24 protein-coding genes (1 of these 24 running past the window's edge) are annotated in these 49,341 nt (G+C 69.9%); 12 read left to right on the top strand and 12 right to left on the bottom strand.

Annotated features, from left to right (window positions below; translation table 11 throughout):
* Positions 1-87, bottom strand: partial view of a M16 family metallopeptidase gene (locus KEG38_RS27890; protein WP_272422994.1) — the start only. 1,530 nt of this gene lie to the left of the window's left edge; 87 of the gene's 1,617 nt are visible here — the first part of the coding sequence; its start codon is at positions 85-87; the stop codon falls past the left edge of the window.
* Positions 88-89: 2 nt separating this feature from the next.
* Complete coding sequence (locus KEG38_RS27895) at positions 90-1,544, bottom strand: M16 family metallopeptidase (RefSeq protein WP_272422966.1); 1,455 nt, start codon at positions 1,542-1,544, stop codon at positions 90-92.
* 138 nt (positions 1,545-1,682) lie between these two features.
* Here KEG38_RS27895 and KEG38_RS27900 point away from each other — a divergent pair, with 138 nt between their 5' ends.
* Together KEG38_RS27900 and KEG38_RS27905 are read left to right on the top strand one after the other, a co-directional pair.
* The gene (locus KEG38_RS27900; RefSeq protein WP_272422967.1) at positions 1,683-3,389 is read left to right on the top strand and encodes a hypothetical protein; all 1,707 of its coding nucleotides are present in this window, start codon (positions 1,683-1,685) and stop codon (positions 3,387-3,389) included.
* A 227-nt stretch (positions 3,390-3,616) separates the two neighbouring features.
* Positions 3,617-7,864 (top strand): GAF domain-containing protein, encoded by a 4,248-nt coding sequence (locus KEG38_RS27905; RefSeq protein WP_272422968.1) that lies wholly within the window; start codon positions 3,617-3,619, stop codon positions 7,862-7,864.
* Positions 7,865-8,204: 340 nt separating this feature from the next.
* On the opposite strand, the gene KEG38_RS27910 is transcribed toward KEG38_RS27905, so the two are convergent.
* Complete coding sequence (locus KEG38_RS27910) at positions 8,205-11,729, bottom strand: WD40 repeat domain-containing serine/threonine protein kinase (protein WP_272422969.1); 3,525 nt, start codon at positions 11,727-11,729, stop codon at positions 8,205-8,207.
* 182 nt (positions 11,730-11,911) lie between these two features.
* Here KEG38_RS27910 and KEG38_RS27915 point away from each other — a divergent pair, with 182 nt between their 5' ends.
* Positions 11,912-13,267 carry a dicarboxylate/amino acid:cation symporter gene (locus KEG38_RS27915; RefSeq protein WP_272422970.1) on the top strand — a complete coding sequence of 452 codons (1,356 nt, stop codon included), beginning with the start codon at positions 11,912-11,914 and terminating at the stop codon, positions 13,265-13,267.
* Here KEG38_RS27915 and KEG38_RS27920 read toward each other — a convergent pair.
* Entirely contained in the window at positions 13,172-13,606 is a 435-nt protein-coding gene (locus KEG38_RS27920; protein WP_272422971.1) for an acyl-CoA thioesterase, read from the bottom strand. The two genes, KEG38_RS27915 and KEG38_RS27920, sit on opposite strands and share 96 nt — an antisense overlap.
* A 144-nt stretch (positions 13,607-13,750) precedes the next feature.
* Between KEG38_RS27920 and KEG38_RS27925 the strand changes: the two genes are divergently transcribed.
* A complete protein-coding gene (locus KEG38_RS27925; protein ID WP_272422972.1) occupies positions 13,751-14,260 on the top strand; it encodes a MerC family mercury resistance protein in 510 nt (169 codons plus the stop codon).
* A 314-nt stretch (positions 14,261-14,574) separates the two neighbouring features.
* Here the strand turns inward: KEG38_RS27925 and KEG38_RS27930 are convergent, their stop codons facing one another.
* Together KEG38_RS27930 and KEG38_RS27935 are read right to left on the bottom strand one after the other, a co-directional pair.
* Positions 14,575-15,291, bottom strand: coding sequence for a hypothetical protein (locus tag KEG38_RS27930; protein WP_272422973.1), 717 nt, complete (start codon positions 15,289-15,291; stop codon positions 14,575-14,577).
* Between the two features lie 440 nt (positions 15,292-15,731).
* On the bottom strand, positions 15,732-17,981 hold the full coding sequence (locus KEG38_RS27935) for a DUF4215 domain-containing protein (RefSeq protein ID WP_272422974.1): 2,250 nt from the start codon (positions 17,979-17,981) through the stop codon (positions 15,732-15,734).
* Positions 17,982-18,488: 507 nt separating this feature from the next.
* Here KEG38_RS27935 and KEG38_RS27940 point away from each other — a divergent pair.
* The 8 genes from KEG38_RS27940 (at position 18,489) to KEG38_RS27975 (ending at position 35,393) form a co-directional block, all read left to right on the top strand.
* Complete coding sequence (locus KEG38_RS27940; protein ID WP_272422975.1) at positions 18,489-22,460, top strand: acyltransferase domain-containing protein; 3,972 nt, start codon at positions 18,489-18,491, stop codon at positions 22,458-22,460.
* The gene (locus KEG38_RS27945; protein WP_272422977.1) at positions 22,457-22,762 is read left to right on the top strand and encodes an acyl carrier protein; all 306 of its coding nucleotides are present in this window, start codon (positions 22,457-22,459) and stop codon (positions 22,760-22,762) included. Before KEG38_RS27940 ends, KEG38_RS27945 begins: the two co-directional genes overlap by 4 nt.
* 7 nt (positions 22,763-22,769) lie before the next feature.
* Positions 22,770-23,852: a glycosyltransferase family 4 protein gene (locus tag KEG38_RS27950; RefSeq protein ID WP_272422978.1), complete on the top strand. Its 1,083-nt coding sequence runs from the start codon at positions 22,770-22,772 to the stop codon at positions 23,850-23,852.
* Between the two features lie 9 nt (positions 23,853-23,861).
* Complete coding sequence (locus tag KEG38_RS27955) at positions 23,862-24,815, top strand: polysaccharide deacetylase family protein (protein ID WP_272422979.1); 954 nt, start codon at positions 23,862-23,864, stop codon at positions 24,813-24,815.
* Positions 24,812-32,389: a type I polyketide synthase gene (locus tag KEG38_RS27960; RefSeq protein ID WP_272422980.1), complete on the top strand. Its 7,578-nt coding sequence runs from the start codon at positions 24,812-24,814 to the stop codon at positions 32,387-32,389. The genes KEG38_RS27955 and KEG38_RS27960 overlap by 4 nt, the downstream gene beginning before the upstream one ends.
* Positions 32,390-32,538: 149 nt before the next feature.
* The gene (locus KEG38_RS27965) at positions 32,539-32,826 is read left to right on the top strand and encodes a hypothetical protein (protein ID WP_272422982.1); all 288 of its coding nucleotides are present in this window, start codon (positions 32,539-32,541) and stop codon (positions 32,824-32,826) included.
* A 59-nt stretch (positions 32,827-32,885) separates the two neighbouring features.
* Entirely contained in the window at positions 32,886-33,215 is a 330-nt protein-coding gene (locus KEG38_RS27970) for a hypothetical protein (RefSeq protein WP_272422983.1), read from the top strand.
* A 132-nt stretch (positions 33,216-33,347) separates the two neighbouring features.
* Positions 33,348-35,393: an ABC transporter ATP-binding protein gene (locus KEG38_RS27975; RefSeq protein WP_272422984.1), complete on the top strand. Its 2,046-nt coding sequence runs from the start codon at positions 33,348-33,350 to the stop codon at positions 35,391-35,393.
* A 7-nt stretch (positions 35,394-35,400) separates the two neighbouring features.
* Here KEG38_RS27975 and KEG38_RS27980 read toward each other — a convergent pair whose 3' ends face one another.
* Genes KEG38_RS27980 through KEG38_RS28005 form a run of 6 tightly spaced genes read right to left on the bottom strand, consistent with a single transcriptional unit; the run spans position 35,401 to position 48,970 of the window.
* Positions 35,401-36,432, bottom strand: a complete 1,032-nt coding sequence (locus KEG38_RS27980; protein WP_272422985.1) for a methyltransferase — start codon at positions 36,430-36,432, stop codon at positions 35,401-35,403.
* Between the two features lie 28 nt (positions 36,433-36,460).
* The gene (locus KEG38_RS27985; RefSeq protein WP_272422987.1) at positions 36,461-37,309 is read right to left on the bottom strand and encodes a TauD/TfdA dioxygenase family protein; all 849 of its coding nucleotides are present in this window, start codon (positions 37,307-37,309) and stop codon (positions 36,461-36,463) included.
* Positions 37,306-38,403: a class I SAM-dependent methyltransferase gene (locus KEG38_RS27990; protein WP_272422988.1), complete on the bottom strand. Its 1,098-nt coding sequence runs from the start codon at positions 38,401-38,403 to the stop codon at positions 37,306-37,308. The genes KEG38_RS27985 and KEG38_RS27990 overlap by 4 nt, the downstream gene beginning before the upstream one ends.
* A gap of 15 nt (positions 38,404-38,418) precedes the next feature.
* Positions 38,419-42,570: a non-ribosomal peptide synthetase gene (locus tag KEG38_RS27995; protein ID WP_272422990.1), complete on the bottom strand. Its 4,152-nt coding sequence runs from the start codon at positions 42,568-42,570 to the stop codon at positions 38,419-38,421.
* Positions 42,567-48,191 (bottom strand): type I polyketide synthase, encoded by a 5,625-nt coding sequence (locus tag KEG38_RS28000; RefSeq protein WP_272422992.1) that lies wholly within the window; start codon positions 48,189-48,191, stop codon positions 42,567-42,569. The genes KEG38_RS27995 and KEG38_RS28000 overlap by 4 nt, the downstream gene beginning before the upstream one ends.
* On the bottom strand, positions 48,188-48,970 hold the full coding sequence (locus KEG38_RS28005; RefSeq protein WP_272422993.1) for a glycosyltransferase domain-containing protein: 783 nt from the start codon (positions 48,968-48,970) through the stop codon (positions 48,188-48,190). The genes KEG38_RS28000 and KEG38_RS28005 overlap by 4 nt, the downstream gene beginning before the upstream one ends.
* Positions 48,971-49,341 lie beyond the last annotated feature (371 nt).

Below are 49,341 nucleotides of genomic sequence, written 5' to 3' on the forward strand. Positions count from 1 at the left end.
CACCACGGGCGCGGGCGTCTGGCATGCGGCGAGCGAGAAAAGCGCGAGGCCGAGCAAGGCCCCGATCTGCGAACGGCGAGCGAGCATCTTCACGGCATCCCTCCCACGAGGCGACCGGCGCGCGGCGCGTCCGCGACGGGACGCACGAACGTGACGACACGTTTGTCCTTCGGCAGGTACGTCGCGAGCGCCTTCGTGACGTCGGCGGGCGAGACCTTCTCGTACCGGGCGAGGTCTTTCTCGAAAAACCCGGGATCCCCGGTGCGTCGATTGTAGTTGTTCAAGAGATCGGCCCGGCCCGTGACGCGTTCGGCGCTGAAGACGAGGCCCGAGAGCGCGCGCGTCTTGGCCCGATCCACCTCCGCGGCGTCGGGCGCCGTGGCGCGCAGCTTGTCGAGCTCCTCGTCGACGACCTTGAAGGCCTCGTCTGGGTTCTTGTCCTTCTGCAGGGTGACCGTGATCTCGAAGACGCTGCCGAGCTCCGCGGACTCCTGCGACGCCGTCACGCTCTGGGCGATCTGCATGTCGTAGACGAGCCGCTTGTAGAGCCGGCTCGATTTGCCGCTCGCGAGCACGTCGGAGACCACGTCGAGCTCGGCGTCGCCGGGCGCGAAATGGGGCGGCGTGGTCCAGGAGAGCACGATCCGCGGCAGCGTGACGCCCGCCTCGACGTCGAGGCGGATCTGCTTCGTGAGCGGCGAGGGCACCGGCCCGCGAATGGGCTTCGCGTCGGCCCCGCGCGAAAGGCCCCCGAAATACTTCGCGACGAGCTCCTTCGCCTTCGCCGGCTGGAAATCGCCCGCGATGACGAGCGTCGCGTTGTTCGGCACGTAGTAGCGCTTGAAGAAGGCGCGGACGTCGTCGAACGTCGCGGCGTCGAGGTCCTGCGGCGTGCCGATCGTGAGCCGGTGGTAGGGGTGCGTGGACGGGTAGAGCGCGGAGCGCACGAACTGCCGCACGAGGCCGTACGGCGCGTTCTCGTAGTTCTGCCGGCGCTCGTTCTTCACGACCTCGCGCTGGCTCTTGAACGTCTCCTCGTTGGCGTGGTCGAGGAGGAAGCCCATGCGATCACTCTCGAGCCAGAGCGCGAGGCCGAGCTCGCCGGACGGTACGGTCTCGTAGTAGTTCGTCCGGTCCGTGTTCGTCGTGCCGTTCCTGTCGCTCGCGCCGGCGCGCTCGAGGTAGCGGAAGAACTGGTCCTCGCCGACGTTGCGCGAGCCCTGGAACATCACGTGCTCGAAGAGGTGCGCGAACCCGTTCTTCCCGGGGCCCTCGTCCTTGGATCCCACGTGGTACCAGACGTTCACCGCGACCACGGGCGTGCGGTGATCCTCGTGCAGGATCACCTCGAGGCCGTTCGAAAGGACATACTTCTCGAAAGGCAGAGACACGCGCATGCCCGGCGTCCCGGGGGGGTTGGGCGCGGGCGCGGGCGCGGGAGGCGTGGGGGCGGCCACCTGGGCCAGAGAAAGGCCCGTCGGCACGGCGAGCAAGGCGAGGGATACGAGCCCGAAGGCGACCCTCCTCGGTGTTCGGCGCAGCATCGCGGCCCTTGTAGCAAATTCTCGGGCCCGCGGCCCTCGGGATCCGCGCCCTCCCGGCCTTCCGGGAACTCCGCACAGCAAGCTGTTGTCGCGCTCCGAAGACCAGCCTAAGCCAGGCACAACGAGAGCGAGATACCCATGCGCAAGCTCTTCCCCCTGTTTCTTCTCGTCGCCATGGCCGGATGCAGCGCGAGCGCCGCGTCCCCCACCCCCGGCCCCCAGACGCCCGCGGACACGGGCAAAGAACCTCCCACCCCCGACACTTCGAAGACGCCCCCGCCGGACACGACCGCAAAGGCCGAACCCAAGACGAAGCCCGACGAGGCCAAGCCCGCCGGCGGTGCCAAGGCGGCCTACCGCGAGGAGGAGCTCGCCGAGCCGAAGTTCGATCTCGTGATCACGCCCCTGCCCGCGGCCCCGAAAGGCCTGGCCGCGGCGCCCAAGGCCTGCGACGCGTTCGTGAAGAGGAAGCCCGCGGCCACGCCCGTGTGCGCCGAGCGGGCGCAGGCGCTCGAAGCCCTCGACAAGGCCCTCGCCGAAGGAAACGCGGACAAACGGGACGCGGCCCTCGCGGGCCTGGAGTCTTGCGGGGGCCTGCCGCCGGGCCTCACACGCGCGCTCCGCGCCGAGCTCGCGCCTACCGCGTGCGCCGACGTGATCCTGGAGCCCGTGATCGCCGCGCCCCCGAAGGGCATCGACGGCGGCGTCTACACCACGATGCGTGGCCTCGCGACGGCAGCCCGGCTCTCGCGCGCCGGTGACGCGCCCCCCAAGATCCAGGCGCCTTACGACAAGAAGAAGCTCGTCGCGTTCATCAACGGGCCCATGAAGGACTGGGTCGCCGAGCAGGCGACGGCCATCCAGGCGCTCTCGAACGAGGGCGCGGGCCTGCGCTACTACGCGCGTGGCGTCGCGGCGATCGAGGCCGGCATGGCCGATCTCCGGCTCGTCGAGGCCGTCCGCGCGGTGCCGCTTTCGCCCGAGCTCGCGAAGGATCCCGAGGCCCGGAACATCTACTACGCCGAGCTCGATCAGACGCTCGACCCGCGCAAGGATCGCGGCCGCGACGCCGTGCTCGTGGGCCTACGGGACCTCGCGGCCGTGGGCGTCTTGCGCGACGCGCGCATCGATCGCGCCCGCGCGCTGCTCTCGCGCCTCTACGGCGGACGGCGCATCGACGCGCTCGACGGGCTCGTCGTGCCGCCGCTGCCGAAAGCCGCGCCCGCGGACGCGACCGAGCGGCTCGCGACGAAGCTGCCCACGTTCTACGCAGGCCAGCTCCTGCCGAAGGACGCCGCGACGAAGCCCGGCGTGCTGCGCGCCCTCCTCGAGCGCGGCGTGCCGCTCCCGTACCGCGCCGCGTTGAAGAACGAGAAGCTCGCCGATGACACGCGTCGCATGTATGCGCGTGCACGCGTCGAGCTCGGCCGCGTCTACCTGCGCGCTGTCGATTTTGATCAAGCGGCGGCGCTGTACGCGGGCCTGCCCGAGGGAGCCCGGACGGACGAGGACGCATTTTTCGCGGCGCTCGTCGCCGCGTTGCGCAACGGGCCGGAGGACGCGGCCACGATGGTCCGATCGGCGCCCGTGTCCATGCTCGGCATGGGGCAGATCGCCGGCCTCGACGCGGTCGCGAAGGCCAAAGGCCCCTTCGCGGGCGCCGCGGCCTTCGACGCCGCGCTCATCAAACAGATCACGGCCCCCATCGGCGCGGACACAGCTTATTTCCGCGATGTCGCCGCGCGATTCCGCGAGGCCGCCTCCCTGCTCACCGACGCCGCCCAGCGCAAGACCGCCGAGGACCGCGCCAAGGCCGCCGAGGCCACGGCGAGCGCCATTCACTGAAGCGCTTTCCCTCCCAATTCTGTCCTACCTCCGCCAAAGCCGTCCCCACGCGAATTTGAGATGATTCGCGGGGGGCGAAAACGATTACGCACGCCAGCACCGTTGACGCGACGTTGACGCGAGCGTGACGGGCTCGATACCGTACGAGTCCTCCTCGCTTACACGCAAGCCCACAGCTCGCCTGTGATTGGGTCGAACAGCGCGTGGTGCGGCCCAGGAAACATTTCGTGGAATCGACAGCGTCCCACCGCAATGCGACGCCGCCCGCCGCGGCACACCCGAATCACGCAGCGTTCCTCCGTCTCGAAGGCGCGATGCTCCGCGTCGCGGCCGGCGGCGCGCCCGAGTTGGTCCTTGTGGGCGGCGGCACCCACGCCGCGCGCGCGGAGCTCCTGCGCTCGTTCTGCGAGAGCGCGATCGGGCAATGCACGCTCGTACTCTCCGGCGAGGGCAACCTGACCCACGCGGGCGAACCCTACGGTCCACTCGTCACCGCGCTCCGCCGCGTCGCCCCGACGCTCGGCCAGGAGCCCGGCTCCCTCGGTCCGCTGCTCCGCCAGCGCGCCGAGGAGGCCATGCTCGGCAACGGCCGGCTCTTGCTCGACCTCTGCCCGGCGCTCGCCTCCTTCGTGCCGGACGATCGTCTCGCCGAACCCCTGCCCCCCGCGTTCGCCGACGAACGCACGACCACGACCCTGCTCCGCCTGTTCGCAGCGCTCGCCGTGCCCGAGCGGCCCATCGTGCTCGCGCTCTCGCACATCGACGCGGCCGACGCCGCGACGTTACGCCTCCTCACGCGCCTCCTGCAGAGCACGGAGTGCCGGTACTTGCTGATCGCCGCCACAATCTCGGACGGCGCGCAACCGGCCTGGAAGGAGACACTCGGGCCATGGCTCCAGACGAGCAACGGGCCCCGCGTCGACACCCTTCACCTCGACCCGCAGGACGACGCAGAGACGAAGGCGAGGCGCGCCGCCGTCGCGGCCCTCCCGGAGCCAGCGCGCCTTGCGCTCGCGGCCGCCGCTTGCCTCGGCCCGACGGCCGATCTCGAGGTCGTCGCGGCCGCGCTGGGCACGACCCCAGACGAGGCCGCCGCGCGCCTCGCGCCTGCCGAAGCAGCCGGTCTCCTCGGCCGCGAGGGCGCCGCGTACGTCTTCGCCAACGCGCTCACCGCACACGACCTCCGGCGCGAAGCCACGAAAGGCGACCCCGCGCTCCTCGCGGGGATCCACCTGCGCATCGGCGCGTTTCTCACCCGCGGGATGGGCGAGGACGAGCCGAATGCGCGGCTCTACGAGGCGGCCGGGCACATCCTGCTCGGCCGAGCCGTGATCTCGAGCGCGACGCTCACGGCCCGGGAGAGGGCGCGGCTCTGCACGCTCACCTTCGCCGCCGCCCGGCGCGCGCGGGCCGCGGGAGCTTCGAGCGTCGCGGCCGACTACCTCGGCGCGGCGGGCGAGCTGCTCGAAGGCCACGACGATCCCGCGGAGATCGCGCCCGACCTCGCCTGGAAAATCCTCCTCGCGCAGGCCGAGTGCGCCGCCAAACGCGGCGATCGTGACGCGACCGAATCCCGCGTCGCCGAGCTCCGGCAGCGCGCCCGAAACGAGCTGGAAGGACAAACCGCGTCGCGGATCCTCATCGATCTGCACGCCGGCCTCGGCGAGCACGAGCAGGCGTATGCCTGCGCCGCGTCCTGCCTCGTGCCCCTCGGCGTGCGTCTGCCCGAGCGGCCGGGTCCCGATGACGTCGCGGCGGCGTTCGAGGCGACCTGGAACGCGCTCGGGGACCACGCCATCGAGGAGATCGCCGACCTCGAGCCCATGACGAACCCCGAAACGCTCGCGGCCATGGCGGCGCTCTTCGCGGTCCATCCGTCGGCGCAAGCGCTCGGGCCGGATGTCGCCGACATCGTCGCCTGCCACCTCGTCCGGCTTTCGCTCCTCCACGGCAATGCGCCCGCGTCGGTGGTGGGGCACGTCGCGTTCGGCGCGGCGCTCGTGGGTCGTCAAGGCGATCACCGGGGCGGCTACCGCTTCGGCAAGGTGGCCATGGATCTCGCCGAGCAGATGGGCTCGGCGCTGCTCCAGGGCATCGTCGGCGCGTGCTTCGCCACGAACATCTCCGTCTGGACGCACCACCTGCGCGCGAGCATCGGCTATTCGCGGCGCGCCCACGCGGCCGCCCTCTCCTCCGGCAACACCCCGTGCGCGCGGCGCAGCGGCGCCCTCGTCGCGCTCTTCATGCTCCTCAAAGGCGACCCGCTCGACGACGTCGCCCGCGAGGTGCGAAACCACGAGGAGGCGCGGCGCGATCCCCACGATCCCGAAGGCATCGGCGAGCTGCTCGACGCGATCGAGCGATTCGTGGGACAACAAAAGGGTCGCGCCGCGCCGCCGCCCACACGTCGCGAAGAGCTCACGCCCGAGCCGAACCTCGGCACCCGCCGCCCCCCGGCCCCGATGCGCTTCGGCACCCTCGCGCGGCGCGTCCTCGATCTCGGCGCCCTCGTCCTCGCCGGCGAGAACGACGACGCGCTCCACGCGAGCGCATCCCTCAGGGCCCACGCCCCCGCGTTCGCCTCGCAGGTCCTCCTCCCCGAAGAACGGTACTTCGCGGCCCTCGCCGAGGCCGGCCGCCGCGCGCCCGCGACGCTCGCGGCCCGCCTCTCCACGCTCGACGAGCTCGCCGCCGACCTCGAGCGCTGGGCCGACCGTTGCCCCGAGAACTTCCAGCACAAGCACGCCCTCGTCCTCGCCGAGCGCAGTCGCCTCGCCGGCCGCGACGTCGACGCGATGCGCCTCTACGACCAGGCCATCGCCGCCGCCCGCGACAACGGCTTCACCCACGGCGAGGCCCTCGCCGCCGACGCTGCCGTGCGGTTTTACCTCGACCGCGGCTTCCCCACGATCGCCGCGGCCTACCTGCGCCTCGCGCGCGCCGCATACGCCCGCTGGTGCGCGGGCGGCAAGGTCGAGAAGCTCGATCGACGCTACGCCAAGCTCTTCGAGGACGCGGCCACGGGCACGTCGAAGCCCCCGCTCCGCGGCGCATCGAGCCTCGACATCGACGTCCTCGCCGCAGTCCAGACCGCGCACGCCGTCTCCGAGGAGATCGTCCCGCAGCGGCTCATCGTCACGCTCATGCGCATCGTGATCGAGCACGGCGGGGCCCAGCGCTGTCACGTGCTGCTCGCAACGGAGTCCGGCGATCTCTCCCACGCAGGCCGGGCCCTCGTGACGTCGCAGGGCCTCGACATCGAGGTCCCCGGCGGCCGTGCCCGCGAGCTGTCCACGCTCCTGCCCGCGTCCGTCGTCGGCTACGTCCGCCGCACACGCGAGCCGATCCTGCTCGACGACGCGACGGCCGAGCCGATGTTCTCGGCCGATCCCTACATCGCGCGCGCCCGCCCGCGCTCGGTCCTCTGCATCCCCATCACGAGGCAAGCCGAGCTCATCGGCATCTTCTACATGGAGAACAACCTCGTCCCAGGCGCATTCACGCCGCGGCGCCTCTCACTGCTCGAGTTCCTCGCCGCGCAGGCCGCAATCTCGCTCGATCACGCCAAGCTCTACGCCGACCTCGCCCGCGAGAACACGGAGCGGCGGCGCACCGAGCAGACGCTCCGTCGCAGCGAAGAGCGCATGCGCCGTCTCGTCGAGATCGCCGGCGTGATCCCCTGGGAGGCCGACGCCGAGACCGAGCGCTTCACCTACGTCGGTCCGCAAGCCGAGGAGGGGCTCGGCTGGCCCACGAGCGCCTGGTACAAGGCAAACTTCCTCCGAGACCACGCGCACCCCGAGGATCGAGACCTCGCCCTCGCAGCCTTCACCCGCGCCTCCGCCGACGAGAACCCCGGCGGTGTCGAGTACCGTCTGCGCACCAAGGACGGCCGCGCCGTATGGCTGCACATGGTCGTGAGCGTCGCCGAGCGCGAAGGCGGGCAAAGGCTCCTGTCAGGCTTCTTCTTCGACGTGACAGCGCGCAAGCACGCCGAGGAGACACTGCGCGAGCAGCTCGAGATCATCCACCGCCAACGCGAGGACATCCGCACCCTCTCCACGCCGCTGCTCGACGTGTGGGACGGGGTCGTGGCCATGCCCGTGCTCGGCGCCCTCGACGAGTCCCGCGCAGCACGCGCCATGGACGTCCTGCTCAGCACAATCACGCAGCGCACCGTGCATTGCGCCATCCTGGACCTCACAGGCGTCGCAAGCGTCGACGCAGTGACAGCCGAGCACCTGCTCCGGATCGTGCGCGCCGTCGAGCTGCTCGGCGCACGCGCACTCATCGTAGGAATCCAGCCCGAAGTCGCACGCACGATCGTCTCCCTCGGCATCGGCCTCGGTCGCGTCGAGACGCGCGCCACGCTGAAAGACGCGCTCCAAACCCTGCGGCTCCCCTCCCCACACGGCATGCGCGCCGCGGAGAAGAATCCGCGGCGGCTCGCAGCGCTGGGGCGCATGCCCGAGTGAGCGTAGCGCCCCCCCGGGGTTTCACCCCGGACCCCGACCAGGGGTTGTCCACCCCTGGACCCGGACCAGCCAGGGGCTGGACCCAGGGTCGATGAACTGCGCGATGCGCAGTTCATCGAACAGGCCGAAGCAAGACCAGCGACGGGCTGGCCAGCCAAGACAGCGGGGCTGGCGTGTCTGCCGAGGGTGGGCAACACCGCTCGTGGTCTTGCCACGGGCCCGTCGTAGAAACTGCGCATCGCGCAGTTTCTACGCCCTCGGTCCAGGCCGTGCCTGGTCCGGGGTGCAGGGGGCGGACAGCCCCCTGCTGGGGTGCGGGGCAAAGCCCCGCGTCCCCCTCTCACGGCACGAGCATGTTGCCGGTGAAATGCTCGACCGTATCGGGCACGGATCGGGCGATCCATGCGCGGAGTGCTTCGGGCTCGCGGGGCAGATCGTCTGGCCAGACTCGCACGGTGCCGTCTCGGCCTACGGACACGGCCCAGCTTCCGTCGGGTGCGATGTCCACGTCTCGCACGACACCCTCGTGTGTGCCGAGCACGCGACCCTCGCCGATGGCGAGGTCCCAGAGCCGCACGGTCTTGTCGTCGCTTCCCGTCACGAGTGCCGCTCCGTTTGCCGCGAGCGCGAGCGTCCGGATTGGACCGTTGTGGCCACGGAGCACGCTGCGAATCGTGCCTGTTGCGACGTCCCAGACTCGCACCGTCGCGTCTTCGCCCGAGCTCAGCAGCGTCTTGCCGTCCGGCGTGAATGACAAACCGACGACACGGTATCCGCTTGCGTCGTAGGTCCGCGGCGTGTCGGCGCCCTCGTCCCAGAGCCGTAGCTTGTGGTCCAGACAGCCCGTCGCGAGCACCTTGCCGCTCGGTGAGAATGCGACCGACTCGACGGCTTCTTCGTGACCGCTGAGCACGCGGCTCTTGCCTGTGGCGAGGTTCCAGATGCGCGCAGTCTTGTCGTGGCTGCCCGTCGCGAGCCTCGATCCATCTGCGGAGAATGCGAGCGTGAGGACCGACGCTTCGTGCTTGCCGATGGCGCGGATCTCGCCGGAATCGACGTCCCAAAGCGCCACCTCACCCGTCGTGTGGCCGATTGCGATCGATGCGCCGTCGGGGGAGAACTCGATCACCGGCGCCCGCGCGCCCTCTGTGTGACAGGCCCGGATCTCGTGCCCTTGTGTGTCCCAGAGCCGGATCGTGCCGTCCTCGCCCGCGGTGGCGAACACGTCCCCGCTTGGGGAGATTTCTGCGTGGATCACCCGACCCACGTGCCCTGTGAGTGTCACGGGTGACCCGCTGCCATCGCCTCGCGTGGGCCAGAGCTGCGCCACGCCGTCGGCTCCGGTGGAGAGCACGTGATCGCCTTCGGGTGAGATCTCGACCTCGAATGCGGTCCCTTCGTGCTGACCGATCACCCGGCCTGGCGTCGTGTCGAGTGGGAACACGCGCGCCGTGCCGTCCACGCTTGCGACGACGAGACGCGTCCCGTCGCCCGAGAACAGCACGTCCGACACGTTGTCGCGCATCCCCACGAACCGGCGCCGCTCTCCGGTCGCGAAGTTCACGAGCCGCGCTGCGTGATCGTTGCCGCCGTACGCGAGCATCCGCCCGTCGGAGGAGAACGCCATCGCGAACACCGAACCGTCGTACGTCGGCAGCGTCGTCGCGGAGCCCGTCGCGAGATCCCAGATTCGGATCGTTCCATCCAGCGCGGCGGTCGCGAGACGTTTGCTGTCGGGCGCGAAGGCGAGCCGCAGGATGGCCGAGGCTTGCCCTTCGAGCTTTCGCGGGATGTCCCTCTTCTGGATGTCCCACAGCCACACGGTCCCGTCTGGACCGCCGACCGCGAGCATTCGTGAATCTGGCGAAAACCCCATCGGGAATCGCGGCACCTGCTGGGCCGTCGCGTCGTGCACGCGCATCTCGGGCAGCGTGAAGGACTCCCCGCTCGCCCGATCGAACAGCGTCAGGATGCCGCTGTCCCCTGCGGTCACGAAATGGCGCTCGTCCGGCGAAAACGCACCTTTTCGGTTGATGTTCGCGTTCGACGCGAGGATGCGGTGCGCGCCCGTCGCGACGTTCCAGGCTCGCACGGTCCCGTCGCCGGCATGGCTCACGATCTGTTTCCCGTCGCGCGACGGCAGGGCGACCTCGATGGGGCGCGTGTGCCCGCGCAGCGTGGAGATCGTCACGCCCGTGAGCGCGTCCCAGATACGAATCGTCCGGTCCTTGCCCGTCGTGAGCACCCGCTGTTCGTCCGGGAAAAACGCCACGACCCAGACCTCGTCCTCGTGCCCGCGGAGCTCGATCGACTGGCCCGTCGTGAGATCGTAAATGCGCGCCGTGTGATCGTCGCTCGCCACCGCGAGCCGTTTCCCGTCCTTCGAGATATCGACCCGATTGACGGCCCCTTTCTGATCCCGCAGCACCTGCGCCGGCCCGTGCACCCACGCATCCGCGGCCACGACCCGCGCCGAGCTCCACTGATCGAACGTCGTCGACAGCGTCTTCAACCACGCGAGCGCCTCGTTCGGATCACGCAGCACGGCCGCGCGCGCCTGGACCAGCGTGAGCACGTCGGCGTGCGCGTGGGCTCGTTGCTCGGCTTCCACCGCTTTTTTGCGCGCCTCCTCTGCGACCGCGTGCTCCCGCGTGACGCGATCCCGCTCCATCCAGACCTTCGTGACGAAGAGCCCCGCTGCCGTCACGAGCACGCAAGCCGCCGCCGCCGCCACGGACAGCGCCGCGCGGTGCCTCCGCGCGAACCGCCATGCCTTCTCGCGGGTCGTGTACTCGTGCACGCCCACGAGCTGCCCCGCGAGAAACCGCCGCAGATCCTCTGCCAGCGCCTTCGCCGTCGGGTACCGCGCGGCCGGCTCCCGGGCCATCGCCTTGTCCACGATCGCCAAAAGATCCAGCGGGATCCCGCGCTGCATGTTGGGCAGCGGCGTCGGCGGGCCTTCGAGCACCCGCTGCAGGATCTTCATGCCATTCACGCCGGCATACGGCGCGCGCCCCGCGAGCAGGTGATACAGGATCGCCCCGAGCGCATACACGTCCGCGCGCTCGTCCACGGGCTCGGCCGCCGCTTGCTCGGGCGGCATGTACGCGGGGGTCCCCATCACCGAGCCTACGAGCGTGATCCCGTCGCCGAACGTCTGGGAGACGGGGGCCTCGTCGTCATCGCCCTCGGCGCTCGGGGTTTGCGTCACCTCCACCACGGGTTCCGACAGGTCCTTCCCGAGACCCCAGTCGATCACGAGTGTCTCGCCGTGTGCGCCGACGAGCACGTTCGCGGGCTTCAAATCACGGTGGATGATGCGTTTTTCGTGCGCGTATGCGACCGCGTCGGCCACCGCGAGCACGTGCGTGAGCAGCGGCAGGCGCTCGTCGAGCTTGCGGGCGCCGTCGATGATCTCGGACAGGGGGCGCCCGGAGACGAGCTTCATCGAATAAAATGGTTCGCCTGTCGGCCAGCGCCCGGCCTCGTAGACCGGCACGATCGACGGGTGCTGGAGCCGCGCCGTCAAGAGCGCCTCGCGCACGAACCGATCCTCGGCGGCGGTGCCGGTGTCGATCAGCTCTTTCAGCGCCACCCGCCGATCGAGCCTCTGGTCGCGCGCCGACAGCACCCGCCCGATCCCGCCCTGCGCGACCTCGCACTCCACCGCATAACACGACCGGTCGACGAGCGGCAGCCGCGCCGCGCTCCACCGCCCCGACGACGGCACGTGTGTCGTGAGCCCCGACGGCGCCTGGCCCATCGAGAGCGTGTTCGCGGTGTCGTGCGTCCGGGGCGCGCTCGTCGCGGGTTCACCTCGCTCCGCCTCCCCCTCCCCCGATCCTCGCGATGGCTCCCCGTTCATCGCCCGATCCTCTCCACGACTCGCCGCAAAAACATGGGCGAGCATGGCACCATGCTAGCCGTCATGCATGGGGCTCACCATGACAATTGACGGCGCTCCGGACCCGCGTGAAGACAGTGGGGGCCATGGGGGAGCAAAAAAGCCGCGCTGGGGCGCAACCTAACAAACGAATTCCACTCTACGTGCGCGTGCTCTCCGGTGTCGTCCTCGGCATCGTGCTCGGGCTCGCCTTCCGGGAGCAAAAGTATCTCTTCGGCAGCATCGGCAACGCCGAGCTCGGTCGCCTGGGGCTGCTCGTGGTCAAGCTCCTCAAGGCGCTCGCCGTTCCGCTCGTGTTTTTCGCGATCCTCGACGCGTTCGTCAAGACGGACATTTCCCTCCGCAAAGGGACGCGTCTCATCGTCATTTGCGCGATCAATGCGACGGTGGCGCTCGGCATCGGCCTTGCGATCATGAACGCTTTCACGCCGGGCCGGCACCTCGCGGGCACGCTCGCCGAGCTTTATCGGCCGGGCGCCACGCCCACGGACGCGGCGGCGCAGGAGCTCCTCGCGGCCTCGAAAAAGGGAAGCCTCGGCCTCCTCGACAACATCGCGAGCTACGTCCCGCGGAGCCTCGTCGATCCATTCTCGGAAAACAGCGTCATCACGGTCGTCCTTCTCGGCCTGCTCGTGGGCGTCGCGCTGCGGCGCGCGCGGGCGCGGGGGGCCGAAGGGAGCATGTCGGTGGTCGAGCAGGGGATCGGCGGGATCTATGCGATCCTCGTCGAGGCGCTCGATATCGTGGTGGGCATCGTGCCGTTCGGGGTGCTCGGGGTCGTCGCGGACGTCGTGGGCAAGGCCGGACTGCGGGTCTTCGCATCGATCTGGATCTTCCTGGTCACGGTGCTCGCGGCGATGGCGCTGCATTCGCTCGTGTATTACCCGCTCGTCGCCTGGCTCGTCGGAAAAAAACCGCCGCGCGTCTACCTCGGAATCGGCGCGGACCCCATCTTGACGGGGCTCTCGACGAATTCGAGCCTGGCCACGGTGCCCGTCACGCTCAAGGCGCTCGATCGCATGGGTGTATCGCCCGCGTCGTCGCGCCTCGCGGCGTGTATCGGGACGAACCTCAACAACGACGGCATTCTCCTTTACGAGGCGATCACGGCCGTCTTTTTGACGCAGGCGATGGGGATGCCGCTCGGGCTCGGCAGCCAGGTCACGATCGGGCTCGCGTCGGTGATGGCGGCGGCGGGGATCGCGGGGATTCCGGAGGCGGGGCTCGTCGTGCTGCCGCTCGTGCTCGCCGCGGCGGGGCTGCCGGACGCCTTGATCGCCACGGCCATTCCGCTCGTGATGACGGTCGACTGGATCATTGCCCGCCTCCGCACGGGCGTGAACGTGATGAGCGACATGCTGGTCGCCGTGCTGCTCGACGTGGGCGACGGGGAAAAAAAAAGCTCAGGCGCCACGCCCGAGGGCGGCGGGGAAGGCGTCGCGGATCTCCTGGGGAATCCGGGTGGGTCTCTGGGTGGCGGTCGCGACGAAAGCCCATGACGTGACGGCGCGAACGACCTCGACGCCGTCTCCGGCGCGCACGAGGCGGGTCTTGCGCTCGCACGTGGCGGCGCCGAATTTCGTGACGTGGGTGCGGACCTCGATGCGATCGCCCTCGAACACGGACGCGAGGTAATCGATCTCGTGTCGCCGGACGACGAATACGGCGCCGGCGCGCAGATACGCCGCCCGGTCCCAGCCGACGGCCTCGGAGTGGGCCTTCGCCGCGTCCTGCACCCAGCGCACGTAGACGACGTTGGAGACGTGCCCGAGCTCGTCGATGTCGTCGACCGCGGCGACGACGGGGAACACGTATTCTTCGGAGGAGACGGTCGTCATGGAGAGCGAACCTTCCGCGGACGGCGACGAAAAGCAACCGCCATCGTCGTGGGCTCCGCTTTCCCCTCGATTTTCCGGCTCCCATGTTTCATCTCGCGCCCCTGACGGCATTGCATCGACGGGTCCCGGGGTCATGATCGGATCGTGGACCCACGAACGAGCCTGCCCGAGCACACCGAGAAACATCACGAAGGTTGCTGCGGAGGCCACCATCACAAAGCGCGGGCCACGAAGCCCGGCCGCTCGTCGCTCCTCGGCGTGGTCGTTCCGGTGCTCGCGTGCGCCGTGTGCCCGACCTGCCTCGGCGCATGGGCGCAGGCGCTCTCGGCGGTCGGCGTCGGATTCGTGGTGACGGAGACGCAGCACGTCGTTTTGCTGGTCGCCGCGGTCGTGATCACGCTCGTGGTGAGTGTCCGTCGTTATGCCCGCTCGCGGCGCACGGGCCCGCTCGCGCTCTCGCTCGCCGGCTCGGCCGGGCTCGTCGCGAGCCACGTGCTCGGCGAGATTCAGGTCCTCGCATGGGCATCGATTGCAGTGCTGATCGCGGCGTCGATCTGGCAAGAGCGCGCGCGGCCACGCACGTCGAACCGTGGGAAGGTTCCCGAGCCGCGGCGCGCAATCCGAGGCGTCGAGGTCCCGGCCGGCGTGGACTGAACACGCTCGCTCGCGCGCCGCTGCCTCGACGCCCCAGGCACCGGCCGTCCACCTGCCCGACGCCGCCTCGGCCGCGAGGCGCGTGCCGCTCTCCCGCCGATGCCGACCTCCGCCGCCAAGCCCGTTCTTGCCGCGGCGTCCGTCCCTCCCTTGGGTGACGAGCTCACAAATTCACGGTTGCCGAGGTCGCCCTCGCCAGCCGTGGCGACGCTGATCCAAGTTGCACGGCGCACTTTCAGCGCCGAGGGGGTCGTCGTCGAGCTTGCGGGCGCGGACACGCGCCTCCGAGGGTGGTGCTGTCCATGCGACGGGCTTTATTTGGGCGAACGAGGCGGAGCGTTCACCTTTGCGGGCGCGTCCGATACGCCCTCGGCGCGATGCACCTCGGCGAGATCATCGAAGATCTCAGGCATCATCGCGGTCTTGCCGAGCGGCTTCAGGATCCCCTCGACGATCAGTTTCGTGGCCGAATAACGCCGCAGCCATTTGAGGCGAGCCGCCTCGGTCTCCGGCGTGGCCTCCCTGCGATCCACGCGCGCCTTCCGCACGCCTTCATTGAGCGCAGCGAGCGCGTCCCTCGCGGCCGCGACGTGATATGCCCAATTCGCGTACTCCGGCAGGTTCGCCTTGTGCTTCTCGATCGCGGTGAGCGCATGGTCGAGCGCCGCGACGAGCTTGACGGGCCTGCGCCGGAGCACAGTGCTCATGTTCTCGTGGTGAAGGATGTCCGCCACGATGGCCTCGCCCTTCTCTCGCGACTCGGCATACGCCACGAGCCGCCGCAGCGCGCCCTTGGCGTTACCCACGACGTCCGGCTTCCCCTCGACCACCTTGTACGTCACCGCATCGAGCGCACCGGCCTTCTTCAGCACGACTTCCATCGTGTCCGTCTCCACCGCGAGCCGATCCGCGGTGAGCTTGACGAAGCTGTTCGCCTCGGGGTCGAGGCCGATGACGAGCGCGAGGATCTGCGCCACGGCAAACCTGCCATAGGCGAGGGTTTCATATTGATCGATATAGGGATCCGCCACGCGGGAAGCATCGGGCGAGAGGGGCTCGACGGGCAAGTGTTTGGCAAAAATGTACGGACGGCTGGTGGAGAGCGCGACCGCCCTCCGCGCGGCGGCTGAGCAGGAAGGCGCTTCGCTGGGGCTTTGCCCCAGGCCCCAGCAGGGGCTATCCGCCCCTGCACCCGGGGCCTGCGCAAGCGCTGGACCCGGGGTCGATGAACTGCGCGATGCGCAGTTCATCGAACAGGCCAGGTCAAGACCAGCGACGACCCTGCCTGCCAAGACCGCGGCGCTGCCCTTTCGACTGGCGACGCGGTCCAACGGGCCCGTTGGAAGAACTGCGCGTTGCGCAGTTCTTCCACCCCGAGTCCAGGGCTTGCCCTGATTCGGGTCGAGGGGCGAACAGCCCCCGCGGGGTCCGGGGCAGCGCCCCGGCGCGACGCCTCGCGATACGAGCGCGCCTACTTCAGCACCTGCGCCACTGTGACCCAGTCGCGCAGATCGTCGGGTACGCTGTAGACGATGAGGAGCGCGCCGGCGCTGTCCTCGGCGGAGGCGAATTGCCACGGAGGGCCTGACCCATCGAGGCGCCTGGCGTCGCCGAAGAGCCACGTGCGCGGCGCGGCGACGGAGCCGCCCATCGTCAGGCGAACGAGGCTGGCGTCGTTGTTCCCGTCCACCTCGAAGAGCCAGAGGGCGTCGGTCGAGATGCTTTGCAGGGAACGCCCTCCGAGAGATGCATGAGCCTGTGACAGCTCCACCTGGGACCACGTGCTGCCACCGCTTTCGCCGCGGTGGATCACCACGGCTCCGGTGCTCGACGACGTTTGCGTGAGTAGCAGCGTGTCCGGGGCGAGTACCTCGACTGCGCTGGGCTCGTTGCTGGTGGAGGTCATGAATGTGGCCCCCGTGTCGTGGAAGGACCATGCCCCGCCGGGCGCGGGTGCGACGGCGCAGCGCGCGGACACGGCATCGCTCGCATCGGTCCCCGTGATGCAAACTCCGAGCGGGCCACGCGGCCCGGGCGACACGAGCACCGACGATGCGACGCTCAGACCGGACGCCGCGACGAGGTCGACGGCCGGGCCAAACGAGGCGCCGCCGTCCGTGGATTCAATGGTTCCAGCGATTTGCGTCAACTTGCCGTTGACGACGCAACGCTGGCCTGCGGTGACTTGCAGGTGGCTCCCCTCATGGTGCAGGTGTACGCCCGTGGCGTATATCGCCTCGAGGCGAGGCGAACGCCACCGGAAGGTGCAGTCGCTCGCGCCCGGCTGCGACAGGTGCAGCGAGCCGGTCGTTTTCCATGTCATCGTCCCAGGTTCGCGCCGCGATACGAGCACGCCGTCCGGGATCGCCACCAGGGCAAGGAGACTGCCGTCGGGCGCATACATGAGCTCGAGAGTCCCGTTATCTTCAACCTCCACGCCGTGGGCGTTACCCTCCGGCAAGGTCTGGAACGTGGCGAGCGGGAAGGTCGCCCCGCCGTCGGTGCTCTCGGCCAACCAGAAACCTGTCGCCTCGAAGCCACCGACGAGCCCGACCGCCACGCGCGCGCCGTCGGCGGCGATGGCGCCGAGCTGCGCAAACGCCATGACATCCGGCGCGACGATGGTATCGGTCCAGGTGGCGCCGCCGTCGACGGTGCGCGCCACGTACGCTTGGTATGCCATGTTCTGGGCGAATCGATTGACCGTGCCCCCCACGAGGAAACGTCCCGTGCCATTGGAGGCGGCGGTGATGCCGAAGGCGTCGATCGGGAGGGGCATCGATAGCCCGGCGGGCGCGTCGAGGGTGCACGCCGCCGTGCATGTCAGCCATTCGCCAGGGGCCTCGGCCTCGCAGACCTCTCCTTGCTCGAGCATCCCATTGCCGCACGACTCGTCGGAGCTGCAGTCGGCGGAGCAGCCGTCGCCGTCGACTTGATTGCCGTCGTCGCACGCCTCCCCGTCATCGACGATCCCGTTGCCACACACGGCGCGCCACGGCGCGCAGTAATAACCCTCCGCCGCGCCATCCCAGCCCTCGTCCGCCCACAGGCACATGAATCCATCCGGGCAGCCGGCCTGCGGCGTGCAAGGCTCGGTGCACATGGTTTGCAAGAACGGATCGGTATCGAGGAGGCAGACGCCGCTCGCGCATTCGAACTGCGACCCGAATGCGCAACGCGTGCCACTGCAGCCGACGGGCCCGCATGAGTCGCCGAGCGGCGCGCCCGCGGGCGCCGGGCCTGTGCGCGTCGCGTGCACCCGGATGGTGGCGTCGCAGGTATGGCCCTCGGAGTCGGCGCCGTCGAGGGCGTCCTTGATTTCGGCGGTGAGGTTGTCTCCGCTGACCTCCAACGCGAGCGAGCGCGTGCGGAAGGTGTTGTTGTAATACCAAGCGTCGGGGCCCTGGAAGCTCGCCTTGCAGCCGGGTTGCCGTGCCGCCGAGTCCCAGTTCGTGTCGTCGAAATCGAGGAGATACGTCTCCCCGACGCGGCGGACGGCCATCGTGGCATCGGCGATTTCCAGGTCGCACGCCCCCTCGATCACCTCGATGGAGCTGACGGTGAACGTGCCCTCGAGCTCGCAGGTCCCCCCATCGGGCACGGGCTGATCGATATCGGGGTCGGGCGGGGGTTCGACATCGTTGCTCGAGCAGCCCGACACGAGCAAGGAAAGGGTTACGGCAAGCGTGTGCATTCGCCGGTGAAAGAAAGATCGGTGCATGGGTCTCCTCGGGACGCGGCGCCAGGCAATCGGTGTGCCATGCGGATGAGCGTCGAATCCGCGGGGGCTGGGCGGAATGTAAACACACGTTCACGTGGACCGTGGCCATTCCCTCGACCCGGATTTGGGGGTCCAAGGTGACGGGCTCCGTCGAAACGGTGGATGACGGGCTCCGCGGTTCCATCGACCCTATCGTCGCCACCTTGCACCGGCTGGCCCGGCGATGAGGCGTACAGCGGGCGCCCTTCGAGGCGGCCCGTTGCTTTCTGCCAAACTCAGGACTGGAAAAACGTTTGGCTCCGCCTACCGCACGGGTGACAAACTCCAGCAACATAGGTCGGCGCACGCATCCCGACGTCCTGAAAGACACAGCTGGTAGCCGTGGAATCCACCTCATGTGACCAACCACCAAAGATCCGCTTGCTGGCGCAAGTTTGGCCGTGGTAGGGCAACTCAGTGTCCTGGGCGTATGCGCGTGCACGCAGTGCGTCGAGGAGGCGGGGTGTGATGGGTGTTCTTTTTGCGATCGTAGGAATCGAGCTGCGCGTTCCCGAGGCGTCTTCCCCCGAGGCACTCTGGGGCGCATTCGAGGGGAACAGAGCAGCCGGCACCCTCTCCGCAGGCGAGGAAGACGACGGCGAATCGCGGCGCGCCTGGCTCGTGGATCGACCCGCCGGGCGCCTCGGGTTGTTCGTGGCCGGGGCCCAGCAGATCGCCGATGACGCGCTGCTCACGCAGATGGACGTCTCCCCCACGTTCCTGGAGCGCCTGCCCGCAGGCCACGTCGTCGAGGCGCTCGCGCTGCTGCGCGCCATGGACGCGCTGCACACGGGGCGCTGCGATCTGGCCGCCGTGGTGAGCATCGCCGAGGGCCGATCCGCCGCGCGCGCAGGGCTGCTGCTCGGCAGGTACGAGGAGATGCTCGCGCAAGGCAAGCCCGTCTACGCGTTGCTCCGCGGGGGAAGCTCGCTTCCCGGCAGCGCGCCGCGCGACTGCGTCGAGCTGCTCGAGCGCGTGTGCGCGGCCGAGGGGATCGAGCCCCAGAGCGTGGGCCTCGTGGATCTCCTGGTCGAGGACGCGCCGCTCGGGCCGATCCTCGCAGCACTCGGCGACGCGCTGCGCAGGAGCGACGAGACTGCGCCTGGCTGCACGCTCGGGCCGCTCTCGCCGGCGAGGGCGGACCTGCCGGCGCTCGGCGGCGTGGCCGTTGTGGCGCTCGCCCTGCACCAGCACCTCTTTCCGCCGCTGCGCCGCAAGGAGCTCGACGCGCTCGCCGCGCCCTTCGTCGCCGCGCCCTCGGTCCGGCCGTGGATTGCCGGCAACGCGCCGCGGCGCGCAGGCTTCTTCGCCCTGGGCGAGGAGGGCGCCGGCTTCTTGCTGCTCGAGCAGGTGCCCCGCCGCTACGACGAGGTACCGCCCCGCCTCTCCGTCCCCTGGCCCGCCGAGCTGCTCCTCATCTCGGCAGACGATCGCGCCTCGCTGCTCGCGCGGCTGCGGGCCGTGCGCAGCGCGCTCGAGCTCATGCCCGACGCGCCGCTCGGCGAGATCGTCGCCTGGAACGGCACCGGCGGCCAAGGTCGCCATCGCGTCGCCTTCGTGGCGCGCGATCGGGCAACGTTCGAGGCCCAGCTCGGGCGACTCCTCGCGCGGCTCGAGTCCTCGCGCGCAAGCTCGTTCAACGCGCCGGATGGCATTTTCTACGCGGACTCCGCCTCGCCCGACCGGCGCCTGGGGATGATGTTCCCCGGTCAAGGAGCGCCCTACCCGGGGATGCTGAGCGATCTGCTCTGCCACCTGCCGCGGATGCGGGTGTGGATCGAGGGGCTCGAGGATCTGTACGCCCGCGCCGGCCTGTATCGGCCCTCGAACTTCTTCAGCGCGCCCACGCTCGGGGTCACGGAGGCACGGCGCAAGGCGCTCGAGGAATCGCTCGTCGATCTCGAGCGCGGCGCGATGTACTGCCTCGTCGCGAGCCTGTCGCTGCACGAGATGCTCACGGCGGCCGGCGTGCGCGCCGACATGATGCTCGGCTACTCGAACGGCGAGAACGCCTCGCTCGTGGCCTCGAAGACGCTGCGCGCGCCCGGCCCGGGCGGGGTGATCTCGTTCGTCGAGTACATCCAGCGCACCTTGCAGACCTTGTTCGCCGCAGGCAACGTGCCGGGGACGAGCATCGCCGTGAACCGCGCCTCGCCCGCGCTGGTGCAGAGCGTGCTCGATGCCTCGGGCGGCGAGCTCCATCTGGCGCTCGACAACTGCCCCGAGCAGGTCGTGCTTTTCGGCTCCGCGTCCGCGATCGCGGCGGCAAGCACGCGGCTGCGGCAGGAGGGCGCGGTGTGCGTGGAGCTGCCCTTCATGCCCGGGTATCACACGCCCCTCTACGGAAAGCACGCAGACCTGGCGCGCGCGGGCTTCGAGGGCAACGAGCACCACTTCGGCCCGAGCGAGCTGCCGCTCTACAGTTGCTCGACGGCCGCCCCTTTCCCGGCCGAGTCGCGGGCCATCTGCGATCTGACCGCGTCGCAGTGGCGAAAGCCGGTGCGCTTCCGCGAGACGATCGAGCGGCTTTACGCGGAGGGCGTGCGGGACTTCGTCGAGGTCGGTCCCGGCTCGATGCTCACCGGCTTCGTGCGCAACACGCTGCGCGGCAAGGAGCACCTCGCCGCGGCGAGCAACTTGCCCGCACAACCGGGGCTCGAACAGCTCTTGAAGCTCCTCGGGCAGCTCTACGTGAAGGGACAGGACATCGACGTGTCCTCGCTGCGCCCCCGCGCCCCCGCCCCCGCCCCACGCGCCCCCGAGCCCACCCGTACCGCCCCTCGGCGCGAGCCGCGCGTGCAGAAGCAACCTCCTCCCGCGCCTTCGCCGCTTCCAGCGTCGCCTCCTGCGCCGGCCGCGCCGGCGTACGTCCCCGAGGCTTCGCTGCACATGGCGTCGCAGCTCATGCAGGCGCACGGGGCGCTCGCGCGGGATTTCCTGGACCACCAGCAGCGGACCCTGGAGATCTTCCTGGCCGCGATGCGCGCCGGCGCTGGCCCCCTCGCGCACGCCGCGGCAATGCCCGAGGTGCAGCCCGCCGAGCCCGCGCCGGTCGTGGAGGCGCCGGGGGCCTTCCCGCTGCTCGGGACGATGATCCTGCGCGACGAGCGCTCGCTCGTGTCGCGACGCACCTTGTCCATCGAGACAGATCCTTTCCTCGTGCATCACGCCTTCGGGGGACGGCTCGGCAAGCACGGGGCGGAGCCGGTCGGCTTGCCGGTGGTGCCGCTCGTGTTCAGCATGGAAATCGTCGCCGAGGCGGCGCGGGCGCTGCTCGGGCACGACGCGACGGGCCTCGTGCTCACCGAGGTGCGTGGCTCGCGCTGGCTGGCGCTCGATCGCGGGCAGCTCGAGGTGGAGATCCGCGCCGAACGGGACGAGGCCGGGGTGCGCGTGCGCATCTTCGACCGCACGATCGGCACGATCCAGGGCGGGATGCTCGCCTTCGAGGGCCGTGCCCAGAAGGGATCAGCCGAGCCGCTCACCCCCGCGCTGCCAAGCCCGCGCGAGCGGCCGCGGGTGGACATCGACGCCTTCAACAAGTGGCTCTTCCTCGGCCCCCTGATGGTCACGACCCGCCGCGCCCTCGGCATTGACGCCGAGCACGTCGAGGTCGAGCTCGAAGCGCCCTCGGGCGAGGGGCTTTTCCGTGACGTGCGGGAGCCGTCGCTCGAGCTGCCCGCCGTGCTGCTCGACGCGATCGGGCACATCACCGCCTACTTCCTCCTGCACCACCGCGAGCGCAGCACCTTCGGCATCTTCCCCTTCGGCGAAGATCGTTGCGCGTTCACGGGTCGCATGCCCGAGCCCGGCAGCCGCGTGCGCCTGCGCGCCCGGATCCGCGTCGCCGGGAACATCACCACCACCGACGCCGAGCTGATCGACGAAAGCGGCGAGGTGTTCGTGCGCGTCGACGGGTTGCGTCACCGGCTCTTCCCGTTCCCGGATCAGTACTTCGTCTGCTGCGTCAGCCGCCGCGATCGCCGCACCAACCTCTCCGACATCGAGCCGAGCTCGACGGCCGCGGCGCCCTGCCGGCGCATCGAGGCGATGGACGAGGACCTGCGCGAAGCGGGCCAGGGCATCTGGGTGCGGGCGCTCTCGCATTACGCGCTCACCGAAGCCGAGCGCGAGGCGTTTTACGCGCTGCCGCCCTCGCTCGAAGCGCGCCTCGGCTGGGTCCTCTGCCGCGTCGTCGCAAAGGAGACGCTGCTCGACTGGGCGGAGCCGCGGGTGGGTCCCCTCGAGCTATCGGCGATCGAGACCCACGAAACCGCGACCGGTTTCTCCTTCTCCGGCGCGGCGCTCCGGGGCCTGCCGGAGGTCCCCGCGGTCCAGATCCAGGGCGATGGGCGCGCGTTCGTCGCCGCGCTGGCCGCTCCAGCGCCGACACACGAAAGCCACGTTTCCACCTCGAGCCTCGCATCTAGGAGCGCATGAAGCCTTCCGAAGCAGACATCCTGAAGATCGTGCAGACCGTGGTCGGAGAGATCATCGAAGACTGGCACCTCGACGTCGAGATCACGCCCGAGACCCAGCTCGTGGCGGACATCGGCTTCACGTCGATGGACTTCATCGATCTGTTCGCCTCCATCGACACCCAGCTCCGGCGCAAGATCGCCTACGAGCCGCTGCTCCAGACTCCGGGCGGCAACTACCGGGCCGACATCACCTCGGGTGAGATCGCCTCGTTCATCTGGAAAAACTACGACGTCGAGCCCGCCGCGCTGAAGCCGGCCTGAGCAAGCCATGAAAGTCGCGATCGCCCGAGGCGCACACGAGTACGGCGGGATCTACCGGCGCTTCCGCGAGCTGTGCGCCTACTGCAACGGGCGACACGAGCTTCTGGGGCTGCTCCTTCTCGGCGAGTCCGACGCCCCCGTCGCCACGCCCGTGCGCACGCTGTCGTACGCGGCGAGCCACGTGGAGATGTCGACCTTGATGCACGCGCGCTCGATCGACGAGGTCCTCGGGGCCTGCGAGGGCATCATCAAGCGCGTGGTGGCGGATCTCGAGCGCGAGCGCCCCGACAAGGTCATGGCCACGGACACCGACCTCAAGGGCCTGTGCGTGATCGCCGCGTGCCGTCGCCTGGGCCTCAAGGCCACCGCCTTCGTCGCCGGCCTGTCCAGCCTCGAAAGCGCTTACGGCGGCCACCGCGTGCTCAGCGCGGTCATGACCCTGGTCGAGCGTTATTGCCTGGAGAAGGCCGACGCGCTCATCTTCCCCTCGCGCCGCACCGCCGAGCTCTGCGCGGGCCGCTACCCGGAGATGGCGCCTTACCACGTCATCTACAACGGGATCGCCGAGCCGTTCCTGCACCACCCGGGACCCGCGCCCGAGGGGCGGCGCATCGGCGCGGTGATGCGCCTGTACGCCATCAAGAACCCCGAAATGCTCGGCAAGATCGTAGGTCCTCTCGATGAGCGCGGGTTCTCGCTCGAACTCGTCGCCGACGTGAAGGGCAAGCAGCGCGCCTTGCACGCGCTCGGCGCCACCAAGATCCGCGAGCCCATGCTCGACACGCCTTCGCTCGCGAACTTCTACGCGGGCTGCCACGCCGTCGTCGTCCCCTCCCGCTTCGAGGTCTCCGGCAACGTGCCGATGGAGGCCATCGCGGTGGGCACGCCGGCGGTGATCACCGAAGAGGTGGGGATCGCCGAGATCTATCACACGGTAGGGCTCTCGCACCTGATCGTCCCGGTGGACGACGTCGCCGCGACGGTCGAAAGGCTCGTGCACGCCGAGCCGGTGCCCCCCGCGGCGCGCGAGCACCTGCGGAAGAACTGCTCTTGGACCGCGGCGTGCGAGCGGATCCTCGACGTGCTCTGAGCCAACGCGATGCGAGCCGTCTACTACCACAACGTCGTCGACGAGGCGCTCGACCCCTTCGATCGCAGCCTCTCGCGCGCCCACCAGAACCGCTTCCGCCGCGAGATCGAGGAACTCCGCCGCCAGTTCGAAATCGTCCCTCTCGACGAGGCGCTCCGGCGGCTCGAAGCGGGCGAGCGTTCGGACCGCACCCTGACGATCACCTTCGATGACGGCTACGCGGGCGTCTACGAGCACGCGCGGCCCGTGCTCGCGGAGCTCGGCCTCACGGCCGCGGTGTTCGTGTGCACGCAGGATGGCGCGCTCGTGCCGCCGGATCGGCTGCTGCACTTCGAGCGGCTGGAGATTGCCTTCCGGCTCTCCGAGCGCGCCGAGATCGATCTGTCGTACCTCGGGCTCGGTCGGCGCGCGCTCGGCGCGCTAGCCGCGCGCCTGCCCACGCTCAAGCAAGCCAAGGCGATCCTCAAGACGCTGCCCGAGGACGAACGCCACCGCCACACGCAGCGGCTCTTCGCCGAGCTTGGTGTGGACGAGGCCGCGATCGACGAGCAGGGCGCGCGCTCCCCGAAGTTCCGCAAGCTGTCGCTCGCGCAGGCCCAAGATCTCGTGCGCGCGGGCTGGGCCCTCGGCGGCCACGGGCGCACCCACCGCACGATGAGCCGGCTCCCGGACGACGAGCTGCGCCGCGAGATCTTCGACAACGCCGCCGAGCTCACCGCCTCGCTCGGGCTCGAGGGCGCGCCGTTCGCGTACCCCTACGGCGGATCCGAGCACGTCGACGAGCGCGCCGCGCGCTTCGCTCGCGAGGCGGGTTTTTCTTGTGCGTTCACCACCGAGCCCGGGACGAACGAGCGCGCGACGCCGCGCTATCGCCTGCGCCGCTTCGTCTCCCTCGAACTGCTTCGAGACATGGCCGTCACACCTGCGCAAAGCCCAGAAGATCAGGCAGGGAATCTCCGATGAGCAAACCGACCCGACACTTCGAGTGCATCGCTCTCTGCCCGCCGACCAGCACGCGCCCCGGCATTGCCGCCGCTGCGGCACGCGCCGGTGGCATCGGCGTCCTCGATCTGGAGTTTGCCGGCCCCGGAGAGCAGATTCCCGAGCACGCGGCCGCGCAGGTGCGCTGGCTCCGCGAGCGCACCCGCCCCGACGAGATCATCGGCGTCCGCCTCCGGCCCGCGCAGCACGAGCGCTTCGCCGCCGTGTTCGAGGCGCTCGCCGGGCGCGACTTCGTGGTGGTGTGGACGCGATCTCCCTCGGCCGAGCTCTTCGCGCGCACGCCCGCGAGCCGCGTCTTCGTCGAGGTGCGCTCGCTCGACGAGGCCCTCGCGATCGAAGCCACAGGCCTCGCGCACGACGGTCTCATCGCCTGCGGTCACGAGTGCGGCGGGTTCGTTGGAGAAGACACGACGTTCCTCCTCGTGCAGAAGCTCCTCGGCGCGACACGCGCCCCGGTGTACGCGCGCGGCGGCATCGGCATCCACGCCGCGACGGGCGTTCGCGCGGCCGGCGCGGCCGGCGTGGTGCTCGACGATCAGCTCCTGCTCACGCGCGAGTCGCCGCTCTCGGACGTGCATCGCCAGAAGCTCCGCAGCATGAGCGGGCAGGAGACGGCGATCCTCGGGGCGTTCGGCGCGAAGCCCTGCCGGGTCCTCGATCGCCCGCTCTTCGGCGGCCTCGCGCGGCTCAAGGATCTCGAGGCGCTCGTCGCGGGCGACGCCGCCGGCGCAGAAGCGTGGGCGCGCGCGGTGGACGAGATCGTGGGCTTCTCCGAGCCCGAGCGCGCCGCGTGGCCCGTGGGACAAGCGGCCGGGCTCGCCGAGCTCGTCCGCGACAAATACGTCACCACCGGCCGGTTTGTCCGAGCGATCCTCGAGCAGAGCGCGCGTCTCCTCGCGCGCGCGCAGGAGCTGAAGCCGTTCGCGCCGGGCGCGGAGCTCGCGCGCGCGCACGGCACCGAGCTCCCGATCGTGCAGGGCCCGATGACCCGCGTCAGCGATCGACCCGCCTTCGCGCAGGCGATCGCCGAGGGCGGGGCGCTGCCGCTCATCGCGCTGGCGCTCTCGACGGGGGCGCACGCGCGCCCGATCCTGGAGGCGACACGCGACGCGCTCGGGGACAAACCCTGGGGCGTGGGCATCCTCGGCTTCGTCCCGCCCGAGCTGCAGCGCGAGCAGATCGACGAGGTCCTGCGCGTCTCGCCGCGCTTCGCGCTCATCGCGGGCGGCCGCCCGGATCAGGCGGCGGACCTCGAAGCGAAGGGGATCAAGACCTACCTCCACGTGCCGGTGCCGGCGCTCCTGCGACGCTTCGTCGCGCAGGGGGCGCGGCGCTTCGTCTTCGAGGGCCGCGAGTGCGGCGGGCACGTCGGTCCGCTCGCGAGCCTGCCCCTCTGGGAGGTGATGATCGAGGCGCTGCTCGACTGCGCGCCGACCTCGGGCGAGCCGATCCACGTCCTCTTCGCGGGCGGCATCCACGATGCCCGCTCGACGGCGATCGTCTCGGCCATGAGCGCGGCCCTCGTCGATCGCGGCATCCGCTGCGGCGTCCTGATGGGCACCGCGTACCTCTTCACGCGCGAGGCGGTCGACTCGGGCGCCATCGTGAAGCGCTACCAGGACGAGGCCCTCGCGTGCCGCGAGACCGTGCTGCTCACGAGCGGCCTCGGCCACGCCAACCGCGTCGCGCACACCGCTTTTGCCGATCAGTTCGAGCGCCTGCGTCGCGAGCTCGTTGCCTCGGGCAACCCGCCGGGCGAGGTCAAGAAGGAGCTCGAGGGGCTCGGTCTCGGCCGGCTGCGGATCGCCGCCAAGGGCATCACGCGTGATCCCTCGGGCCAGATCGTCACCGTCGACGAGGCGCAGCAGTCCGAGCAGGGCATGTACCTCATCGGCCAGGTGGCCACGATGCGCTCGTCGGTCTGCACCATCGCCGAGCTGCACGCCGACGTCGCGGAGGGCGCGACGCGCGTGCTCGCGGCGGCCGATGCCTCGCCGCCCTCCGAGAAGGTGGGCGACGACGAGGGCGTAGCGATCGTCGGCATGGGCGTGCTCTTGCCCGGCGCGCAGAGCCCGGCAGAGTACTGGCGCAACCTCCTCGACCAGGCGGATCAGATCCGAGAGATCCCGCGTGATCGCTGGGACGTGCGCCTCTACTTCGACGCCGACAAGGCGGCCCGCGACAAGATGTACGGCAAGTGGGGCGCCTTCGCCGACGACATCCCCTTCGAGCCGCTCTCCTACCGCATCCCGCCGAACGTGATGAAGAGCATCTGCCCGGCGCAGCTCATCACGCTCGAGGTCACGCGCTGGGCGCTCGCCGACGCGGGTTACGCGCAGGGCGGGTTCGATCGCGAGAACACCGCCACCATCGTCGGCAACAACGACACGGGGGGCTTCTTCGGCCAGCAGATCCTCACGCGCAGCCTCTTGCCGATCCTGTCGGAGTCTCCCACGCCGGAGGTCCTCGGCCGCCTGGTGGAGTGGTCGAGCGAGCTGTTCCCGGGCGTGCTCTCCAACGTCACCGCGGGGCGCGTGGCCAACCAGCTCGATCTGGGCGGCCCCAACTACTCACTCGACGCGGCTTGCGCCACCTCGCTCATCGCCATCGACCTCGGCGTGCGCGAGCTCGCCACGGCGCAGAGCAACGTGGTGATCGCGGGCGGCACCGACGGCTCGCAGACGCCGTTCATGTACCTCGCCTTCTCCAAGACACAGGCGCTCTCGCCGCAGGGCCGCGCGCGGGTCTTCGACAAATCGGCCGACGGCATCGTGACGAGCGAGGGCTCGGGCTTGCTCATCCTCAAGCGGCTCGAGGATGCGCGCCGCGACGGTGATCGGGTCTATGCCGTGATCCGCGGCGTCGGCGGCTCGAGCGACGGCGGCGGCGTCGGCTTGACCGTGCCCAAGGTGGAAGGCCAGCGCCGGGCCCTCGACCGCGCCTTCCGCAGCGCGGGCGTGACCATCGACTCCATCGGCCTCTACGAGGCCCACGGCACCGGCACGCCGCTCGGCGATCGCACCGAGGTCGAGACCTTGACGAGCGCCATGAAGCGCGCGGGCGCGCCGCCGCAGACCTGCGCCGTCGGCTCCGTGAAGAGCCTCATCGGGCACACCAAGCTCACCGCCGGCGTGGCCGGTATGATGAAGGCCGCGCTCGCGCTCCACCACCGCACGCTGCCGCCGCATGCGGGCGTCAAAGATCCCATCGATGCCCTTGCGGACGCCGAGTCCCCCGCGTACCTGCTCGACCAGCCTCGGCCCTGGCTCCACCACCCCGACCACCCGCGCCGCGCGGCGGTCAGCGCGTTCGGGTTCGGTGGGACAAACAGCAGCGCCGTGCTCGAGGAGTACACCGACGGCCTCGATGCGCGGCCTGCGGGCGCCGACGAGTGGCCCTGCGAGATCATCCCGCTCGCGGCCGCCGACGAAGCGGGCCTGCTCGCGCGGATCGAAGGCCTGAAGCGTGATCTCGCGGGCGGCGCCAAGCCGCGCCTGCGAGACCTCGCGTACACCTGCGCGCGCGCGCTCGCCACTGCGCCCGAAGGGCCGCGCGTGGCGCTCGTCGTGCGCAGCCTGGACGAGCTCGCCGAGGCGCTCACCGTGGCCGAGAAGCGCCTGCGGGGCGAGGCCGCCACGGGGCCGCAACGGCAGGTGCTCGTCTCGCGCCGCGAGGAGCAGAACCCGGGCCGCATCGCCTTCCTCTTCTCCGGCCAGGGCGCGCAGTACGTGGGCATGGCGCGCGAGGCCACGGTCTACTTCGACGAGATGCGCGCCGCCCTCGAGCTCGTCGATGATGCGCTGCGTGATCGCTTCCCGCGCGGGCTCAGCTCGTTCATGCACCCGCCCGCGACGTTCTCGGACGCCGAGGCGGATCGGCAACTCGAGGCGCTCACCCGCACGCACCGCGCGCAGCCCGCCATCGGCGCCGTCTCGCTGGGCCTGCTCGATCTGCTCCGCAAGCTTGGGCTCTCGCCGGACATGGTTTCTGGTCATAGCTTCGGCGAGCTCACGGCGCTGCACGCTGCGGGGGCGCTCACGCGCGCGGAGTTCGTGAGGCTCTGCGAGGTGCGCGGGCGGGTGATGGCCGAGGCCTCGCAGGGCGGGAGCATGAAGGCCGTGCGTGGCCCGCGCGAGCGCGTCACCGAGCTCTTGCAGGGCATCGCGGACGTCGTCGTGGCCAACCACAACGAGCCCCAGCAAACGGTGATCTCCGGCAGCCTCGAAGGCCTCGCGCGGGCGTCGGAGGTGCTCGAACAGGCGGGGCTGCGCACGCAGTCGCTCCCGGTGGGCGGCCCGTTCCACTCGCCCCTGATGGCGAGCGCCGCCGCGCCCCTCGACGAGGCCATCCAGGCGCTCTCCCTCGCGGCTCCCGTGGTGCCGGTGTACTCCAACATCAACGGCCAGCCGCATTCCACCTCGCCGGAGGTGCTCCGCGCGCGCATGCAAGAGCACCTCTTGCGACCGGTGGAGTTCGTGGCGCAGGTCGAGGCCATGTACGAAGGCGGCGCGCGCACCTTCGTCGAGGTGGGCCCGAGTGATCTGCTGTCGCGGCTCGTCTCGCGCATCCTCGAGGGCAAGCCGCACGCGAGCATCGCCCTCGACGCGCGCGGCGGCGGCCTGCGCAAGCTCCTCACCTCGCTCGGCGAGCTCGTGATCCGCGGCGCGAAGATCGATCTCGCGCGGCTGCACGAGGGGCGCGACGTCAAGCTTCTGACGCTTGATCGGCTGCTGCAGGAGACGCGGCCCGCGGAGGTGTCGGCGTCGGTGTGGTGGGTCAACTGCACGCACGCGCGGCCTGCCTCGGAGGCTGCGCGCGAGAAGCTGCTCCCCAAGCCCCTCGTGACCCTGGAGATGCGTGACCAAAGGGCCAAGGAGGCCACGAAGGAGCCGCCGCGCGCTGCCCCGAGCGCCGCCGCTGCGCCGCCGCCGGCAGCCCCCCCTGCCCGGACGCGAAGCGCGCCCGAGGTGGAAGCGTTCGCCGCGCCAACCGCGCATCACGGTGCGAATGGGGGCCACGGCGCGAATGGAACGAACGGCGTCCATGGCGCCCATGGCGCGAATGGGATCAATGGTACGAACGGGACAAACGGGGCGAACGGCGTGAATGGAATGAATGGAACGAACGGCAGCAAGCAGAACGGCTTGCACGCGTACGCGGCTCCGCAGAACGGCACGCACGTGGCGGCGCCGCTCGCGCCGACGGAGAGCGCGAATCCCATCGTCACCGCCTACCTCGCGTACCAGGAGACGATGCGGCGCTTCCTCGCGCTCGAGGAGCAGGCGCTCGCAGGCTTCCTCGATCTCGCCCGCCAGGGCGCTCCTGCCGGCTTGCAAGCGTACGTCCCGGTTCCGAGCACGCCGGCCGGAATGACGCGCCCCGCGCCCGCGCCCGCGCCTGCCTATGCGCCCGCGCCCGCGCCTGCCTATGCGCCCGCGGCCACGCCTGCCTATGCGCCCGCGGCCACGCCTACGAACACCGCCGTGCCCGTGCCTGCGCCCGTGCCCGAGGTTGTCTCGCTCAAGAATGGCCACGCCGCAGAGCCTCCGCCTGCGCTGCCCGAGATCACCCCAATCGCGCAGAAGCCAGCCGAGGAGAGCGCTGCGCCCGCGCTCGACGCCGCCGCGCTCGAACAGATGCTCGTCCGCGCTCTGAGCGACCAGACCGGCTATCCGATCGAGGCGCTCGGCGTGGAAATGGACCTCGAAGGCGAGCTCGGCATCGATTCGATCCGGCGCGTGCAGTTCCTCGAAGAGACCCTCGCCACCCTCCCCGCCTCCACGCGCACCAACATCAAGGCCGCGCCGGACGGCCTCTTCCGCGCGCGCACCCTCCGCGAGGTGACACGGCGCATCGTCAGCGCGCTCGACGGCGCCGCCGCGCGCGCGCCCGTGCCTCCCGCGAAGGCAGCCCCCGCGCCCGTCGCCGCCCCCGCTGCCGCCGCCCCGAACGGCGTGGAGGCGGCCTCCTGCGCGCGTTGCCTGCCCCGCAGCGAGCGCGCCCCTTTGCCCTCCGGCGCGCCGCTCTCGCTGAAGGGAACGGTCATCCTCACCGAGGACGAGCTCGGCATCGCGCCGCTCGTGCAGCGGGCCCTCGAGGCGCGGGGCCTCCCGACGCTCCTCGTTCGCCGCGCCGATCTCGCGGATCCCGAGGCCCTACGCCGCCTCGGCAAGGTCGCGGACGCCGCCGCCATCCTCCACCTCGCGCCCCTCTCGCGTGGCCCGGTCCCCTCCCATTTCGAGGAGTTCCGGCGCGCCGCGCAGATCGACGCGAAATCGCTGTTCTTGCTCCTGACCCTCAATGCCGAGCGCCTGCAAGCGCTCGCCGCGGTGGGAGGCGCGCGCGTCGTCGCGGCGAGCTTCCTCGGGGGGCAATTCGGGCGCGACGGCGCCATCGGCCCCGGCCTGCCCACCGGCGGCGCATCGGTCGGGCTGCTCAAGAGCCTGGTCCTCGAATGGCCGGGCCTGCATGCCACAGCCGTCGATTTCGCGGATTCCCACGAGCCCGCGGCGATCGCGGCGGCCCTGGTCGAGGAATTCTTCCACCCCGATCGCCACGTCGAGGTCGGTTATCGCGCAGGCACGCGCAGCGCCTTCCACCTCGCGCCCGTCGCCCACGCCCCCCGCGCCGGCACGCCCCTCGAGCCCGGTGCGGACTGGGTCCTGCTCGTCACCGGCGGCGCGCGCGGCATCACGGCGGAGATCCTCGCGCGCTTCGCCAAACCGGGCGCGACGGTCCTCATCACGGGCCGCTCTGCGGAGCCCGCCCCCGAGGATCCGGCGACCGCCGGCCTGAAGGACGTCCCGGCCCTGCGGCGCCATCTCCTCGCCCAGGCCAGCCAGAACGGCGCCGCCGTGGCGCCGGCGCGCATCGAGGCCCTCCTCCAACGCATCCTCGTGGACCGCGAGATCCGCCAGAACCTCGCAGCGCTCGCCGGCGCGGGCCTCAAGGTCGTGTACCGGACCTGCGATGTGCGCGATCCGGCGGCGGTCGATGACCTCTTCACCTGGATCCGCGGCACCTTCGGGCGCCTCGACGCCGTCATCCACGGCGCCGGGGTCATCGAGGACGCCTGGCTCGCGAGCAAGGATCTGCGCTCCTTCGACCGTGTCTTCGATACCAAGGTCGACAGCGCATACCTGCTCGGCCGGCACCTGCCTGCCTTCGCGCCGAAGGCCGTGGTGTTTTTCGGCTCGATCGCCGGCCGGATCGGTAGCCCCGGACAGACCGATTACGCGGCCGCCAACGAGGTCTTGAACCGCTACGCCTGGTGGCTCGGCGCGCGGCTGCCGGGCGCGCGCATCATGTGCATCAATTGGGGGCCGTGGGCCTCGGTGGGCATGGCCAAACCTGCGGTCCAGGCGAAGCTCCGCGAGCGTGGAATCATCCCCATCGAGACCGAGGCTGGCTGCCGATTCTTCCGCGAAGAGGTCGAGCTCGGCGGCGCCGCCGAGGTCGTGGCCGGCGATGGCCCCTGGGCGACTGCGAGCGCTGGCGAGCACACGGCGCGAAGGGAGGCCGAGATCGCGCCCTGAAGCGCGCCGAGGAGCGACGTCGGCACGTGCTGCACCGTTGTTCCTCTTTTGCCAAGGTTGTGCTATAGGGGGCGTACTCCGCATCAGGGGATCACGATTGCGGAGAGCTGTCGTCCCTTTACGTTTCGCTACCATGATGGAAGACGACCATGCTGCAATTTTTGCTCGGCCTCGGCTCGGCGATGGTCCTCGCGGCCAATAGCGAAGCCGTCAAGCGTACTGCGCACACGCTGGCCGTGAAGACGGTGCAAGGCACGATCGTTGCCGGTCACGAAGCGGTGAGGTTCGTGGCCAGGGCCAAAGAGGAATTGGAAGACATCGTCTCTGAGGCCCGCGCAGCGCTCGAGGCCGAGGCCGAGGCCGAGGCGAAGGTTGCCCAGGCCAATCCCGAGACGTCCGAGACGAACGGCGTCGCGGAGACGAAGACAGCGAACTGATCAGCGTACCGAAGTTCACCGGGCCCCAGGGCGCCCCGAATACGAAAGGACAAGCTCATATGATGTGGTGGGTTACGAAGGTCGTTGGGTGGAAGTTCTTCGTCGCCGGTGCCGCGGCGGCGCTGATCGGTGAGCGCGTGGCGCGCCCCGCGGCCGTGGGCACCGTGAAGGGCGGGCTCTTGCTCAAGGAAAAGGCCGTCGGGCTCAAGAATGCGGCCGCGGGCGTGGTCGATGACGCGAAGCAGGGGCTCGCATCCATCCATCAAGAGGCCAAGAGCGGGCTCGCGGCCGACGCCACCGCGCCGGCGACCGCGGAGGCCCTCGAAGCGCTCCGCAAGGAGATCGCGCAGCTGCGCGAGCAGGTCGCCGCGAAGCCCACGCTGGGCTGATAGCCGTTCCCCCTTTTCGAGAGCGCACCCCACGATATGACTCTTCGCATTCGTTCGGCGGTGCCAGGACGCGCCCGCTGGGAAATTCCCGAAATCCTCGACCGTCCCGACTTTGCCCTAGAGCTCGCCCGCGTGCTCGTGGGGCACGCGAGCCTGGCTTCGGTCGCAGTCAATGCGCTCACCGGGCGCGTCCTTGTCCATTTCGATAAAAAGACGCCCCTCGCCGAGGTCGAGAAGATCCTCCACGAGGCCCTGCACCTGGCGCGCGAGGCGCACGCGCTACGCAAGCATGATCCCGCGAGCGCCCCTGCCGAAACCGGCACGTCGTCCTCGCCTGCGCTGCCCGCGGGCAAGGCGACGACCGCCCGGACGCAGCCGCTCTTCCGCTTGTTCGAGCGCTCGCAGCATCACCGCCGCCTCTTCACCCTCACGCTGGCCACGACGATCCTCGATCGCGCCTTCGACGCCGCGCCGAGCCTGATGATCAGCGCCGGCCTCGACATCGTCACGCGCGGCCCGCAATCGTCGATCGCCCGCCTCGGGTTCAAATCGACCGCGTCGCAGCTCAGCGTGCTCGGCGCCGCCAGCCTCGGCGCCTGGACGCTCGACTCTGCCACGGGGTACGCGCACGCGCGCCTCTCGAGCCGGCTCGCCAACGTCGTCCAGCACGACCTGCGCAAGGACGTCTACCGGCACATCCAGACGCTCGACCTCGCCGAGTTCGAGGGCCGCCAGATGGCCGAGTGGCTGAGCGTCCTCCAGGAGGACATCAATCGCCTCGAGGAGTTCCTCAAAGAGGGGATCGACCCGCTCATCACCATCCTCGTCAACATCATCATCGTCGGCGCGGCGTTCGTCACGACATACCCTCCGCTCGCGGCCGTCCAATTCCTCATCTTCCCGGCCATTTATTACGTCTCGGCGGAATTCCTCGGCCCGATTCGCAAGCGCCTGATCGCCTCGCGCCGCGCTCAGGCGCTGCTCGACAACCTCATGGTGGGTAACCTCTCCGGCCTCGCCACGGTCCTCGGCTTCAATGCCCAGGAGCGCGAGGCCAGTCGCGTGGAGCAGGCGAGCCTCGAGTTCGTGGCGAGCTCCGATGAGGCCACCGCCTTGAGCTCGGCCTACGTGCCCGCGATCCGCACCGTGGCTGGCTTCGGGTTCCTCACCACGCTCGTCTGGGGCGCCGGGCTCGTCGTGCGCGGCCGCATCGCCGCGAGCGCCTACAACTTCCTCGCCTACACCTCGCTGCGGCTGCTCGGCACGCTCGGCTGGATAGGCCTCGCGCTCAATCAGTACCAGCGCACCATGGTCTCCCTGGAGCGCGTCCTCAATGTCCTCGACAAGCGCCCCACGATCCTCAGCGGCCCTCGGCCCTTGCCCACCGAACGCGTGGTCGGCGACCTGGTCCTCGACAACGTGGTTTTCGGCTATACCCCCGAGCACCCCGTCCTACGCGGCATCAACATGCATTTCGCCGCCGGCAAGACCACGGCCATCGTGGGCTCGAACGGCGCGGGCAAGAGCACGGTCCTGAAGCTGCTCCTGCGCTTCTACGACGCGAACGCCGGGGCGGTCCGCCTCGATGGAATCGACGTGCGCGAGCTCGACCTCGCCGATCTGCGTACCTCCATGGCCCTGGTCAGCCAGCAGATCTTCCTCTTCGCGGGCTCGATCCGCGACAACATCGCCTACGCGCGGCCCGATGCCACCATGGCGGAGATCGAATGGGCCGCGAAAATGGCCGAGGCCCACGATTTCATCACCGCAATGCCCGCGAAATACGACACCGACGTCGGCGAAGGCGGCTCGCGCCTCTCGGGCGGCCAGCGGCAGCGCATTGCCATCGCGCGCGCCCTCCTCTCGCAGCGGCCGATCCTCGTCTTCGACGAGGCCACCTCCGCGATGGACAACGAGACCGAGGCCGCGCTGCAGCGCTCGCTCCGCGAAGCCACCCAGGGCCGCACCACCGTGATGGTCGTGCACCGCCTCTCCACCGCGCGAAACGCCGATTACATCTACGTGCTCGACGCCGGCGTCGTCTGCGAGCAGGGGCGCCACGAGGATCTCGTCGCCCAGAATGGCCTGTACGCCAGCTTCTGGCGGATCCAGACGGGGGAGGCGGCGCTCCCCGCACCGCCCTCCGACCCGTCCGGTTCGTCCTCGCCCGCGTCTTGAAGCGACGTCAGCCCGCGCCCGCGAGCGTGCACTCGATGACCGCGAGCTCCGTCGGGAGCTGCTGAATCGCCACCACCCCGAGCCCCGCCTCCCCGAGCAGCCCCCGCATCTCGGCCTCGGTGCGCTCGCGCGTGCCTTCTTCGCAGAGTGCCACCTGAAAGAGCGCGTCCACGAGCTTGCGCAGCGAGGTATCGGTCCCCTCGACCAGGGCTTCGATCACCAAGAGGCGCGGCGCGCGCCCGCCCGAGGCCACCTTGCGGCGCATGGCCTCCGCAATCTGGCGGAGGATCCGCAGCGAGCTGTCGTGACCCCAGTTGTGGAGGACGTTCTTCAAAATGTATACGTCCCCTCCCTCCGGGAGCGACTCGAAGAAGCTCTGCCCATGAAAGGACAGTCTGTCCGCGAGATCCTCGTCGCCCGACGCGCGCAGGGCCGCGGCGGCGCGCGCGCAGACATCCTCGCGGTCGATGCAGGTGCCGCGCAGGTGCTTGTGGGCGGACAGGAGCCCCGCGAGCATGGTTCCGCTGCCGCCGCCGACGTCGATGATCGTCGATACGCCCGAGAAATCGTGGCGCGCGGCGACGAGCGCGGCGACCGGGCGCGTGAGATCGGCCATGGCCTTGTCGTAGACCAGGGCCGCCTCCGGGTCCTTCATCATCACGTCGTAAATCGAACCGCCGAACACGTGCCGGAACGCGGGCTCTCCGGTCTTGACCGTGTGCAAGAGCGCGCCGCAGGCGTCGTAATAATGCTCGCCGGCCAGCATGCAGAAATGGCGCATCGATTGCGGGTGGTTCGTCCGCAAGCGCTCGGACTGCTTGGAGTTCGCGACCTTGCCCTCGGCGTCGAACGTAAAAACCCCCGCCGCGGCGAGCACCCGCAAGAGCCGCAGCAAGGCCTCCGGATGCGCCCCCGCAGCCCGGGCGATCTCGTCCACCGGCAAAGGCTTTTGCTCGACGAGATCCGCCACACCCAGCCGCGCCGCGACGGCGATCGACTTCGAGATCCACGACGCTCCCACGAGCTGGAGCACGTCCATCGAATTTTCCTCCCTTTCGTATCGGCTGTCAGGCGGGCCGGTCGCCCTCGATCGTCACCCGCAGGGCCGCGCGCCGCATGCCGTGATAATCGTTCATTGCGTAATGCTGTGTGCAGCGGTTGTCCCAGAAGGCGATCGTGTCCTTCTCCCAGCGCAGGCGGGTCGTGAACTCGCCCTTGACGGCGTGGCTGTAGAGGAACTCCAGGATGGCCGTGCTCTCCTCGAGACTCAGGCCCTTGATGAAGATCGTGTACGCCAGGTTCACGAACAGCGATTTGCGGCCGGACTCCGGGTGTGTCCGGACGATCGGATGCGCCGCGTGTTGCCCGGCGTTGTCGATCTTGGCGGGCGCGCCGGTCTTGCCCTTGCTATGCGCGTACTTCCCCCAGGGCCCGTACACCTTGGCCGAGGTATGGATCGCGGTGAGCCCTTCGAGGAACTTTTGCATCGCGGGCGAGAGCGCCTCATAGGCCGCGACCATGTTCGCGAAGAGCGTGTCGCCTCCACGCGCGGGGGTCTCCGTCACCCGCAGGATCGAGCCGAGCGGCGGCCGTTCCAGGCAGGTGAGGTCCGCGTGCCAGCCTCCGCCGACGTTCACGCGATCCTCGGGCTCCTTGACGAACGCGACGACCTCCGGATGGCCCTCGATCGATTCGAAGAGCGGGTGCACGTGCAGCGTCCCGAAGTGGCGCCCGAGGGCCTTCTGGTGCTCGACGTCGATCGGCTGCCCGCGGAACACGAGGAGATGGTGCTCGACGAACGCTCGCTTGAGCTCCGCAACCGCCTGATCCGCGAGCGGCTTCGTCAGATCGATCCCGCCGATCTCGGCCCCGAGGGCGCCTACCATGGGCTCGACGCGAATGAGTTCGTACTTCATGTGCTTACCTCTTTCGTGGCCTCCACGAACAGCGAGTTTGCGACGTCCTCGTAGGAGAAACCGGTGGACGCGCTGTGGTCGTCCATTCCGCGCAATGCCTCGTGCCGGCTCCCGCGGTACTCGGACCGCTCGATCGTCGAGAAGCCCGCGCGCCGGAGGATGTCCGCCAGCGTGTCGAAATCATACCCCATCTTGTGCTCGAAGAACCACCCCGATTTCACCGCGGAGCCGGCCATGCGCATCACCTTGGCGAGGTCCGTCCGGTACCCCGCGGGACCTGCGAACTCGGGGCGCGTCCGGTCGTACTCGCGGAAAAACGCCTTGTTCTCGGCGGCGTACTGGCGCACGAAGGCCCCGATGTCGGGCACCACGATCCGCGCCGTCCCTCCCGGCGCGAGCACGCGGTGGATCTCCTTCACGAGCCTCCGCGCAGCGGTGTGGAAATCGAAATGCTCGAGCGTGTGCGCCGAGTAGAGATACCGCACCGAGGCGTCCGCGAATGGCAGCTCCCAGCACAGGTTCAGCCGCACGTCGCCGCCCGTCAGGTCGACGTTCGTCCAGCCCGGCACCCGGGCTGTGCCCGACCCGAGGTGCACGAAAAGCTCGCCCTCCGCGGTCCGCACCACGCCCTGCATCTGCTCGGCGACGAACCGCGCCCGCGCATCGCCGAGGCCCTTGCGCAGGGCGTCGAGCTTGCTCCGCACGGACGAAAGCACGGCGAGCGGATCCTCGCCGTCGATGCGCACCTCGCGCTGCGCGAAGGCTCCCATGGCCCCGAGATCGCCTGCGAGCGCCTCCACGACCTGGGCAAGCGTGGACGCCTCGCTCCCGAACCGCGCGCACGCGCCGTCCATGTCCGCGGCGTCCCCCACGGGCACCAGAACTTCCTCGGCAATCAAGGTCTCGAGCGTACGCCGCGCCTCTTCTCGCGGCGTATTGCCGTCGCCGAGCGTCTGCTCGAAATCGTCGCCGATGACGCGCTCGGCGTCGCGGGGCTCCTTGAAAGCGAGCACCATTCGCAGGTCGAGGGCCGTCACGGCCCGCGACACCAGCACCTTCCGCGCCCTCTGCACGTTCAGCCGCAGCACCGCCATGCCTCGCCTCCTCTCTCAATCCCGACCGATGATCTCGGCCATCCGGCTGCCGAGTGCCCGCACGTGGGGCTCGGTCATCATCGTGATATGGGTTCCGGGCATCTCGAACACCTCCACGGAATGGCGCGTGAAGCGCTGCCATCCCAGGGTCGCGTCGCCCGCGACAGCCTCCCGCTCGAGCTCCGGATCCTCCTCGCGGGCCCGGAAGAGCCGGATGGGCACGTCGATCGGCCCGCCTGCGGATCGGTACGTGGCCGCGGCGATCGCGTTTGCCTTGTACACCTCGATGAACCGCGCGAAATGCGCCCGGTTCGTCCCGCTCGGCAAGAGCCCCACGACCAGCATTTTCTCGACCAGGCTCGCCACTTGCTCGCCGTACGAAAGCGCCGAAAATGCCTCGCTCCGCAGCGCGAGGTCCACCCCGTAGAGCTTTCCGATGCGCGTCGCGATGTGCAGGAGCCATTGCGTGTCGTCCCGCCGGGCAGCCCCGTCGTCCACCGCGCTCGGGGCGGGGTTGTCGATCACGCCCAAGAATCCCACGCCGCGCCCGGCCTCACGAAGGAGCCGCGCCATTTCGAAGGCCACGAGGCCCCCGAACGAATGCCCCACGAGCAGATACGGCTCCGCGGAGGGCAACGTTCGTCCGAGCTCCTCCACATACCGCGCGGCGATGTCCTCGATGCGGGTCGGGATCGGACCGCCGTCGTCGAGGCCAATGGCCTGCAGGCCCCACACCGGGCGCTCCGCGCCGAGAGGCCGCGTGAGGTCGTGGAAATACATGACGTTTCCGCCCGCGCCCGGCAGGCACACGAGCGGCTGCAGGCGTCCTCGGGCGCGAATGGGCAGGAGCGTCGCGCGGCCGAGGCTCGTACCTCCCGCGCGCAGCGCGCCCGCCACGCCTTCCACCGTCGGATTCGCGAGCAGCGTCCCCAGGGCCACGCGCTCGCCCAGGCGCTCGTGAATACGATCCACCAGGCGCACGGCCAGGAGCGAATGGCCGCCGAGCTGGAAGAAATCGTCCCGCGGCCCGACGCTCGGCGCACCGAGCACATCGCCGAAGATCGTGCACAATTCGAGCTCCAGCGCGTCGCGGGGCAAGGCTCGTTGCGCCTCCTCGGCGGGCCCCGTATCGAGCGCGCGCAAGGCTCGATGATCGACCTTGCCATTGGGCGTGAGTGGCATGTCGGGGACGAGCACGCAGCGGCTCGGCACCATGTAACGCGGCACCTGCTGCTCGACGAGCGCCCGCAGCTCGGCCCAGAGCTCCTCGCCGCTCGGCGCGCCCTCGCCCCGCGCCTCGCCGGCGGGCACCACGTATGCAATCAGCCGGCTCGCCCGCGGCCCGTCCACGTCGGGCAACACAGCACATTGCTGCACACGCGGATCCTTGCGCAGGATGGACTCGATCTGCCCGAGCTCGATGCGATACCCGCGCAGCTTGATCTGCCGATCCTGCCGGCCGAGAATCTCGATATCCCCCGTGGGGAGCTGCCGCGCCAGATCCCCCGTGCGATAGAGCAGCGCGCCGCTGCCCATTGGATCCCGCACGAAGCGCTCGCGCGTGCGCTCGGGGTCATTGATATAGCCCCGGGCCACGCAGGTGCCGCCCACGTAGAGCTCGCCGGCTACCCCGGGCGGCACGGCTCGCATGCGCGCGTCGAGCAGATGAATCGTCGCGTCCGCGACCGGCGTACGCAAGGGCAGGATCGCCGCCGGCAGGGGCATCTCGGCGGGCTCGAAGCGGTACGTCAAAACCCCTACCGTGGTCTCCGTGGGGCCGTAATGGTTGAAGAACCTGCATTCCGACAGCGACGCGAGCCGCTCGACCCACCGCAGCGGCGAAGGCTCGCCGCCCAGGAACACCGCTTTGCGCGGCAGCCCCGCGAGGCTCGCCTCGGTCAGGGCGGCGAGGTGCGAGGGGACGATCTTCAGGTAATCGATCTGGTTTTCCGTGACATACCGCCCGAACCCCGCGCTGTCGACGAGCGCCTCCTCGGGCACCACGTGCAGACATCCGCCCGTGCACAGCGAGGGAAACACCACCGTGTTCCCGAGATCCGCGCTGATCGTGGACACCAGCGCGAAGCGGCTCCCCGGCTCCATCGCGAGATCCTCGATCATGCTCAACACGTAATTCGTGAGCGAGCGATGCTCGATGGCCACGCCCTTGGGCCGCCCCGTCGACCCCGAGGTGAACATCACGTAAACGAGGTCCTCCGGACCGGAGAGCGGCTCCGGGTTTGTCTCGGGATACCCGCTCACCTCCTCGACGCACACAACGCGCGCCTCGCTTGCCGGCAGGGCCCCGACGAATGCCCGTTGCGTGAGGACGACCGTGACGCCGGCCTGCTTCAGCATGTACGCGAGCAGATCGCCGGGATATCCCGGGTCGAGCGGCACGTATGCGCCGCCGGCCTTGAGAATGGCGAGGATGGCGATCATCACCTCGGCCGAGCGGCCCGTGCACACGGCCACGCGGGCGTCGCGCCCCACGCCGAGCGCGCGCAGGTGATGCGCGACGACATTGGCGCGGGCATTGAGCTCGGCGTAGGTCAGCGTCACGCCCCCGGCCGAGAGGGCCGGCGCGGAGGGCGAACGCGCCACCTGCTCCTCGATGAGCGCGTGCAAGGGCAACCGCGCCCGTGGATCACGCTGCGGTCGTCCCCGCAGCACGGCCGGCAGCCCGCCTGTGCCCTCGCCGAGCAGATCGATATCGTCGAGCGCGCGCTCGGGATCCTCGACGGCGCTCGCGAGCAGGCGCACGAGGTGCTCGGTGAAACGAGCGGCCGTCTCCCTGCGGAAGAGATCCGAGTTGTAATCGAGCGAGCCCGCGATCGTCGCCTCGCCATCCATCACCGTGAGGGTGAGGTCGAACTTGCTGCCCTCGTGCGGCCCCTGCAGGATCTCCAGGGCCCCGTCGCGCCCTGCGCCCTTGGTGCTCAGGTGATTGAAGGCCACGTCGAAGAGCGGCGAGCGGCTGGGATCACGCTCGGGCCGTAGCCTTTCCACCAGCAAGGGAAATGGGAAATCGCGGTTCTCCAGGGCCCGCTGCGTCGTGCGCTTCACGTCCTGCAAAAAGGCGCGGAACGTGCGGCCCTCGGAGACGCCCACCCGGATCACCACCGGATCGACGAAATACCCCACGATGGGCAGGAGCTCATTGCGGCCGCGCCCGGAGGTGTGCGTGCCGATGACGAGATCCTTTTGCCCCGAATATCGGTACAGGAGCGCGAGGAACGCGGTCAGAAGCGTCGCGTGCAGCGTCGCGCCCTCCTCACCCGCGAGCGCGCGCAGGCGCGCGGCGAGCTCGTCCGGCACCGTGAAGGGGCAAGAATCGCCGCGGTACGTCTGCATCGCGGGGCGCGGAAAATCCGTGGGCAACGAGAGCGGCGGCAGGGGGCCCGCGAGGTCCTGCTTCCAGGCTTGCCACAGGCGCTCGCCCTCCGGCCCCGCGAGCATCTCCCGCTGCCAGCGCACGTAATCGTGGTACGAGGAAACGAGCTGCGGCAGCGGCGCGCCGCGGCCCTCGATTTCGTCGAGCAGAACGGGCAGGTCGTGCGCGAGAATGGCGAAGGACCAGCCGTCGCAAACGATATGGTGCATCGTCACGAACAGGAGGTGCTCATCCGGGGCGCGCGTATAGCAGCGGAACCGCACCACCGGACCCCGTTCGAGATCAAAGGGCGCTCGGTGCGCATCGCGCATCACCTCCCCGAGCCGCGCCTCGTCGAACGAGGAGGCGTCGATCTCGGCCCAATCGATGTCCCCGGCGGGCCCCACCTCTTGCATCGGCTCGCCCCGGTGGGTACGGAACGTGGTCCGCAGCATGGGGTGGCGCGCGACCAGCGCGCGGCAGGCCTTTCGCAGGACGGCGAGATCGACCGAGCGCCGGATCCGCAAGGGCTCGGATTGGTTGTAGGTGCTGCTCTCGGGCGAGAGCCGCCACAAGAACCAGAGCGCCCGCTGGCCGTGCGAGAGTGGGCAGACCTCGAGTTTTTCCGGGCAACGCCGGAGGACGTCCAGGATCTCGTCCTTGTGCTGCCGCAGCTCTGCGAGACGCGCCTCGGTGGCCGCCTCGCGGGGCGCGCGATAACGCAGCCGCTCGCCCTCGATCCAGAAGCGGAAGCCCTCGAGCACCCGCTCCCGCAGCATCTCGATCACGCTCATAACTCTCCCTCGACCCACCGCGCGTCCTCGGCGGCCTTCGCCTCCGCGGCCTCGGAGAGCCCGCGCAATGCAGCCTCCGTCAGCCCCACGAGCGTCGGTCGCTCCACGATCCGCGCGATCGGGATCTCGATCCCCAGGTCCCGCTGGATCCGGGCGCGGAGCTGCACGATCATCATCGAATCGAGGCCCAGCGCGAGCAGGGGCCGATCCGCATCGAGCGTTTGGTTCTGTGCGAGGCGCAGAATCTTGCGCACGAGCAGCTCGAGATAATGACGCATCACCCCGGGCTGCTCCGCGGCCGGCGCGTCGCGTAGCCTCTCGACGATCGACGCGCCCTGCGCGCCCGCCGCCTCGCCCTCACCACGCGGCTCGTCCACGAGGGCGCGCGCCGTGCCGTAATGAATGCCGTCGATGTCGAGGACCACGCGGCCCCCGTCTGCTTCGCATGCACGCAGCGACGCCTTCCCCTCGCGCGCCGCGCCGAAGACCCGCAGCCGCTCGAACGAGCCGCCGTGGAAAAACAATCGCGAGACGGATTCGAGCAGGAGATCCTCGCCTCCCTGGGCAAACAGGGCCGCGCCCATTGCCTGGAAGCACCCGTCGAGCATCGTCGTGCGCCGCGCATCCTCGCGCGTCGCCGGGTCCGTGACCTCGCGCGCCGCGAGCGTCACCACGACCTCGGAGGCGCCCACCGAGAGAGCCTCGATCACACGGAAAACCTCGCCATACACGAGGCCGAACCTCTGACTTGCCTCGTAAAACCTCTCCGGCGGAACGGCGGCCGCCCCCTCGCCCGCCGCCCGCTCGACGGGGAGATCGCTCTGTTCGCCCGGCGCGAGGGCTCGCAGCGTGGCCTCCGCGTGGAGGACCCACTCTGACGCGCCCCCCTCGCTCCCTTCGCGCAGGGCGAAGATCTGCATCCGGTAGGCGCCGTCGTCCTGCGAATCGAGCGTGGTATGCACGACGGTGCTCGCCTTTTCGTGCAGCCAGAGCGGCGCGCGAACGGCGAATCCCTCGATGGCGAGGGGCGCGGATGCAAACAGTGTAGCTCCGGCGGCGAGCGCCATGGCCAGATACGCCGCGCCCGGCAGCGCGCGCCGGCCGGCGAGCCGATATCCGTCGAGGAAACGCTGCACCGAGGTACGCACGTGCGACTCGAAACGCACGGTCCGGAAAGGTCCGGGCAAACGCATTCGATCGCCGAGCAGCGTCCGCGACGGCGCGGCCTCCGCGCGATAAGGATGCCCCTCCTCCCGGACGGGCCGGCGCTCGATCCAGTATCGCTCGCGCTGGAAGGGATACGTGGGCAGCGAGGCCTTGCGGCGCGTGTGTCCTTCGTGCAGGCGCGCCCAGCGGATCTCCAGGCCATGCTCGTAAAGCTTGCCGAGGCTCTCCAGGAATTGCGCGCGCTCGTCGCGCGGCGGGCGGAGCGTCGCGATGAAGCTCCGTTCGTCCGCGCCCGGCAGGCATTCCAGCCCGAGGCCGCTCAGCACCGCCTTCGGTCCGATTTCGAGGAAAACCCCCGCGCCCTCGCTCCGGGCCGCGCGCATGGCCTCGAAAAACCGCACCGGCTGCCGCAGGTGAACGGTCCAGTGCTCGGGGGAGGTCGGCTCGTTCTGTACCCGCTTGCCATTGAGGGCCGAGATCAGCGGCAAGCCCGGGCGCCGATAAGTCACCCGGGACGCGATGGCGCGGAACTCGTCGAGGATGGGATCCATCAGCGACGAATGAAATGCGTGCGAGACTTGTAGCTCGTTCGTGCGCAGCCCCGCGTCGCGCAACGCCCCGGCCGCGGTGCCGAGGGCGTCGAGCGCGCCGGAAAGCACCACACTCCGCGGACCATTGACGGCGGCGAACGACAGGCCCATCGCCCCCTCGGGCAGGCGGGCGCGCACCTCCTCTTCCGAGGCCGCGACGGCGAGCATCCCGCCGCCCGCCGGTAGCGATTGCATGAGCCGCCCCCGCGCCGCGATGAGCCCGAGCCCCTCCTCCAGGCTGAATACCCCGGCGACACAAGCCGCCACATACTCTCCGACGCTGTGACCCAGGACCAGATCCGGCTCGATCCCAGAGGACGAGAGGAGCTCGAACAGCGCATATTCGAGCGCGAAGATGGCCGGCTGCGCGTACGCGGTGCGATCGAGCAGCGGGCGCCCCTCGGGCGCGGCGCTCTCGCCGAACATCACCGCGAGCAATGGCTCTTCGAGGTGCGGGCGGAGCATCTCCTCGCACGTGAGGAGCGCTTTCCTGAAGACGGGCTCGGCTTCGAAAAGCGCCCGCCCCATGCCCACGTATTGCGAACCCTGGCCGGTGAAGAGGAACGCCGTCTTCGCCCGCGCGGGCGCGGCGCGCTCACCCGGAGGCTCGCGCAGGGCCGCCACGAGCTCCGCGTGGCTCGCGCCAACCACCGCGATCCGGTGCTGGAAATGCGCGCGCCCGACCTGGCTCGTATAGCAAACATCGCCGAGATCCGGCGCCGGCTCCTCCGTGAGCCTATCCGCGACCGCCGCGCAAAGCGCGCCAAGGGCGGCCGGCGACTGCGCCGACAGGGCCAGCAGATGATGAGATTTGTCCGAGCCCGCCTCGTTCGCCTCCGCAGACCGCACGGGAGCCTCGGCGAGCACGACGTGCGCATTGGTGCCGCTGATCCCGAAGGAGCTGAGCCCCGCGATGCGTGGGCGCCCTTCGCTCTCCCACGGCTCGCCGCCTGTGGGGATCCGGAAAGGCAGCCGATCCCAATCGATGCGCGGGCTCTTTTCACGCAAATGCAGGTGGGGCACGATCTGCCGGTGCCCGAGTTCGAGCACCAGCTTGAGCAGCCCCGCCGCGCCCGCCGCCGCCTCGAGGTGGCCGATGTTCGTCTTCACCGAGCCGAGGAGCAGCGGCGCGCGCGACCGGGACGCCGCAAATACGTTTCCGAGCGCGCGCACCTCGATGGGATCCCCGAGCGCCGTCCCCGTCCCGTGGGCCTCGATGTGGCTCACTTCCTCCGGCAAAACCCCCGCATCGGCGAGCGCGCGCCGCACGACCGCCTCCTGGGAGGGCCCGCTCGGCACGGTGAAGCCACTCGTGCGTCCGTCATGATTGACGGCCGAGCCCCGGATCACGGCGAGGATCTCGTCCCCGGCGGCAAGCGCATCGCGCAGGCGCCTGAGGACCACCATCACGCAGCCCTCGGAACGCACATACCCGTCCGCCGCCGAATCGAACGTCTTGCAGCGCCCGTCCTTGGCGAGCGCGCTGGCTTTGGCCAGAAAAACGTGGCTCTCCGGGGAGAGGAGCACGCTCACCCCGCCCGCGATGGCCCGATCGCTCTCGCCCCGCCGGAGGCTCTGGCAGGCGAGGTGCACGGCGACGAGCGAGGACGAGCACGCGGTATCGACGGCCATGCAGGGCCCGTTCAGCCCGAGCACGTACGCAATACGCCCCGCGGCGGTGGAGTGGGCATTGCCGGTGCCGATGTACCCGTCGATGTGCAGCCGCTCCCGCGGAGAGAGCCGCGCCGCATAATCGTTGTTGCTGATTCCTAGAAAAACCCCGGTGGGCGAACCGGCGAGGCCACGCGGATCGAGGCCCGCGCGCTCGAGGGCCTCCCAGGTGACCTCGAGCGATAGCCGCTGCTGCGGATCGAGCGTCGTGGCCTCGAGCGGGGAGATGCCAAAGAACAGGCTGTCGAATCCGTCGATCCCGTCGAGAAAGCCGCCATGACGCAGGCACGACGGGGCCGGGACGTCGTACTCGGCGCCGCGGAGCGCGTCGGGATCCCAGCGATCCCGTGGGACCTCGGTGATTGCGTCGCGGCCCTGCCGGAGCAGATCCCAGAAGGCCTCCGGCGTGCGCACGCCGCCGGGCAGCCGGCAGGCGACCCCGACGATCGCAATGGGCTCGTGCAGGTCCGCGCCCTCGCCGCCGCCCTCTCGGGGCGATTCTTTCACGGACTCCCCGCCGAGCAGACCACTCAAAAACCCGGCGAGCGCCTCGGGGGTCGGATGATCGAAGGCAGCGGTCTTGGGAATCGAAATGCCGAGGCTCGTTTCCAGCCGATCGACAAGCTTCAAGGACGAGAGCGAGCCCATCCCGAGCTCGAAAAAGCCCCGGCGGGGATCGATGAGGTCCGCTCCCCCGAGCTCCAGCACCTCCGCCGCGCGCTCGACGATGAGCTGCACGAGCGCGCGGCGCCGATTCGCCTGCGGCAGGGAGAGCAGATCCCCCGTGGCCGCGACCGGCGCGGGCAAACTCGTCTCCCGAGCGCGGCTCCCCTCCGGCATGACAACCGGAGCGCGCCCCTCCCAGAGGCGAGGGAGATCGACCCGATGGCCACGCACGAAGAGCTGCGCGAGCAGGATCTGCAACTCGACCAGCGCGCCTCGGCTCCCCTGGTACACAGGCAGCGCGAGGAACTCCTTGCCCCGCAAGGTATCTCGGACGAACCCGGTCAGACGCCCGCCAGGGCCGACCTCGATGAAGATACGGACCCCGTCGGCGTGGAGCCGCTCGATCGTCTCGCGGAGCCGGACCGGGGTATACCATTGCGCGGCGAGCAGATCGCGGATCTCGTCGGGCCGGTCAGGGAAAGGCGCGGCCGAGGAGCAGCTATAAGGGCGCACGGCCGAGGGGCCGATCTCGATTCCATCGAACACGCGGCGGAGCTCGTCGCGGGGAATGGCGAGCGCCGGGGTGTGCACGGGGTATTCGAGGCGGCTGATGCGGAAGCAGATCTCGCCGCGTTCGCGCACGGCCTGCTCGACGCGGGTGATGTCCGCGGGTTTGCCGACGAGAACGGCTTGCTGCGGGCAGTTGTCGAGCGAGAGGAACACCGTGGCCGATTCGCCCGTCCAAAGGTGCGACAGCGCCTTTCGCGAGGCGTCGGTCAAAGCGAGCATGGTATACGCGGGCTCGCCGTCGTCGGAGGCCCCCTGACCGTACTCGCGCAAGGAGCGCGTGATGCTGCGCAAAAGCCGCATCGCCTGCCGGTCGTCCTCCACCATCCCCGAGGCGAGCAGGGCGGCGATCTCGCCGAAGCTATGCCCGGCCATGGCGTCGCACCCGAGGCCCAGGTGCGCGACCAGCCGGTACATGGCGAGATCCGCGACGAGCACCGAGTTCATGATGTCCTCGATGTCGGGCTCGCGCGGGGTCTCTCCCTCCCGGCCGGCGGGCGCGGGGAAGAGGAGCGGATTGCGCATCAGCGCATCGCGGCTCTCGGGCTCCATGTGGTCGAACCACGCCCGGACAACCGGAAAATGCGCGTGCAGACCGGCGAGCATGGCGGGAAATTGAGCGCCGAAGCCCGGAAACAGGAAGGCCGTGCGCCCGAGCGCCGCGGCGTCGTCCGCGCGCCCATAAAAAGCCCCGTTGGCCAGGTTGAAGGGGCGATCGGCGCCGGCGAGTTGCTTCTTCGCGCGCTCGATCTTGGCGGCGAGATCGGCGGAATCGGCGGCGATGATCGCCACGCGGTGGGGCTCGGGGGCGAGCCCAGCGAGCTGCTGAGCGAGGCCCGGGAACGCGCCCTTAGGGTCGCATGCCGTGAGTTTGTCGAGGAGCGCTTCGCGCGAGGGGGCGGAGAAGACGAACAGCTCGGTCGCGCCCGGGGCGGACTCGTTCTTTTCAGCCGGGCTCATACCGTGGGCGCCGACTCGGGCACGATCTCGAAGGGATCCTCGGTGACGAAACCGAGGTTCTGGAAGAGCTCGCAGCGGTAATCGAGCTTCACGTGGGGATAATGGCGGCTGAAGATCTTCTTGAGGACGCCCTGATCGGCATCGGGCATCTCGGCGACTGGCTCGGTCGCGACCGCGTCGGCGTAAAAGGTGCGGCAATACGCGGTGCGCCCGATGAACCCGCCGCTGTTGAGGTAGCGGAACTCGGACTCCTTGGCCCCCGGCAGGGAGGACTCGAACTGGCGGAACTCCTTGAGCGAGGGCCAGTTGATGCGGTCGCCGCTGAAGAGCAAATCGCAGTCGAACAGTTTTTCAAAGCGCTCGAGGGCGAGGTGCGGATCGTCCACGAGGATGGCGTCGCGGGAATCGGCGAAAAAGACGTATTCAGTGTCGATTTCCTGGAGAGCCTGGTGAATCACGAGGGGCTTGTGGCGGCTGTTGACCCAGGGGAAGATGCCCTGCCCGCGCACCAAACAAGGGACGCCGAGGTGCGCGCAGCTCCGCTCGAAGAGGCCCATCGCCTCATGGCCGTTATTGCATGTGAGGATGGTGAGTCGCGGGACGGGCCCAATCTGCCGCGGCGGCTGCGCGAAGAACGCATCGCGAGCCCGGATCCAGCCGGGCTTCGCGTCCCGGATCCCGTTGGCGTGGATGAGCAGCGGGCGCGTGCCGAACGTGCGCTGGATGAAGGCAACTCTCTGTTCGGACGGGGCGTCGACGTGCGAAGGTGTGCTCAGCATCTCGGGGGAACGCCTGGGCCGCGCGGGCCAATCGAGGGTCGGGGTCTGTCGCGAACGGCGCCGATGAGAACATGGCTTTCGGGCCCTGACAACCCCCCACGTGGCAGACAAACCGCCGCGCCGGGGCGCTGCCCCGGACCCCGCGGGGGCTGTTCGCCCCTCGACCCGAACCAGGGCAAGCCCTGGACTCGGGGTGGAAGAACTGCGCGATGCGCAGTTCTTCCAAGAGGCCGGTGGCAAGACCAGGAAGGTGTGTTGCACGCTGGCGACGGGGACGTTGCCGGTTGAATGATGGGCAGGGTCGTCATTGGTCTTGACCTGGCCTGTTCGATGAACTGCGCATCGCGCAGTTCATCGACCCCGGGTCCAGC

The organism is Polyangium jinanense (genome assembly GCF_028435265.1).
Classification (GTDB): Bacteria; Myxococcota_A; Polyangia; order Polyangiales; family Polyangiaceae; genus Polyangium; species Polyangium jinanense.

Coding starts and splice junctions, on each gene's coding strand:
- KEG38_RS27895 (WP_272422966.1), bottom strand. CDS start 1,544: ATGCTGCGCCGAACACCGAGGAGGGTCGCCTTCGGGCTCGTATCCCTC.
- KEG38_RS27900 (WP_272422967.1), top strand. CDS start 1,683: ATGCGCAAGCTCTTCCCCCTGTTTCTTCTCGTCGCCATGGCCGGATGC.
- KEG38_RS27910 (WP_272422969.1), bottom strand. CDS start 11,729: ATGAACGGGGAGCCATCGCGAGGATCGGGGGAGGGGGAGGCGGAGCGA.
- KEG38_RS27920 (WP_272422971.1), bottom strand. CDS start 13,606: ATGACGACCGTCTCCTCCGAAGAATACGTGTTCCCCGTCGTCGCCGCG.
- KEG38_RS27935 (WP_272422974.1), bottom strand. CDS start 17,981: ATGCACCGATCTTTCTTTCACCGGCGAATGCACACGCTTGCCGTAACC.
- KEG38_RS27940 (WP_272422975.1), top strand. CDS start 18,489: ATGGGTGTTCTTTTTGCGATCGTAGGAATCGAGCTGCGCGTTCCCGAG.
- KEG38_RS27945 (WP_272422977.1), top strand. CDS start 22,457: ATGAAGCCTTCCGAAGCAGACATCCTGAAGATCGTGCAGACCGTGGTC.
- KEG38_RS27950 (WP_272422978.1), top strand. CDS start 22,770: ATGAAAGTCGCGATCGCCCGAGGCGCACACGAGTACGGCGGGATCTAC.
- KEG38_RS27955 (WP_272422979.1), top strand. CDS start 23,862: ATGCGAGCCGTCTACTACCACAACGTCGTCGACGAGGCGCTCGACCCC.
- KEG38_RS27960 (WP_272422980.1), top strand. CDS start 24,812: ATGAGCAAACCGACCCGACACTTCGAGTGCATCGCTCTCTGCCCGCCG.
- KEG38_RS27965 (WP_272422982.1), top strand. CDS start 32,539: ATGCTGCAATTTTTGCTCGGCCTCGGCTCGGCGATGGTCCTCGCGGCC.
- KEG38_RS27970 (WP_272422983.1), top strand. CDS start 32,886: ATGATGTGGTGGGTTACGAAGGTCGTTGGGTGGAAGTTCTTCGTCGCC.
- KEG38_RS27980 (WP_272422985.1), bottom strand. CDS start 36,432: ATGGACGTGCTCCAGCTCGTGGGAGCGTCGTGGATCTCGAAGTCGATC.
- KEG38_RS27985 (WP_272422987.1), bottom strand. CDS start 37,309: ATGAAGTACGAACTCATTCGCGTCGAGCCCATGGTAGGCGCCCTCGGG.
- KEG38_RS27990 (WP_272422988.1), bottom strand. CDS start 38,403: ATGGCGGTGCTGCGGCTGAACGTGCAGAGGGCGCGGAAGGTGCTGGTG.
- KEG38_RS27995 (WP_272422990.1), bottom strand. CDS start 42,570: ATGAGCGTGATCGAGATGCTGCGGGAGCGGGTGCTCGAGGGCTTCCGC.
- KEG38_RS28000 (WP_272422992.1), bottom strand. CDS start 48,191: ATGAGCCCGGCTGAAAAGAACGAGTCCGCCCCGGGCGCGACCGAGCTG.
- KEG38_RS28005 (WP_272422993.1), bottom strand. CDS start 48,970: ATGCTGAGCACACCTTCGCACGTCGACGCCCCGTCCGAACAGAGAGTT.